The 54,781-nt window shown below is 61.1% G+C and carries 58 protein-coding genes and 1 pseudogene (1 of these 59 cut by a window edge); 42 read left to right on the top strand and 17 right to left on the bottom strand.

Annotation, left to right across the window (positions count from 1 at the left end; all coding sequences use genetic code 11):
- Together gcvA (NUU27_RS03295) and NUU27_RS03290 are read right to left on the bottom strand one after the other, a co-directional pair.
- Positions 1-388 carry the 5' portion of a transcriptional regulator GcvA gene (gene gcvA, locus NUU27_RS03295; protein ID WP_257760626.1) on the bottom strand. Its footprint begins 518 nt before the window's first position, so 388 of the gene's 906 nt are visible here — the first part of the coding sequence; its start codon is at positions 386-388; the stop codon falls past the left edge of the window.
- A gap of 104 nt (positions 389-492) precedes the next feature.
- Positions 493-2,184 carry a glycoside hydrolase family 3 protein gene (locus NUU27_RS03290; protein WP_257760625.1) on the bottom strand — a complete coding sequence of 564 codons (1,692 nt, stop codon included), beginning with the start codon at positions 2,182-2,184 and terminating at the stop codon, positions 493-495.
- A 233-nt stretch (positions 2,185-2,417) separates the two neighbouring features.
- On the opposite strand from NUU27_RS03290, the gene NUU27_RS03285 reads away from it, so the two are divergent.
- The 5 genes from NUU27_RS03285 (at position 2,418) to NUU27_RS03265 (ending at position 8,040) form a co-directional block, all read left to right on the top strand.
- A complete protein-coding gene (locus NUU27_RS03285; RefSeq protein WP_257760624.1) occupies positions 2,418-3,611 on the top strand; it encodes a CaiB/BaiF CoA-transferase family protein in 1,194 nt (397 codons plus the stop codon).
- Positions 3,612-3,826: 215 nt separating this feature from the next.
- Entirely contained in the window at positions 3,827-5,074 is a 1,248-nt protein-coding gene (locus tag NUU27_RS03280; RefSeq protein WP_374565468.1) for an ABC transporter substrate-binding protein, read from the top strand.
- A 74-nt stretch (positions 5,075-5,148) separates the two neighbouring features.
- Positions 5,149-6,042, top strand: a complete 894-nt coding sequence (locus NUU27_RS03275; RefSeq protein WP_257760622.1) for a carbohydrate ABC transporter permease — start codon at positions 5,149-5,151, stop codon at positions 6,040-6,042.
- Positions 6,035-6,952: a carbohydrate ABC transporter permease gene (locus NUU27_RS03270; protein WP_257760621.1), complete on the top strand. Its 918-nt coding sequence runs from the start codon at positions 6,035-6,037 to the stop codon at positions 6,950-6,952. Before NUU27_RS03275 ends, NUU27_RS03270 begins: the two co-directional genes overlap by 8 nt.
- A gap of 2 nt (positions 6,953-6,954) precedes the next feature.
- Positions 6,955-8,040 carry an ABC transporter ATP-binding protein gene (locus NUU27_RS03265; RefSeq protein WP_257760685.1) on the top strand — a complete coding sequence of 362 codons (1,086 nt, stop codon included), beginning with the start codon at positions 6,955-6,957 and terminating at the stop codon, positions 8,038-8,040.
- 81 nt (positions 8,041-8,121) lie between these two features.
- On the opposite strand, the gene NUU27_RS03260 is transcribed toward NUU27_RS03265, so the two are convergent.
- Positions 8,122-8,829 (bottom strand): alpha/beta fold hydrolase, encoded by a 708-nt coding sequence (locus tag NUU27_RS03260; protein WP_257760620.1) that lies wholly within the window; start codon positions 8,827-8,829, stop codon positions 8,122-8,124.
- Positions 8,830-9,088: 259 nt separating this feature from the next.
- Positions 9,089-10,456: a PLP-dependent aminotransferase family protein gene (locus tag NUU27_RS03255; protein WP_257760619.1), complete on the bottom strand. Its 1,368-nt coding sequence runs from the start codon at positions 10,454-10,456 to the stop codon at positions 9,089-9,091.
- 242 nt (positions 10,457-10,698) lie between these two features.
- Here NUU27_RS03255 and NUU27_RS03250 point away from each other — a divergent pair, with 242 nt between their 5' ends.
- The 17 genes from NUU27_RS03250 (at position 10,699) to NUU27_RS03170 (ending at position 25,688) form a co-directional block, all read left to right on the top strand.
- A complete protein-coding gene (locus NUU27_RS03250; RefSeq protein ID WP_257760618.1) occupies positions 10,699-11,181 on the top strand; it encodes an MSMEG_0572/Sll0783 family nitrogen starvation response protein in 483 nt (160 codons plus the stop codon).
- A 72-nt stretch (positions 11,182-11,253) separates the two neighbouring features.
- Complete coding sequence (locus tag NUU27_RS03245; RefSeq protein WP_257760617.1) at positions 11,254-12,255, top strand: Nit6803 family nitrilase; 1,002 nt, start codon at positions 11,254-11,256, stop codon at positions 12,253-12,255.
- Positions 12,248-13,339, top strand: coding sequence for an MSMEG_0568 family radical SAM protein (locus NUU27_RS03240; RefSeq protein WP_374565425.1), 1,092 nt, complete (start codon positions 12,248-12,250; stop codon positions 13,337-13,339). The genes NUU27_RS03245 and NUU27_RS03240 overlap by 8 nt, the downstream gene beginning before the upstream one ends.
- Positions 13,340-13,349: 10 nt before the next feature.
- The gene (locus NUU27_RS03235) at positions 13,350-13,886 is read left to right on the top strand and encodes an MSMEG_0567/Sll0786 family nitrogen starvation N-acetyltransferase (protein WP_257760616.1); all 537 of its coding nucleotides are present in this window, start codon (positions 13,350-13,352) and stop codon (positions 13,884-13,886) included.
- Positions 13,883-14,863 (top strand): sll0787 family AIR synthase-like protein, encoded by a 981-nt coding sequence (locus NUU27_RS03230; RefSeq protein WP_257760615.1) that lies wholly within the window; start codon positions 13,883-13,885, stop codon positions 14,861-14,863. The genes NUU27_RS03235 and NUU27_RS03230 overlap by 4 nt, the downstream gene beginning before the upstream one ends.
- Complete coding sequence (locus tag NUU27_RS03225; protein WP_257760614.1) at positions 14,856-15,143, top strand: MSMEG_0570 family nitrogen starvation response protein; 288 nt, start codon at positions 14,856-14,858, stop codon at positions 15,141-15,143. Before NUU27_RS03230 ends, NUU27_RS03225 begins: the two co-directional genes overlap by 8 nt.
- Positions 15,140-16,435 (top strand): MSMEG_0569 family flavin-dependent oxidoreductase, encoded by a 1,296-nt coding sequence (locus tag NUU27_RS03220; protein ID WP_257760613.1) that lies wholly within the window; start codon positions 15,140-15,142, stop codon positions 16,433-16,435. Before NUU27_RS03225 ends, NUU27_RS03220 begins: the two co-directional genes overlap by 4 nt.
- 2 nt (positions 16,436-16,437) lie before the next feature.
- The gene (locus NUU27_RS03215; RefSeq protein WP_257760611.1) at positions 16,438-17,292 is read left to right on the top strand and encodes a Pnap_2097 family protein; all 855 of its coding nucleotides are present in this window, start codon (positions 16,438-16,440) and stop codon (positions 17,290-17,292) included.
- A gap of 354 nt (positions 17,293-17,646) precedes the next feature.
- The gene (locus tag NUU27_RS03210; protein ID WP_257760609.1) at positions 17,647-18,624 is read left to right on the top strand and encodes a tripartite tricarboxylate transporter substrate binding protein; all 978 of its coding nucleotides are present in this window, start codon (positions 17,647-17,649) and stop codon (positions 18,622-18,624) included.
- 244 nt (positions 18,625-18,868) lie between these two features.
- Positions 18,869-19,807 (top strand): LysR family transcriptional regulator, encoded by a 939-nt coding sequence (locus NUU27_RS03205; RefSeq protein ID WP_257760608.1) that lies wholly within the window; start codon positions 18,869-18,871, stop codon positions 19,805-19,807.
- A gap of 115 nt (positions 19,808-19,922) precedes the next feature.
- Positions 19,923-20,924, top strand: coding sequence for a C4-dicarboxylate TRAP transporter substrate-binding protein (locus tag NUU27_RS03200; protein ID WP_257760606.1), 1,002 nt, complete (start codon positions 19,923-19,925; stop codon positions 20,922-20,924).
- A 50-nt stretch (positions 20,925-20,974) separates the two neighbouring features.
- Positions 20,975-21,499: a TRAP transporter small permease subunit gene (locus NUU27_RS03195; RefSeq protein ID WP_257760605.1), complete on the top strand. Its 525-nt coding sequence runs from the start codon at positions 20,975-20,977 to the stop codon at positions 21,497-21,499.
- The gene (locus tag NUU27_RS03190; RefSeq protein WP_257760604.1) at positions 21,496-22,806 is read left to right on the top strand and encodes a TRAP transporter large permease; all 1,311 of its coding nucleotides are present in this window, start codon (positions 21,496-21,498) and stop codon (positions 22,804-22,806) included. The genes NUU27_RS03195 and NUU27_RS03190 overlap by 4 nt, the downstream gene beginning before the upstream one ends.
- Positions 22,806-23,450, top strand: a complete 645-nt coding sequence (locus NUU27_RS03185; RefSeq protein WP_257760603.1) for a glutathione S-transferase family protein — start codon at positions 22,806-22,808, stop codon at positions 23,448-23,450. Before NUU27_RS03190 ends, NUU27_RS03185 begins: the two co-directional genes overlap by 1 nt.
- Positions 23,447-24,016, top strand: a complete 570-nt coding sequence (locus NUU27_RS03180) for a carboxymuconolactone decarboxylase family protein (protein ID WP_257760602.1) — start codon at positions 23,447-23,449, stop codon at positions 24,014-24,016. Before NUU27_RS03185 ends, NUU27_RS03180 begins: the two co-directional genes overlap by 4 nt.
- A complete protein-coding gene (locus NUU27_RS03175; protein WP_257760601.1) occupies positions 24,009-24,884 on the top strand; it encodes an amidohydrolase in 876 nt (291 codons plus the stop codon). The genes NUU27_RS03180 and NUU27_RS03175 overlap by 8 nt, the downstream gene beginning before the upstream one ends.
- A 15-nt stretch (positions 24,885-24,899) precedes the next feature.
- A complete protein-coding gene (locus NUU27_RS03170; RefSeq protein ID WP_257760600.1) occupies positions 24,900-25,688 on the top strand; it encodes an SDR family NAD(P)-dependent oxidoreductase in 789 nt (262 codons plus the stop codon).
- A gap of 11 nt (positions 25,689-25,699) precedes the next feature.
- On the opposite strand, the gene NUU27_RS03165 is transcribed toward NUU27_RS03170, so the two are convergent.
- Together NUU27_RS03165 and NUU27_RS03160 are read right to left on the bottom strand one after the other, a co-directional pair.
- Positions 25,700-26,758 carry an AbrB family transcriptional regulator gene (locus NUU27_RS03165; RefSeq protein ID WP_257760599.1) on the bottom strand — a complete coding sequence of 353 codons (1,059 nt, stop codon included), beginning with the start codon at positions 26,756-26,758 and terminating at the stop codon, positions 25,700-25,702.
- A gap of 226 nt (positions 26,759-26,984) precedes the next feature.
- A complete protein-coding gene (locus NUU27_RS03160; protein WP_257760598.1) occupies positions 26,985-27,761 on the bottom strand; it encodes an alpha/beta fold hydrolase in 777 nt (258 codons plus the stop codon).
- 211 nt (positions 27,762-27,972) lie between these two features.
- Between NUU27_RS03160 and NUU27_RS03155 the strand changes: the two genes are divergently transcribed.
- The 8 genes from NUU27_RS03155 to NUU27_RS03120 all read left to right on the top strand — a co-directional run bounded on the left by NUU27_RS03155 (position 27,973) and on the right by NUU27_RS03120 (position 37,468).
- Positions 27,973-28,284, top strand: coding sequence for an enoyl-CoA hydratase-related protein (locus tag NUU27_RS03155; protein ID WP_257760597.1), 312 nt, complete (start codon positions 27,973-27,975; stop codon positions 28,282-28,284).
- A gap of 542 nt (positions 28,285-28,826) precedes the next feature.
- Positions 28,827-29,261 (top strand): tripartite tricarboxylate transporter TctB family protein, encoded by a 435-nt coding sequence (locus tag NUU27_RS03150; RefSeq protein WP_257760596.1) that lies wholly within the window; start codon positions 28,827-28,829, stop codon positions 29,259-29,261.
- 9 nt (positions 29,262-29,270) lie between these two features.
- Positions 29,271-30,767 (top strand): tripartite tricarboxylate transporter permease, encoded by a 1,497-nt coding sequence (locus tag NUU27_RS03145; protein WP_257760595.1) that lies wholly within the window; start codon positions 29,271-29,273, stop codon positions 30,765-30,767.
- 114 nt (positions 30,768-30,881) lie between these two features.
- Positions 30,882-31,877, top strand: a complete 996-nt coding sequence (locus NUU27_RS03140) for a tripartite tricarboxylate transporter substrate binding protein (RefSeq protein ID WP_257760594.1) — start codon at positions 30,882-30,884, stop codon at positions 31,875-31,877.
- A 70-nt stretch (positions 31,878-31,947) separates the two neighbouring features.
- Positions 31,948-33,171 carry a CaiB/BaiF CoA-transferase family protein gene (locus tag NUU27_RS03135; protein WP_257760593.1) on the top strand — a complete coding sequence of 408 codons (1,224 nt, stop codon included), beginning with the start codon at positions 31,948-31,950 and terminating at the stop codon, positions 33,169-33,171.
- Positions 33,168-34,523: an MmgE/PrpD family protein gene (locus NUU27_RS03130; protein WP_257760592.1), complete on the top strand. Its 1,356-nt coding sequence runs from the start codon at positions 33,168-33,170 to the stop codon at positions 34,521-34,523. Before NUU27_RS03135 ends, NUU27_RS03130 begins: the two co-directional genes overlap by 4 nt.
- A 70-nt stretch (positions 34,524-34,593) precedes the next feature.
- Entirely contained in the window at positions 34,594-35,394 is an 801-nt protein-coding gene (locus NUU27_RS03125; protein WP_257760591.1) for an enoyl-CoA hydratase/isomerase family protein, read from the top strand.
- A gap of 7 nt (positions 35,395-35,401) precedes the next feature.
- Complete coding sequence (locus NUU27_RS03120; protein ID WP_257760590.1) at positions 35,402-37,468, top strand: acetate--CoA ligase family protein; 2,067 nt, start codon at positions 35,402-35,404, stop codon at positions 37,466-37,468.
- 108 nt (positions 37,469-37,576) lie between these two features.
- Here NUU27_RS03120 and gcvA (NUU27_RS03115) read toward each other — a convergent pair whose 3' ends face one another.
- Positions 37,577-38,464, bottom strand: a complete 888-nt coding sequence (gene gcvA / locus NUU27_RS03115) for a transcriptional regulator GcvA (RefSeq protein WP_257760683.1) — start codon at positions 38,462-38,464, stop codon at positions 37,577-37,579.
- Between gcvA (NUU27_RS03115) and NUU27_RS03110 the strand changes: the two genes are divergently transcribed.
- From NUU27_RS03110 to NUU27_RS03100, 3 genes are all read left to right on the top strand, one after another.
- On the top strand, positions 38,459-38,695 hold the full coding sequence (locus NUU27_RS03110) for a hypothetical protein (RefSeq protein ID WP_257760589.1): 237 nt from the start codon (positions 38,459-38,461) through the stop codon (positions 38,693-38,695). The two genes, gcvA (NUU27_RS03115) and NUU27_RS03110, sit on opposite strands and share 6 nt — an antisense overlap.
- 773 nt (positions 38,696-39,468) lie before the next feature.
- Positions 39,469-39,678 (top strand): cold-shock protein, encoded by a 210-nt coding sequence (locus tag NUU27_RS03105; RefSeq protein WP_257760588.1) that lies wholly within the window; start codon positions 39,469-39,471, stop codon positions 39,676-39,678.
- 119 nt (positions 39,679-39,797) lie between these two features.
- Positions 39,798-40,046: a hypothetical protein gene (locus NUU27_RS03100; RefSeq protein ID WP_257760587.1), complete on the top strand. Its 249-nt coding sequence runs from the start codon at positions 39,798-39,800 to the stop codon at positions 40,044-40,046.
- Positions 40,047-40,719: 673 nt separating this feature from the next.
- Here the strand turns inward: NUU27_RS03100 and NUU27_RS03095 are convergent.
- From NUU27_RS03095 to dctP, 4 genes are all read right to left on the bottom strand, one after another.
- Entirely contained in the window at positions 40,720-41,103 is a 384-nt protein-coding gene (locus NUU27_RS03095; protein ID WP_257760586.1) for a RidA family protein, read from the bottom strand.
- A 23-nt stretch (positions 41,104-41,126) separates the two neighbouring features.
- A complete protein-coding gene (locus tag NUU27_RS03090; protein WP_257760585.1) occupies positions 41,127-42,434 on the bottom strand; it encodes a TRAP transporter large permease in 1,308 nt (435 codons plus the stop codon).
- Positions 42,431-43,009 carry a TRAP transporter small permease gene (locus tag NUU27_RS03085; RefSeq protein ID WP_257760584.1) on the bottom strand — a complete coding sequence of 193 codons (579 nt, stop codon included), beginning with the start codon at positions 43,007-43,009 and terminating at the stop codon, positions 42,431-42,433. Before NUU27_RS03085 ends, NUU27_RS03090 begins: the two co-directional genes overlap by 4 nt.
- 65 nt (positions 43,010-43,074) lie before the next feature.
- Positions 43,075-44,094 (bottom strand): TRAP transporter substrate-binding protein DctP, encoded by a 1,020-nt coding sequence (gene dctP / locus NUU27_RS03080; protein WP_257760583.1) that lies wholly within the window; start codon positions 44,092-44,094, stop codon positions 43,075-43,077.
- Between the two features lie 215 nt (positions 44,095-44,309).
- On the opposite strand from dctP, the gene NUU27_RS03075 reads away from it, so the two are divergent.
- Together NUU27_RS03075 and NUU27_RS03070 are read left to right on the top strand one after the other, a co-directional pair.
- A complete protein-coding gene (locus NUU27_RS03075; RefSeq protein WP_257760582.1) occupies positions 44,310-45,692 on the top strand; it encodes a PLP-dependent aminotransferase family protein in 1,383 nt (460 codons plus the stop codon).
- A 9-nt stretch (positions 45,693-45,701) separates the two neighbouring features.
- The gene (locus NUU27_RS03070) at positions 45,702-46,931 is read left to right on the top strand and encodes an FAD-binding oxidoreductase (RefSeq protein WP_257760581.1); all 1,230 of its coding nucleotides are present in this window, start codon (positions 45,702-45,704) and stop codon (positions 46,929-46,931) included.
- Positions 46,932-47,223: 292 nt separating this feature from the next.
- Here NUU27_RS03070 and NUU27_RS03065 read toward each other — a convergent pair.
- The 5 genes and pseudogenes from NUU27_RS03065 to groES all read right to left on the bottom strand — a co-directional run.
- Positions 47,224-47,349 (bottom strand): annotated as a pseudogene (locus tag NUU27_RS03065) (integrase); the annotation flags it as partial.
- 229 nt (positions 47,350-47,578) lie between these two features.
- On the bottom strand, positions 47,579-47,746 hold the full coding sequence (locus tag NUU27_RS03060) for a hypothetical protein (protein WP_257760580.1): 168 nt from the start codon (positions 47,744-47,746) through the stop codon (positions 47,579-47,581).
- An 82-nt stretch (positions 47,747-47,828) separates the two neighbouring features.
- Positions 47,829-48,221 carry a hypothetical protein gene (locus NUU27_RS03055; RefSeq protein WP_257760579.1) on the bottom strand — a complete coding sequence of 131 codons (393 nt, stop codon included), beginning with the start codon at positions 48,219-48,221 and terminating at the stop codon, positions 47,829-47,831.
- 72 nt (positions 48,222-48,293) lie between these two features.
- Positions 48,294-49,928, bottom strand: coding sequence for a chaperonin GroEL (groL, locus tag NUU27_RS03050; RefSeq protein WP_257760578.1), 1,635 nt, complete (start codon positions 49,926-49,928; stop codon positions 48,294-48,296).
- A 47-nt stretch (positions 49,929-49,975) separates the two neighbouring features.
- On the bottom strand, positions 49,976-50,293 hold the full coding sequence (groES, locus tag NUU27_RS03045; RefSeq protein WP_257760682.1) for a co-chaperone GroES: 318 nt from the start codon (positions 50,291-50,293) through the stop codon (positions 49,976-49,978).
- Between the two features lie 508 nt (positions 50,294-50,801).
- Between groES and NUU27_RS03040 the strand changes: the two genes are divergently transcribed.
- The 7 genes from NUU27_RS03040 (at position 50,802) to NUU27_RS03015 (ending at position 53,193) form a co-directional block, all read left to right on the top strand.
- Complete coding sequence (locus NUU27_RS03040) at positions 50,802-51,065, top strand: hypothetical protein (RefSeq protein ID WP_257760577.1); 264 nt, start codon at positions 50,802-50,804, stop codon at positions 51,063-51,065.
- Entirely contained in the window at positions 51,062-51,394 is a 333-nt protein-coding gene (locus NUU27_RS25475; RefSeq protein ID WP_308219951.1) for a hypothetical protein, read from the top strand. The genes NUU27_RS03040 and NUU27_RS25475 overlap by 4 nt, the downstream gene beginning before the upstream one ends.
- Positions 51,357-51,500, top strand: coding sequence for a hypothetical protein (locus NUU27_RS03035; protein WP_257760576.1), 144 nt, complete (start codon positions 51,357-51,359; stop codon positions 51,498-51,500). The genes NUU27_RS25475 and NUU27_RS03035 overlap by 38 nt, the downstream gene beginning before the upstream one ends.
- 37 nt (positions 51,501-51,537) lie before the next feature.
- A complete protein-coding gene (locus NUU27_RS03030; RefSeq protein ID WP_257760575.1) occupies positions 51,538-51,774 on the top strand; it encodes a hypothetical protein in 237 nt (78 codons plus the stop codon).
- Positions 51,771-51,968 carry a hypothetical protein gene (locus NUU27_RS03025; protein ID WP_257760574.1) on the top strand — a complete coding sequence of 66 codons (198 nt, stop codon included), beginning with the start codon at positions 51,771-51,773 and terminating at the stop codon, positions 51,966-51,968. The genes NUU27_RS03030 and NUU27_RS03025 overlap by 4 nt, the downstream gene beginning before the upstream one ends.
- 133 nt (positions 51,969-52,101) lie before the next feature.
- On the top strand, positions 52,102-52,365 hold the full coding sequence (locus tag NUU27_RS03020) for a DUF1488 domain-containing protein (protein ID WP_257760573.1): 264 nt from the start codon (positions 52,102-52,104) through the stop codon (positions 52,363-52,365).
- A 12-nt stretch (positions 52,366-52,377) separates the two neighbouring features.
- Complete coding sequence (locus NUU27_RS03015; protein ID WP_257760572.1) at positions 52,378-53,193, top strand: transglutaminase family protein; 816 nt, start codon at positions 52,378-52,380, stop codon at positions 53,191-53,193.
- 266 nt (positions 53,194-53,459) lie between these two features.
- Here NUU27_RS03015 and NUU27_RS03010 read toward each other — a convergent pair whose 3' ends face one another.
- Positions 53,460-54,779 carry an MFS transporter gene (locus NUU27_RS03010; protein ID WP_257760571.1) on the bottom strand — a complete coding sequence of 440 codons (1,320 nt, stop codon included), beginning with the start codon at positions 54,777-54,779 and terminating at the stop codon, positions 53,460-53,462.
- Between the last annotated feature and the right edge of the window lie 2 nt (positions 54,780-54,781).

The raw sequence follows: 54,781 nt of genomic DNA, 5'->3' as shown, positions 1-54,781 counted from the left end.
TCACCTCGATACGCGGATAGGCGTCATGAAAGTCGTGCAGCCGCGGCATCAACCAGCGGTGCGAAAACGTGACATAAGATTGGATCGCGAGAATGTTCCTCTGTCCGCGACGTGATACGCGCCGGGTTGCCGCTTCGATGTCCTGGAACCCCTTTGCGATGCCTTCAAACAGAACAACGCCTTCCCGGGTCAGTTCGATTCCGCGGTTTTGGCGGCGGAACAGAGTGACCCCCAGATAGTCCTCCAAGACCCGGACCTGCCGGCTGACGGCGACTTGACTGACGTTCAATTCATCCGCAGCCACGGTCAGGCTCCTGTGCCGGGCCGCGGCTTCGAATGCCTTAAGCGGGTTCATCGGCGGAAGCAGACGCGTTGGCGTGGCGGTCATTCAACAGTCCCGAATGCTGGGCCCTCGGCCAGATGTATAGCGGTCCCGATCTGCGCAGGCTCCCCGACGATATATCTTGCACATAGTCCGGGCAATCACGAGCGCTATCCCGCGATGGTGGACAAGCCGCCGGTCGGGTCGACAGGGCTTCGTCCGCGAAATGGAATGTCCCCACAAAGTGCCTCCACCAAGGCCTCTTGCATTGGCAGAACCGGGCTGTATGCATTGATATAAGTGGGGCAGTCCGGCATGTGAAACAAAAGAAACGGGGAGCCCAGCGAGACATAGAGCGTGGGAAGTTCCTGCCACATGCGCTGCATGGTGAGCGGAAAAGGTCCATGCAGCCGCTCCCAGTTAGGCCCGAGATATTCCTTGCCCGACAAGCCCTCTTCGGCAGACAGGTAAAGACCGATATCCTGGTCGGTCACGTTGATCGGCTCGCCGGGTACCACGCGCGTGATCTTGAAGCCGCGTGCCTCGAGCATCTGGGCCACCTGCAGGTCCGGTAGCGTGGAGGAGGGGCTTCTCCGGTCACGGATTTCGGCCAGGAGGATACGGCGATGGCGATCCGGGGATAGCGGCAGCAGGTTCTGGCAGTCCCTCACCAAGGTCACGGCGCGCCGGCAGGTCTGCTGGGCCCATAGCCGATGCTCCTCGGTTCCCAGCATCTGCTTGCGTTCCGCATCCGAAAGCAGGGTAGAGTTGAGGTGCAGTCCCAGCGAGGCCTTGAGCGCCAGGATGCGTGCCACCGCCTCGTTGAGCCGCTTCTGGCTGAGCGCGCCCGACGCCAGACCTGCGCGCAGATGTCCAAGATCCTCTTCTATGTCACGGGGGAACAGCAGGATATCACAGCCGCTCTCGATGCACAGGGGCACCAGATCAGCTCGTTTCCCCTGCGACGTAAATCCCACCATACCCGTCGCGTCCGAGACGATCACGCCATTGTAGCCCAGTTCGGTGCGCAATAGACCCTGCAGCAAGCCGGCATTGAGCGAGGCCGGGTGCGCAAGGGCATCGGCGGTTCCGTCCCGCCGCTGACGGTCATGGTCGGGAAGGCAGATATGGCCGGCCATGATCAGGCGCACGTCCTTTTCGATCGCGGCCTTGTAGATGCGACCGAAACTGTTCCACCATTCATCCATCAGCATGGAATTGCCGGTCGTGACGTAGTGCTGGTCGCGTTCGTCCAGGCCATCGCCCGGGAAGTGTTTGACGCAGCTGGCCAGACCGTTGTCGTGCATGCCCTCGATATAGGCGGACATGCAGGCGATCGTCTGGTCGACGCTGGCCGAGAAGGTTCTGGTATTGACGGCATTGGAACGGAAGTTGAGCGCCAGGTCCGCTACGGGTGTCCAACTGACGCTGAAGCCCAGATAGCGCGCTTCCCGGGCCGCAATGGCGCCCATGCGGTAAGCAGCTGCCGGATCGCCCGTGGCCGCCACGGCCATCTGGTTGGGATGGCTGGTTCCACATTTGACGCTGGCTTTCTCGGACATCTCGATATCCGCGCTCAGCAAGGGTGGGACAACCGACCTCGCCATGCTTCTTTCGGCCGATCGGCGCAGCTCGGCTTCCGAATAGCTGGGGAACCGATGGATGCCCCCGAGGCCCCGGTCCACCAGGACATCAACTGCGCCATCCGACAGATCGCGGGTCATGGGAAGCAGAATCTGCGCGAGCTTCTGCTCCTGCGACATCGCGCCGAAGGCGATCTTGACCCATTCCAGAGCGGCCCGACCGAGGTGGAATGGTGCGCCACTCAACTGCGCATCGGACAATGGCGGTTTGACGGGCATGGCAAAGCTCCGACCGGGTTTCAATCCGGGCCTCAATGGACATTCTGCCCAAACTATACGCACGCGCGCGGTCGGTCTGCGCATGATCGCTCAGGCCGGCTCTAACTTCTTGGGGCTGGGCATCGCGTTGATCGAAATCGGTCCTGGCTCGAAAATGGCAACGACCGGTTCGCACCCGACTTGAACGTCTCGCGCATGTCCGGCTCATGGCCAATCGATCAGCGGAAAACGAGATGAAGAAGGCTTTTCAGGGCTACAGGATCATTGATACGACACACGTCCTGGCTGGACCGTTCGCAGCGTTCCAGCTAGCCACGCTTGGTGCGGAAGTCATCAAGGTCGAGGATCCCAACGCGCCCGACCAGGCACGTTTTCAAGGCCCGGACCGGACGATGAATGACCAGGGCATGGGTACGGCCTTCCTGGCGCAGGGATCGAACAAGTCCAGCATCGCGCTCGATCTCAAGACCGAGGAAGGCCGCGAGGCGATGCTGCGCTTGCTGACCACCGCTGATGTGTTCATCGAGAACTATCGCCCTGGCGCATTCGAAAGTCTTGGTCTTGGTTACGACGATCTAAAGCAGCGCAATCCGGGACTGATCTTTTGTTCGCTATCGGCCTTTGGAGCGACCGGCCCGCGGCGGGAATTGCGCGGCTATGACAATATCATCCAAGCCTTTTCCGGCTTCATGGCGATGACGGGGGACGACCCGGCAAAGCCCTTCAAATGCGGTGCACCCATCATGGATTACGCCGCTGGAACCACCACGGCCTACGCAATAGCCGCGGCCCTTTTGCAGCGCGAGCGCAATGGCGGAATGGGGGTCGCCATCGACGTTTCCATGCTCGACGTGGCCATGATGTTCGCAACGTCCCACGCGGCGGCCTATTTCTGGTCCGGCAAGGCGCCGGGCATGAAAGGGAATGCCTATCCGTTTGCCACGATCGGTCTTTACCACGCCAGCGATGCCCCGATGATGGTGTCCGCCTCCAATCTGCGCCAGCAAAGGCGGCTTTGGAGCTTTTTGGGCCGCCCGGACATGATCAAGGCCAACAACAACGAGCGGCTGGATGCGCATGAGGAGGAGGCGGCGGTGCTCCGGTCGGCCTTCCTCCATCGGCCCGCGGCCTACTGGGAAGACGCCCTGCAGGCCCAGGGCGTGCCCTGCGCCAGAATCCGCCGCTTCGACGAGGCCGTCAACGATCCGCAGATGGAGAGCCGGCGGGTGTTCCACCGCTTCGCCGGCGAGGCTGGAACAGTGGCCGGCATGACCAGCACGCTGGCAGGCTTCACGATGTCCGAGGCCGGTCCCTCACTGGAGACGCCACCACAGCCATTGGGCGCCCAGACCGACGAGATCCTGGCCAGCCTGGGCTATCCGGCGGCCGAGATCGCCGCGATGCGGGCACGCGGCATCGTCGCTTGAGATCATTGTTCGACGGCCGGCGTCCGCTCCCGGGGACTCTCCTGGAACGGGATCGGCCTGATCGCGGCGTACAAAATGTTAGCCAGGTCCCAATTTCGGCTCCGTTGACGCTGATGCGCCCATTCCAGAGGATCATTGTCATCCGTTCGGTTCTTGCAGTGGGGAGGCCGCAGGACTGTGAGCGGAACCGCGCCAAGGCGTGGCCAAACCAAGAGATGGGAGTGCTCCACTTGAAACTGTCCAAGCTTACATTGCTCGGCGCCACGGTAATCGGCCTGTGTCAGCCTGGCCTGGCGGCGGAACTGGAAGTGACGCATTGGTGGACGTCCGGCGCGGAAGCTGCGGCCATCAAGGTGATTGCCGACGCCTATTCGCAAAGCGGCAATACCTGGATAGACGGCGCCATCGCCGGTGCCGGCGGTGTCGCCCGTCCATTGATCACCAGTCGCATCACCGGGGGCGACCCGATGGGCGCAACCCAGTTCACGCACAGCGCGGCCATGGTCGAGCTTATCGAAGCCGGCTTCATGCGCGATGTGACCGAGCTTGCCGAGACGGCCGGATGGAAGGAGAAGATCTTCCCCCAGTCGCTGCTCGAAAGTTGCACCTTTGAAGGGCGGCTCTATTGCGTGCCGTCCAATATCCACTCCCAGCAATGGCTATGGCTGAACAACGCCGTGTTCGAGGACAATGGGCTTGCCGTTCCGCAGAACTGGGCCGAGTTCGTAGCGGCCGGACCCAAGCTGCGTGAAGCGGGAATTGTCCCGCTGGCGCAGGGGCGCCAGGCTTGGCAGTTGCAGCTGACCTTCAATGTCCTGATGGTCGGCATCGGCGGCCCTGAGCTGTTCCTCAAGGTCTATGACGATCTGGATGCCGAGTATGCCGCTGGCCCGGACGTGGCCAAGGTCTTCGAAGCGGCGGCCCAAGCGCGCACCCTGATGGAAGGTGGCAATGTCCAGGAATGGAACCTGGCAGCACAAATGCTTGTCGGCGGTAGCGCGGCCGGACAGATCATGGGTGACTGGGTGCAGGGCGAGTTCACTCAGGCGGGCATGGTCGCCGGAGAAGACTATAGCTGCCTGCCAGGTCTCGGTGAACACGAATACATCACCGCCGCCGGGGACGCCTTCTACTTCCCTAAGGTGGACAACCCCAAGATCGTGGCCGCGCAGGACGTTCTGGCCAACGTGATCGTCTCTCCCGAAACGCAGGTCGCCTTTACGGCAGCCAAGGGGGCGCTGCCCGTGCGTGGCGATGTGGAACTGGTCGATGCCACGCCCTGTATGGAAAAGGGCATGGACATCCTCAAGCAGGGGCACATCGTGGAGAGCATCAACACGCTGGTCTCGCCCGACACGGTGGCGCGGGTCACCGACCTGATGGTTGAATTCTTCGCCGATCCGTCCTTCGAGGCAGCACGGGCCCAGGCCGAGTTCGCCGAAATCATCGCGACCGCCGACTAATGCCGAATGCCCTGTGCGGCGTGCTCATGCGCCGCACACGGTCGCTCATCACACAAAAATTCGGGGATGCAAGGATGTCGCGGAGCGATAAACCGACTGGGCTACTGAAGAACTTAAGCGCCAAGATCGCCGCTATTCCGATGATTCTGACGGCGCTCGTCGTATTCGTCGGGTTCTCGGCATGGACGATCGCCTACTCGTTCACCAACTCGCGTCTGCTGCCCAAGGCCGACTGGGTTGGGCTCGCTCAGTATGAGCGGCTGTGGGCGACACGGCGCTGGATCATTTCGATCGAGAATCTGGCGATCTATGGCAGCCTGATGCTCGTCCTTTCGCTTGTTCTGGGTTTCCTGCTGGCCGCGCTTATCGACCAGAAGATCCGCTTCGAAGACGGCTTCCGCACCATCTTCCTTTATCCTTATGCCCTCAGCTTCATCGTCACGGGTCTCGTCTGGCAGTGGCTGCTCAATGCCGAATTCGGCATCCAGGCTGCAATCCGCAATCTCGGTTTCGAAGGGTTCACCTTCGACCCGCTCTACGATGCCAATATTGTGCTCTACGGCGTGCTCATCGCCGGCCTTTGGCATGGCAGCGGGCTGGTCATGTGCCTGATGCTGGCTGGCCTGCGCGGTATTGACGAAGACATCTGGAAGGCCACGCGGATCGATGGCATCCCCGCCTGGAAGACCTATCTGCGCGTCGTCATCCCGATGATGCGCCCGGTCTTCGTGACCACGCTGGTGCTGATCACCTCCGGCATCATCAAGCTCTACGACCTGGTGATCGCCCAGACCGGCGGCGGACCGGGCCTGGCGTCGGAAGTGCCCGCCAAGTTCGTGTTCGACGCCATGTTCGTGTCGCAGAACCTGGCTCAGGGCTTTGCCGCATCCACCATGATGCTCGTCGCCGTGATCTTCGTGATCATTCCCTGGGCCTATCTCGAATTCGGAGGCAAGAAGCATGTCTGAAGCCGTCGTCGTCGAGCGGCATGGCGTCTTCGCCGAGGCCCGGGGGGGCAGACCGCGCCCCGTCCTGTCGCGCCGCAATATCATGATCTACGGTACGTTGGCGGTGCTGGCGATCTACTATCTGCTGCCCATTTACGTGATGGTGGTGACCTCGCTAAAAGGCATGCCGGAGGTCAGGCTGGGCAACATTTTCGCCCCGCCGCTCGAGATCACCTTCGAGCCTTGGGTCAAGGCCTGGTCGAGCGTGTGCACGGGCCTTAATTGCGAAGGCCTGTCGCGCGGGTTTCTCAACTCGATCAAGATCACCGTTCCTTCAGTGATCTTTTCCATCGCGGTCGCCTCGGTCAACGGCTACGCTCTGGCCATGTGGCGCTTCAAGGGCGCAAACATCTTCTTCACCATCCTGATCATTGGGGCGTTCATCCCCTATCAGGTCATGATCTATCCCATGGTCATCCTGCTGCGCGAAATCGGGCTTTACGGGGACCTGGCGGGCCTGGTGCTGGTCCATACCATCTTCGGCATGCCGATTCTGACCCTGTTGTTCCGCAACTATTTCTCCTCCGTGCCGGAGGAGCTGTTCAAAGCGGCGCGCGTGGATGGCGCCGGGTTCTGGCGCATCTACTTCAAGATCATGGTGCCCATGGCGCTGCCGATCTTCGTCGTGGCGGTGATCCTGCAGTCAACGGCGATCTGGAACGACTTTCTGTTCGGCGTGATTTTCACCCGGCCGGAAAGCTATCCGATGACCGTGCAGCTCAACAACATCGTCAACTCGGTGACCGGTGTGAAGGAATACAACGTCAACATGGCGGCCACCCTGCTGTCAGGTGTTGTGCCCCTGGCGATCTACTTCTTCTCAGGCAAGCTCTTCGTGCGCGGCATCGCGGCCGGCGCCGTGAAAGGATGACCATGCAACCGAGTGTTTCCATCAAGGATCTGAAGCTCGACTTCGGAAACGTGCCTGTCCTTCGCAATCTAAACCTTGATATCGGCAAGGGCGAGTTTCTGGTGCTGCTCGGCTCGTCCGGCTGCGGCAAGTCGACCTTGCTCAACTGCATCGCCGGGCTGCTCGAGCCGACCGATGGCAGCATCTACATCAACGGACAGAACGTGACCTGGGCCGAACCGTCCCAGCGCGGCATCGGCATGGTGTTCCAGTCCTACGCGCTCTATCCGCAGATGACGGTGGAAGGCAATCTGAGCTTCGGCCTGGCCAATGCCAGGGTGCCCAAGGACGAAATCAAGCGACGCATCAGCCACGCGGCCGAAATCCTGCAGATTGAACCGCTGCTCAAGCGCAAGCCGTCGGCCCTGTCAGGCGGGCAGCGGCAGCGCGTCGCTATCGGGCGCGCCCTGGTGCGCGATGTCGATGTGTTCCTCTTCGATGAGCCGCTGTCAAATCTCGATGCCAAACTGCGGGCGGACCTACGTGTTGAAATCAAGAGGCTGCATCAATCGCTGCAAAACACCATGATCTATGTGACGCATGACCAGGTCGAGGCCATGACGCTGGCCGACCGGATCGCGATCATGAAGGGCGGGGTAGTTATGCAACTCTCCAGCCCGGACGAGATCTACAACCGCCCGGTGAACAAATACGTCGCCGATTTCATCGGTTCGCCATCGATGAACTTTATCAAGGGCAGCCTGCGGCATGATGGTGAAGCCCGTGTGAAGCTGGGGCAGCTGGATTTCTCCCTCAACGACTACTCATTCACGCGAAGCGACTTCGAAGGCGAAGTTTGGTTCGGTATCCGTCCCGAACATGTCTTGTTTGCGGATGCCGCGAGCAACGCGCCGGTGTCTTTTGAGGTCAAGGCGGAACTGGTCGAGCCCATGGGCGGACTCACCCTGATCTGGTCATCGCTTGAGGGCACGCCATTCCGCCTGTTGGTCGACGGTCAGGCCAAGGTCCGGGTCGGCGATACCATTATTGCCGGCTTCGATCCGGCGCGGGCGTCGATCTTTGACATGCAGGAAGAGCTGCGCATCTAACCACTCTTGCTTTCCATGGACATAGAGAAAGGGGCCCCGCCTGGAGCCCCTCATTTTTTGTCTTCGGAAGCCTATGGTTGATCAGGCGAGGAGGTTGCGGCGCTCCAGCCATTCGACGATGGCCTGGGTTGCCTTCTGGGGTTGCTCGAACGGTAGGAGATGGCCGGCTCCCTCGATCACGATGGATTCCGCATCCGGAATGAGCGCGGCGATCTGGCCATGCGCCGCCGGCGTGGACAGGTGATCTTCGCTGCCGGTCATCAGGAGCACCGGAAAGTCGAAATCGCCCAGATAGCGCGATGCGTCCGGGCGCGACAGCAAGGCGCGGTTCTGTCGCTCATGGACCTCGGCGGGGCAGTCCTCGACCATCTGGCGAATGTGCTCCACCAGGCTCTCATTGCGCGCATTGTCCTTGCTGAGCACCTTCGGAACCCAGTTTCGGGCATAGGCAGCCATGTCCGCATTGCCTTCAGCAATCCGCGCCAGCCGCTTGGGTTCCTCGTCTTCGCTCGGGCCTTCGTGGCCGGTGCTGGACAGCACCATGGCCCGCATCCGCTCCGGTGCCAAGCGGCCCATTTCCATCGCCACGCGGCCACCCATGGAGTGCGCCAGCACGATCAGCTCGCCCTCGGTCGCGTCGAGCGCCCGCCGCGCCATTTCCGTCAGCATATTGTCCTGGCTGGTGTCGGCAACGTGCACTGCCTCGACGCGAGCGCGAATGGTATCGGCAGTGGGCGCCCAGGTGCGGGCGTCCGACATAATGCCTGGAATAGTTACAAGTGTGGTCATTTGGCGGTCTCCATTATCCCTGCGACAGGCGGGACAAGCATACCGGCTGTATGGTGGTTCTGAACGGCACGAAAAGTTTCGCCCGCGCTAACCAACCGGCCGACCCGACGGACCAGGCCTGCCGCTACCGCGTGTCAGGCCGCCGACATCAGCTCCTGCTCTTGCCCAGGCTGAAACTCCATGTTCGACCCCTGGCCTTACGTTCGGTCTATTTCACCAAAATGCCAGTCACCGCACGGCGATGGCGGCATTGGAGGAATCAGAAATCGGGGTCTGGCAAGAGCAGATGCGCCAGATAGGCGAGCCCGGCCTGAAGCTCGGCGCGACCGATCGACCCGCCCAGACACAATCGGACATATTCGTCCGGCGTTCCGCCCACGGTAAACGCGTCGGAAGGAATGATACCGATGTGCCGACCGGCCATCTTCGCCATGATATCTGCCCGGCTGCCCCCCGGCGGCAGGCGAAGCCACACATTGAACGCGTTGTCGGCTGACCGGAAATCCAGGCCGCGCAGTGCTTGGGCGGCAATCTCCTGCCGAATGGCTGTCTCCTTGCGGATGAACCGTCGCACGAGATCCGCGGTTCCGTCTTCGATCCAGCGCGTTGCGAGAGCCATCGGTATTGCTGATGGCATCACCGTCAATGCCCGCAATGCCTCTTCCAGCGCCAGCGCGTGCTTGGCCGACGGGGCGACTGTGTAGGCCAGACGCAAGCCCGCCCCGATGCATTTTGCGAGCCCGCCAATGTACCAGGTCAGGTCGGGCGCGGAGACGGCAATCGGCGCCGGGGCCCTGTCAGGCACGAATCCATACGCATCGTCCTCAATGAGCTGGACCCGGTGCTCGCTGATGATCTGCGAGATCTCCAGGCGCCGCTTGGTGGGGATGGTTATCGTGGTCGGATTTTGCAGGGTCGGATTAAGATAGAGCATGCGCGGCCGGTGGCGTCGGATCGCTTCCTCCAACGCGCCGGGGAGGATCCCTTCCCCGTCCATGTCGACCCCGACCAGATTGACATTGAGGCGCTGCGCAATGCTGCGAATGCCGGGATATGTGATCTTCTCGCACAGGACAGTCTCCTGTCGCTCCACCGTCATGGCGAGAATGGCCGTCATGGTCGCATGGGCTCCGGGAGTGACGGCGATGCGTTCGAGCTTGGCCATCAGGCCCCGCAACGAAAGCCAGCTGGAGGCCTCGATCCTGTCCTTTTCGGCGCCAATGGCCGACTGGTAGCGGAGGAGCGGAATCAGGTTGGCTGCAACGTATTGCAGGCCATCGCGCATCTTCTCGATCAGGATAGGGTCGGTTGGCTCGGGTGGCATGTTCATTACGAGCTCTTCACCGGCCGCGCGGTCCGGATCCGTCAGTATGGTCGAGGCCGCGCCAGCAGCGATGAAGGTTCCGCGGCCGACCTGGCTCCTGACGAGGCCTTTCGCCTGCGCCTCGGTATAGCCACGCGACACAGTGGTGAAGTCGATCCTGAGTTTTGCGGCAAGCTGTCGTTGCGGGGGCAGCCGCATGCCAGGCTTCAACAAGCCATTCTTGATGTCCTCGGCAATGGCTTCGGCGATCATCAGATAGCGGGGGGTGCCATCGTTACGCAGTCTGGGGGTCCACTCTTGCATGTGAGGTTTCCGGTGAATCGAACATAATGTTGCATAATGTATGGATTTCTTCAGCTATTGCCAGCATCGATTTCAGCACAAGAAATGCGCATTTCTGGGGTTACAGAATCATCAAAGCGCTCACATATCGACCATTTCCTGCTATCATTTGAAAATTATTGTATGCATATTGAACTGCCTATTGACCCATACAATTCTCCGCACCTATGCCTTTGCATATTCAGGAACTCGGAGAACAAAACATGCCTACGGTTTCCCATCCAGTGCACAAGGACGGCGACTTCTTTGTCGATTATGAGCAGAAGGTCTTTGAGGACGTTAAGGCGGCAGAGGGCGAAAAGGCGCTCGTGACGTTCCACACAGTTGCCTTCGAGGGGTCGATCGGCCTGGTGAACATCCTCAATGCCATCCGTCTCAATCGCAAGGGCTATGAGACATCGATCCTGCTGTACGGGCCCGGTGTCACGCTCGGCATTCAGCGCGGCTTCCCGACCTTGGGTGACGAAGCCTTTCCGGGTCACCAGAACTTTGCCGCAAATCTCAAGAAATTCATGAACGAAGGCGGCAAGGTCTATGCGTGCCGTTTTGCGCTGCAAGCATTGTATGGACACGGGGAGCCTTCGCTGCTTCCCGGGATCACCCCGATCGCACCCCAGGATGTGCTCGACTGCATCCTGCTGCACAAAAAGGCGAACGCCGTCATCATAGATACCTGGACGGTCTGATCCACTCTCACGCAGGGCCCGCACTGCGTGGCCCTGTCATTACTTCGAACAGTCTAGGAGCAGGCAGAGTTCATGCGCAGCGATGTGATACGAGCGGCCGCAGTTCAGATTGCCCCTGACCTGACCGGTCGAGCCGGAACCATGGAGCGCGTCCTCAACGCCATCGCCGAGGCGGCGGGGAAGGGCGCGCAGTTCATTGTCTTTCCCGAGACGTTCGTCCCGTATTATCCCTACTTTTCCTTCGTCCTGCCTCCTGTCCAGCAGGGTGCTGCGCACCTTGACCTCGCCAGGCAAGCCGTCGTCGTGCCTTCAGCGGAGACACGCGCAGTAGCCGAGGCGGCTCAGCGCAGCGGCGCGGTCATTGTCCTCGGCGTCAACGAACGTGATCATGGTTCGCTTTACAACACCCAACTGATCTTCGACGCCGATGGTACCCTGGCGCTTAAGCGCCGGAAGATCACGCCGACCTATCACGAGCGGATGGTCTGGGGGCAGGGCGACGGCGCGGGCCTCAAGGTCGTGGCGACCAAGGTCGGCCGCGTCGGCGCACTGGCCTGCTGGGAGCATTACAACCCCCTGGCCCGCTATGCGTTGATGACCCAGCATGAAGAGATTCACGCCGCGCAGTTTCCCGGCAGCCTGGTCGGGCCGATCTTCGGGGAGCAAATCGAGGTGACCATGCGCCATCATGCGCTGGAATCGGGATGTTTCGTGGTCAATGCAACAGGCTGGCTAACCCCCGAACAGATCGCGTCCATTCATCCAGACCCGGCGCTGCAAAGGGCCGTCAGCGATGGCTGCATGACCTGCATCATTTCGCCCGAGGGGCGCCATCTGGCCGAGCCGCTCACCCAGGGTGAGGGCATCCTGATTGCCGATCTCGACATGAAGCTGATCGCCAAGCGCAAGCGGATGATGGATAGCGTGGGCCATTATGCACGGCCCGAACTGCTGCACTTGGTTCACGATACCCGCCCCGCGGTGCTGCGCCAGGCGATCGGAGACTTCGGCGACAACGGCGCCGATCGCGAACCGGCCACCGAGGCGGTTGCAGAGGAGTTGGAGAATGTCTAGCCCGGACCTCATCAGCGAGTTGCAGACGCGCGGCATGCGCCTGGTCGACCCGCGAGCCGGCCACGAAAGCCGCCGCGGCGGCGCTGGCCCGTCCGATCACAAGGCGGTCACGATCGGCGCTACCACCGTCATGGTGCCTGTTCACACCGCACCGGCCTTCGAAAGTCCATTTCTGGTCGAAGCGCCTGCCCAAGATGGCTCTTCGCGGATCACACGCGACGGTGTCGAGGTTGCGCGGGTCAGCTTCCCCGGCCGGCCACGATTTTACGATCTCAAGACAGCCGACGGTATTCCCTACAGCCACATCGCTACGCTGCATTCGCGCAACGTGCTGGCCACGACGGTTTTGCAGACCTGTATCCGCTATGAGAGCCGCAAGAAGACCTGCCAGTTCTGCGCCATTGGTCAGAGCCTGGCCGCCGGGCGGACCATCGCTCATAAGACGCCCGAGCAGTTGGCAGAAGTAGCCAGGGCCGCAGTGGAACTCGACGGCATCGAGCATATGGTGATGACCACGGGTACGCCGGCCGGTTCGGATCGCGGGGCGGCGGTCCTGGCCGAGAGCGCTCGCGCCATCAAGGCAGCGGTCAATATTCCCATCCAGGGCCAGTGCGAGCCTCCGGACGACGATGCTTGGCATCAGCGCATGGCCGATGCCGGGATCGATGCGCTCGGCATGCATCTGGAAGCTGTGACACCGGAGGTGCGTCAGCGCATCATGCCGGGCAAGGCCAGCGTTCCGCTCGAAAAATACTTCGATTCCTTCGAGGCAGCGGTGCGCGTGTTTGGCCGCGGGCAGGTTTCCACCTATATCCTGGCCGGGCTGGGCGACACCGCCGAAGCCATTCTCGATATCTCCCAAAAGCTCTGCACCATGGGCGTTTATCCCTTCGTGGTGCCCTTCGTGCCGATTTCGGGCACGCCGCTTGAAAGCCATCCCGCCCCCAGCGCGGGCTTCATGGCGTCCATTCTACGGCCCTTGGGCGAGATGATCGTCAAGGCGGGCATCAGGTCCGCCGACATCAAGGCCGGCTGCGGCAGGTGCGGAGCGTGTTCCGCCCTGTCCACCTACGAAAAGCTCTAGGGGTCTCGAGATGTCCGAATTGGTTCACTTCCACTCTCCTGGCTACTTCATTCGCGCCGCATCCACCCGGTGGGAGGCGAGCGGTGCCGCGGAATTGCGCCGCCGCGTTTTTGTCGACGAGCAGGCAATCTTTCGCGGCGACGACCGCGACGATATCGACCTGATCGCGACCCATCTGGTCGCGCTCTCCACGCTCGCCCATGAACCTGATCATGTGGTGGGCACCGTGCGCATTCATCAGGAGGAACCCGGCCTCTGGTGGGGATCGCGGCTGGCCGTGGACAGCGGCTATCGCCGGGTTGGCAGGCTGGGTGCGGAGCTCATTCGCCTTGCCGTCAGCACCGCCAATGCGCGTGGCTGCCACACTTTCCTGGCTCATGTGCAGATGCAGAACATCCCCCTGTTCCGCAGGCTGCACTGGCACGGCGTTCAGGAAGAAGTTCATCATGGTGTCCCGCACCTGCGCATGTCGGCTGACCTGACGAAATATCCGCCCATCGCAAACCCGGATACGGGTTGGTATTTCAGACCCAAGAGGGCGGCATGAGCCCAGCCACCCTCGATCAGCTGGTGCGGAACCTGCGCGAGCACCCCTCCATCCGATCAAAGCTCGCTATCGGTGCCGCTACCAACCTGCTGGGTATCGGAGCGAACAGCGCAGGGCAGCCAGGCGATGACGCTGCGGTGCTGCCCCGGGACGACGGCACGTTCGACCTCTTTGCAGGGGAAGGGTTCATTCCGGCCTTCGTCAACGACGACCCCTGGTTCGCTGGCTGGTGTGGCGTTATGGTCAATCTGTCCGACATCGCCGCAATGGGCGGACGCGCAATTGGCGTCCTTGACCAGGTGTGGGCGCCGAATGCAGTTTCGGCTCAGCCGCTGTTGGAAGGCCTACGCGATGCGGCGGCGGCCTATGATGTGCCGATCTTGGGCGGGCACACGAACTTTGCGGCGGCAGAGCGTAATCTGGCCGTGTCAATCCTGGGGCGCGCCAGGGCGCTCATCTCCAGCTTTGCGGCTCGCCCCGGCGACATTCTTGTCATGGCCGCCGACATGCAGGGTGACTACCGGAACTATGACAATTTCTTCGCTGCAGGTTCACGCAGCCCAACGCAGCTCAAGGCCAACCTCGAGATTTTGCCGACGCTTTCGGAATTGCAGTTGGTGTGCGCCGGAAAGGACATCAGCCAGGGTGGCATCGTTGGCACTGCCTTGATGCTGGCTGAATGCTCGGGCGTCGGCATCGACATTGCTATAGACCGGCTCGCACCACCGTCTGGCGTCGGCGTTGAGCGCTGGCTGCGGACCTTCCCCAGTTTCGGATATTTGCTCGCGGTTCCCCCACACCGGGTCGAGGCCGTGAGTACCCGGTTCCAAGCGCACGACATCTGGGCAGGCCCGATTGGAGAAATCGTCGCTGGGTCCAGTGTCAGGCTTCGTGCGGGCGAAGCGGCGAGCCTGTTCTGGGATCATGCGAGGGCTCCCTACCTCAACCTCCCGCTCAAGAGCGTGCAACATGCCTGAAATGTACTGGACACTGCGTTGGCCGGATGGCGAGGAGGAGCGCTGCTACTCGCCTTCCAGTGTCATAACCGAATGGTTTACCCCGGGTACGACCTATCCCTTGCCCGAGTTTCTGCAGCGCGCCAGATCGGCACTCAACAGTGCGTCCGACCGGGTTGAACGCAAGTACGGCTTTGCGTGTAGCTCTGCCATGGACCAGTTGCTGCGGATCGAGTTGCGAGGGGCTCAGTTTGCGCAACAGGCCGATGCCGAAGTCACCTGCCTGTCGATTTCCAGATGAAGGACCGGGCCATGAATGAGATAGTGATTGCGCACATCCCCGTGGTGATCGTCGGCGGCGGGCAGGCCGGCCTGTCGGTCGCTTACAATCTCGAAAAGAAGAACATCCGATACGTGGTGTTCGAACGCCATGAGAAGTTCCATTCCTGGCGCGTCAATCGCTGGGACAGCTTTTGCCTGGTGACCCCGAATTGGCAATGCCGGCTGCCCGACTTTCATTATGACAAGCAGTTCGGCGGCACCGATCCGCATGGGTTCATGTTGCGCGACGAAATCATCGACTATCTGGATGCCTTCGCGGCGACGTTTGCGCCCAATATCGTCGAACATGTTGCGGTGAACAGGGTCTCGCCCCGCGCTCAGGGCGGGTATCTGGTGGAAACCTCGGCCGGTATATGGACCTGTGACCAGGTGGTGGTGGCCACGGGTGGCTATGACGATCCGATCGAGCCGGGATATGCAAAAAAGCTCGATCCCTCGATCATGCAGTTGCATTCGGTGTCCTATCGGAATCCCGAGCAGCTGCCGTCAGGCGCGACCCTGATCGTGGGCACAGGCCAGTCCGGCGTGCAGATCATGGAGGATTTCGTGCGCGCCGGGCGCAAGGTGCATCTGGCCGTGGGGCCGGCCCCGCGCAGCCCGCGCAAATATCGCGGCCGCGATGCAACGGACTGGCTCAACGATGCCGGCCACTACGACATCACGATTGCCGAGCACCCCGATCCGATCAAGGCGCTGACGCAGACCAATCACTATATGTCCGGCCGGGACGGGGGCAAGGAAATCGATCTTCGCCGCTGGCACGTGGAAAGCGGCGTCTCGCTATACGGTTCGCTCGCCAACATGGATGGCCGCAGGGTGGAATTCCTGCCCGACCTGAAGAAGAATTTGGATGATGCCGACGCCAGCTATGTTCGTATCTGCGAGCAGATCGACGCCTATATCGAGCGCATGGGGATCGATGTACCCCCCGCGCCGCCTTTCGAGAAGCTATGGGAGCCTGAGTGCGAGATCACCGAAATCGATGCAGCCGAACTGGGGATCACATCGGTCATCTGGGCCATCGGCTTCCGGCCGGACTACAGTTGGCTCCAGGCTGACGTCTTCGATGAAAGGGGCAAGCCGGTCTTTGATCGAGGCATCACCTCGGAGCCCGGCCTCTATTTCATCGGACTTGGTTGGCTGAACACATGGGGTTCAGGCCGTTTCCTGGGGATCGAGGAGGATAGCAGCTATCTGGCCGAGGCCATCGCGCAGAGCCTGAGCAACGGATCTGCGGTCGCGGCCGAATGAGTATGTTGGAGGCCATCGAGAAAGGTGCGCTCCGCCGGACCGGCCAGATTCGCAACTATCGTCTCGGCATGGCGCAACTGGCGCCCGAGGGGCTTTCCGAACAGTGGCTTCTGCGCGAGTGCGGTGACATCCATTGGTTGCTGCTTGCGCAGGCGATCGGCCTCAACAGGGCCGTGTTTGTGGATGACGAGGGGCGTCCGGCCTATGCCGCGTTCTGTGCCACCTCGCTGGACCTTTTACACCCTGCCGCTTCGTTGCCCGGGGCCGATGTCATTGTGACGTCTGATATTTTCAGGGTAGGCCTTGGCAGCACCGGGTCGGTTCACGTTGTTTGCCGCGAAGGTGTTGAATTGGCTCGGCTGCGGATGATCTCGACCTTTGTCAGCCATGACTCCACCGGTCTCAACCGACGAATTGTCCGCAATCGAGCCGTCAGCGAAGCCGAGCTGCCGGGTGCCCCGGAGGGACTGGTCGAATTGAACGAGAGTGCACGCCGCATCTCGAAATCGTACGCGGGGCCACCTGCACGTGCAGGCCGCCGATATCGCGAGACGCCTTGCCCCAGCCTGGATTTCAATGCGGTGGGACTTTTATATTTTCCAGTCTTTTCCCGTCTGGCGGAGCGTGCTCAGTGGGTCGGCCAGCAGCGGCTCGCCCCGCTGGCACGTCGGGTAGTCGTCTATCTCGGCAATCTCGATTGGGGCGACAGCGTCGAGGTGGTGGAGATCCCATCAGGTCTGGGCATCTATCGGGACGACGCACAATTGATCGCTCATGTCGCAACGTTGCGGCATGAGCGCGCTTTCACTTCGGCGGTCATAGGCGCGCATCCCGCAAATGCGTTGAGCCTTTCCTGATTTTCAGCGACGGCGTGAGGCAGATGGAACAGACCACCGCCGAACCGCCTTCTTCGCCAAGGCCGCTCTATAAAGGGCGCCCGCATCGCTCAAGCGCTTCAAGCGTATCCCGCCGAGCTGCGAAAAGAAAATGCGAAACTTCGCATACTTGGTCGCCCTCGCTGCCAGCGTCACCTTGCTCAGATCCATCCACACGGCCGAGGTACCACCGTGCTCACGGGTGCCGCTATCATTACCATCAGGGGACCATTGGCAAACCTTTCTTTGGTTCAGCTTGCAGCCGAACGCGCAGATACTGATGACGCAGGCCCGCTATTGCTTTGCGGCGGCCGATTCTTGAGGAGGAGAGACCCAATGACATTCAGATTCACCCGGGCCATTGCGCTGGCCGCTACCGCGGCCGTCAGCGTTACCACGACCGCGCTGGCGCAAGACAACTGGCCCGACGGGCCCCTCGAGGTCGTGATGCATACCAAACCAGGCGGCACCTCGGATATCTTCATCCGGACGCTGGCGCAATCGCTCGAGCCGCAAATCGGCCAACCCATCGTGGTGACTAACGCGCCCGGTGGCGGTGGTGCCACTCAGATGGCCAAAGTGCGGAGCGCCAAAGCGGACGGGTTGACCCTGGGCATCAACACGCTAACCCATTTCACGAGCATGCAGACAAACCTCAAAGGCACTTTCTCGCCTGACGACTTTTCCTGGATCGCCTCTGTGCAAGAAGATCCCATCCTCTTCTTCGTGCGCGAGGACAGCCCATACCAGACCTTTGCAGATGTCATCGCAGCGGCCAGGGAGAACCCCGCCACGATTTCGATCGGAGGCTTCGGACCTGTCGGGTCGATGCAACACATCGGCACGTCAATACTGGAAAACGCCACCGACACCAAATTCAACTGGATCGGCTATGAATCGACACCCGATATCCTCACCGCCTTGCTGGGCGGACATGTCGATATTGGCGTATCCAACCTCGGCCCGACGGCACCTTATTTCGAGGCCGGCCGGATCCGCGGCCTTGGCGTTTTGAACAATGAGCGCCTCGAGGGCCTGCCCGAGCTTGCGACGTTCGGCGAGCAAGGAATCGATGTGGATACCAGTTGGATTCAAGTTCGTGGCGTGTTCGGCCCCAAGGGGATGCCGATGGAATTGCAGCAGCAGATCGCCGACGCATTTCATGATGCAATGAAAGCCGATTCCTATCAGAATTATGCGCGTAGCACCGGTGTGTCCGACTCGTGGATGGAGCCTGCGGACTATTCTGATTTTGTCAGTAATATCTCGGAAGTGGCGCGCACCCAGCTGACGGCCGCGGGCGTCCTGAACTGATATCCCCGCGCAACGGCGTCGAAAGAAATGCAGCACACGAAATGGCGCGCAATCTGCGTGCCATTTTTCGTCGGTCCCATTTCGGGCACAGGCAATTCCGGATCGAGCATGCCAATGGCAGGCAGGGACCGCAAGGGCTTGGGCAAGCTGTCGTCCGGGTGTTTCACGAATGGTAAGGCCAAACTGGATGGTCAGTTCGATGTAGTATCGTGTGGAGATAGACCATCGAGCAATAGATACGAGCATGGCACCTGATCGAAAGCCGCCCGACTGGGAACCGGACACTCGCACGCTACGATGCTTTGTCACCGTTGCAGAAGAAAGAAACATTACGCGGGCAGCGAGCAGATTGCATATCGCGCAACCCGCGCTCAGCCGTAAAATCGCCAGCCTGGAGAACGACCTTGATCTGGTACTGTTTGATCGGTCGGTTCGCGGCGTCGAACTCACGCCAGCAGGAAAAATCCTGCTGGATCGGGCCTATGGAATTTTCGGCCAGCTCGCACAGACTTTTCACGATGTGACCGCGAAGGCGGATAGTCCCAAGGGCACGGTCGTCGTGGGAATGCCACCCACACCAGGCGAGTTTATTGCACCACCGCTGCTTCGCCACATCAAAAGCGCCTTTCCCGACATTGAACTCAGGTTCAAAGAGGGTTTCAGCCGAGAGTTGGAGAACTGGCTGCTTGCAGGTCAGATCGGCTTGGCCGTCATGCACAATCCACCGGTACGCGCCGATATCTCCAGTCAGGAGCTGCTTGTGGAGAAGCTCCACCTGATCGGTCGGGCGGGGGCACTAGACAAGGAATTCTATACGCTTGCCGAGGCGGCAGCGCTGCCGCTCATCATGCCGTCGCGGGCGAACTACCTACGCATCCTTGCTGATCAGCATGCCGAAAAGATCGGATGCTCCCTTAATGTGGTTCAGCGAGTGGACGGAATTTGGCACCTCAAGGCGCTTGTGCGTGACGGGCACGGTTTCACATTGCTGACTTTCGGCGGGGTGCTGACGGAGTTTCATCTGGGCACCTTGACCGCTGCACCGATTACCGAGCCGGAGGTGATATGGCGGCTGTGCACCGCGACCAAGCGCGATCAGCGCAGCAAGATGGCGAACAGGGTCGTGGAAGATGCCATAGCCGATATCGTGCAGGATCTGGTGGCGAGAGGCATCTGGCACTGATCATGCTGTATAGGCATGAAAGCATACTTTATTGGTATTTGCGGCATGACTTCTCATCGCCAATAACCCTTGAGTCATATTGGCGACAGCCAATGGCTTTAAGGGAGGAGAACCTATGAAGGCTATTCTTGCGTTGGCATTGGCGGCGGGCGCATTCTGTTCGACGGCGTCTGCTGATACCTACAAATGGATTACCTACAAGCCACAAGGGGCGGGTGACGCTCAAGCCATCTCCACCCAGTGGCTCGTCGATCAATTCTCCGAGCGGACGGGTGGCGAACATCAAATCGAGGTGTTCTGGGGTGGTGCGGTTGCCAAGACGCGTGAGATTCCAGAGGCGTTGGCAGCCGGTGTCGGCGACTTCGGCGATATCGTCACACCCTATTTCCCCGACCAAATGCCACTCAACAACGCGGTCGGCTTCTTCATCCCGCAACCACTCGACACTCAGGGTGTCGGAGATGCGATGGCGAAATGGCATGCAACCTACCCCCAGTTTGCAGAGGAGCTTCATGCTCAGGGCCTGCATGCAATCGGATTCAGGCCGCTGGAGAACTACGGCCTTTTGTGCGTCAAGCCTGTAAGGTCTATGGAAGATATGAAGGGCCTGCGCGTCCGATCATATGGCTTCGCCTATCCGGCACTCATAGAAGCAATGGGGGCAACGCCTGTCTCGATCACGACTACCGACGCCTATGAGGCACTGCAACGGTCGGTAATCGACTGCACGCCAATCGGTCCTGCACTAGCGAGGGCGTGGAAATATGACGAGGTGGCAAAGTACTATATCGAGGTCCCCTTCGGTGCTTCCTTCGGCCATCTCCTGGCGATGAATCTCGACAGCTACAATGGGTTGGATGAAAAGACACGCACCGTCGTGGCTCAACTCGGCGAGGACTACCTTGCCGAATACAGCCGGATGATCGATGAGGATACCACACGTGTTCAGGAGATTTGGAAGGCCGAATTGGGTGTCGAGGTCGTGAAGTTCCCAAAGGGGGAGCTTGAGGCCCTGGTGGACGATCCCAAGGTTCAGGCAGTCCGCGCCGAATGGATCGAAAAGGCTAAAGCGGCGGGTTTGCCCGTCGACGCCATCCTTGAGAAACTGACGTTTTAGCGAGCCAGATGCAGCAGGGCCGCACGACCCGCTGCATCCGAGGGGAACCCATGGACAACCTAATGCGTCTGCGAGCGGCCTATGGCCGCATGCTCAAAGCTTGTGGCCTGATCGCCGGTATCATCATGTTTGCGGTGATGGGCCTCATCGTGGCCAACACGCTCCTTCGTTATCTCTTCAACACGCCGATCGCCGGGACGCTCGAACTGACTGAAGGCGCGCTACCGCTGATGGTCTTTCTATCGCTGGCGCTGACCCAGTACGAAGGTGGCCACATCAAGGTCATCTTGCTGACGCGCTCTCTACCTGGCGAGATCCGGCGCGCGGTCGCGGTGTTGGCGATGCTGGCTGGCGCGCTTTTCTTCGCCTGGGCGACCTGGGCTGGATGGCTTGCGGCGGCAAGTTCGTGGGCCATCGGTGAAGTGGAGCGCGGCTCGATCCGCTACCCGGTCTGGCCGATCAAGTTCACGGTGGCAGCCGGGATGGCGCTCCTCAGTCTGCAGTTCCTTTTCGACGCAGCAATGGCGGCACTTGGCGGATCCCTTCCTGATGCTGATCCGGAGGCGATCGAATGAGCAATCTTGCTATCGGCCTGGTTGGCACCGCAGGGCTTTTTGCCGGTATTCTGCTTGGCATCAACGTCATGGTCGCACTGGGACTCGTGGGTTCGCTCGGCCTGGCCTGGCTCGTCGGCTTCAAGGCGGCCACGGCGCTGCTGTCGACCGTATTCTTCGACACGACGCATTCCTTCCATTTCTCGGTGATCCCGTTCTGCCTGCTCATGGGTTTCTTTGCCATGCGTGCCGGACTCGGCGAGGATCTATTCGAAGCCGCGAGCAAATGGCTCGGCGGCATGCGTGGGGGGCTGGCAATCTCGACGACGCTCGGCGCGGCCGCTTTTGGCGCGGCTTCGGGATCGTCCGTGGGCACGGCGACTGTTTTTACGAAGCTTGCCCTGCCGCAAATGCTGGAACGTGGCTACGACAAAAGCCTCGCTTCGGCAGCCATTGCAATCGCAGGTACGCTCGCCGTGATGATCCCGCCATCGGCGCTCGTGGTGGTCTACGGCATTCTGACCGATAGTTCCATCGGCGCGCTGCTGGTGGCTGGGTTCATTCCCGGTATCGTCTTCGCGCTCCTTCTGTGCGTCGCGATCTGGCTGAAAGTGTATTTCAATCCCGCACTCGCACCGACCGAGACGCGTCGCTTCGCCTTGCGCGAGAAGCTCTGGTCGCTCCGCATGGCGGGACCATTGGTTCTGATAATCTTCTGTATTGTCTCTGGCCTCTATCTGGGGATTTTCACCCCGACGGAAGCTGGCGCCGTTGGCGCGGCCCTCACATTCATTCTCGCACTGGTCCGTCATCGGAGCCTGCGCAGGATAGAACTGCGTGAGACACTTCTGGAAACGATCCGGACTACGGCGATGATCTTCGCCATCCTGATGTGCGCTCTGGTCTTTTCCAAGTTTCTTGCGCTCTCCGGCATGACCAACTCGGTTGGTGGGTTCCTGACGGGCCTGGAGGTCAACCGCTGGGTGATCGTAGCACTGGTGGCCTTGATCTACCTGGCGCTCGGAATGCTGATGGACGCGCCGGCGCTGCTGGCGATCACGCTGCCGATCACCCATCCCGTGATGATGGACCTCGGTTTTGACCCAGTTTGGTTCGGCATATTCGTGGTCTTGTTGGTCGAGATCGGTGCGGTGACGCCACCGGTCGGGATCAACTGCTTCGTCGTCCAGTCTGCATCAGCCGGACGCGTTCGGCTTGAGGATGTGTTCCGTGGACTTGTACCCTTTGTTGCAGCGGGGTTGGTTATGCTGGTGCTTCTGTGCCTGGTGCCCCAGATCGCGCTGTACTTGCCGGAAAGGATGCGATGATGACAGGCGACCTGTCCGCACCTTGGGCTAACTCCGCCGTGCCCATCATCTTGCGAACGACAGCCACATCGCCCTTCGGACGCAAGGTGCGTATGGCGCTGCGCGTCCTGGATATGGTTGAACGGGTGCGGGAAGAGCCGGCCGACACGCTAGACGGGGCCGACAGTCTGCGCCACCAGAACCCGCTGGGAAAGATGCCCTGCCTGCTGATTGGCGGCGAAGCGTTCTACGACAGCCACACAATCCTCGAAATGCTCGATACTCTCGCCGGTGGCGGGGTGTTGGTGCCCCCGCATGGACTGGCGCGGTTCAGAGCATTGACACGGGCAAAGCTGGCTGACGGGGTCACGGAAGCCGCCCTTCTCATAACCTATGAAGACCGGTTCCGCGCGGGGCAGAGATCGGAGCGCTGGCTCGACCACCAGCGAGGCAAAATCCGGCGCGGGCTTGCCGCGTTGATCCACGATCTCCCCGACCCGAAACGCGCCGATCTGGTGTCGATCACCCTGACCGCCTGCCTCGGCTATCTGGATTGGCGCGGTCAGATCGACTGGCGGGCCGAATTTCCTGATCTTGTGCCATGGCTCGACGCTTTCGCCGCGTGCCAACCGGCCTGGAAAGCAACCGAAAGGGAAACTGTATGAGCAACTGGCCCGAACAGCGTCTCGGCGCCCCGGATTCGGCCGGCTATTCGGCGCGCCAGAAGGAGATCCACGAGGCCATCGCCTCCGGTCCCCGCGGCGGCGTGCGCGGACCGCTGGCGGTCTGGCTGCATCGCCCGGAACTCGCCGCCAAGGCGCAGGAGCTGGGCCGCTACTGCCGCTACGACACCACGCTGGACCCAAGGCTGTCGGAACTGGCGATCCTCGTGACCGGGCGCATTTTCGGTTCGGAGTATGAATGGCAGGCGCACAAGGAACCGGCACTGAAGGCGGGTCTTGCGCCCGAAATCATTGATGCCATCTGCAGGCGGCAGGAGCCTGTCTTCACCGATCCCGAGGAGGCATTGGTCTACGATCTGACCTGTGCTGCCCACGAGAGGCGGCAAGTCGACGATGCGCTTTATGCGCGCGCCGTCGAGGTCTTGGGCGAGCAGCGCCTTGTCGATCTCGTGGGACTGCTCGGCTACTACACGCTGATTTCCCTGACCATAAACATCTTCCGCATCCCGCCGCTGGGCGATGCCGAGCCCGAGTTCGTCGATGAATGAAAGGCCGCTGACTTGGAAGCCCGAGCCGCGCCCGGCAACGGTACATTTGCCTGCGGGGGCTACGGATTGTCATTGCCATGTATTCGGGCCGATAGCGCGCTTTCCCTATGAGGAAACCAGCCGCTTCAAGCCCGCCGACGCCCCCAAGGAGGCGCTGTTTGCGCTGCATGACGCAATGGGGATTCAGCGCTGCGTCATCGTGCAGTCGGGGTGCCATGGCTATGACAACAGTGTCGTTGCCGATGCGATCGCTGCCCGGCCGGGGCGCTATCTCGGCATAGCGCTGCTGCCGCCTGATGTGGAAGACGCCGAACTCGACAGGCTGACGGAACAGGGCTTCCGGGGCGTGCGATTCAACTATATGAGCCACCTCGCACCCGGTGCGACAGCGGAGGAATTGCGGGCACTCGCGCCACGCCTCGCCGCGCGTGGATGGCATCTGCAGATCCATATGGACGCCACCCTGATTGAGGATCTGGCGCCAGTGCTTGCTGCACTGCCGGTATCGGTGGTGATCGATCATATGGGGCGGGTGGACGCCTCCCAGGGCTTGGACCAGGCACCGTTTCAGGCGCTCTTGCGGCTGCTCGACCGGCCAAGCATCTGGTGCAAAGTGTCGGGTAGCGAGCGCATCTCACGGCAGAATCCGCCCTATGATGACGCGGTGCCATTTGCCCGCGCCATCGTCGAACGCTTCGGCGAACGGGTTTTGTGGGGCACCGATTGGCCGCACCCGAATTTCCGTGATGCTCCGCCCGACGACGGCGACTTGTTCGACCTGATCCCGCGCATTGCACCGTCATCGGCGCAGATGCAGGCCCTGATGGTGGACAACCCGGCAAGATTTTACCGATTTGGAAAGGATTGATGGATGGCTGGACGATTGGCGGGCAAGGTGGCTATCGTCACGGGGGCCGGCTGCGTCGGCTCTGGCTGGGGCAACGGCCGCGCGACATGCGTGCGCTTCGCCGAGGAGGGCGCCAGGATCTTCGCGGTGGATATCAAATCCGAGACGATGGGCGAAACGCTCGAACGTGTGCGTGCCGTCGGAGGTGAAGTCGAGCCACATCTCTGCGACGTGACCGATAGCCATGCAGTCCAGAATATGGTTTCCGCTTGCACCGAACGGTTCGGCGCAGTCGATGTTCTCGTCAACAATGTCGGCGGATCAGCCAAGGGCGGGCCGACTGAGCTCGATGAGGAGAGCTGGAACAGGCAGCTCAATCTCAATCTGAAGAGCGTCTATCTGACCTGCCGGAGCGTGCTGCCGCATATGGCGGCCAGGGGGGCAGGTGCGATCGTGAATACCGCCTCTACCTCCGGCATTCGCTATACGGGTTCCCCGCAAGTGGCCTATGCCTCCGCCAAGGCGGCGATCATTCAGTTCTCCCGTGTGGTGGCCGTCGAATTCGCGTCCAAGGGCGTGCGCGTCAATACGGTCGTGCCTGGCCAGCTTCATACGCCGATGGTCGAAACGCGGCTCGCAGGCCAGCGGATGGGCGGCGATGTGGATGCACTGCTTGCATCACGGCTGAAACGCATACCCCTTGGCTGGATGGGCGATGGACGCGACACGGCCAATGCCGCTCTTTTCCTTGCCTCGGACGAGGCTCGGTTTATCACCGGCACGGAGATCGTCGTAGATGGCGGCATGAGCGTTCGCTGCGACTGACGCGAGCGCTTTCAGCGGCCCCGCCGCGTCTCGTAGCGGTCGATCAGCGCGATGATCCAGGGGATATTCGGCATGAACAAAAAGATCCGCGTCAACTGAAACGCGGTGACAAGGGCGAGATCCACCCCCAGATACTTGGCGGTAAGCGCCATCTCCGTCACCCCACCGGGAGCGGCCCCCAGCACCAGTACTTCCCAATTCTGTCCCGACGCCGCAGCTAATCCCACCGCGCAGGCCGACACGATGGCAAGCAGCAGGAGGGCACTTGCGATCGATGCAACAACGAGACGGCCGCCCTCGGCGAAAAGCTCCCGGCGAAAAGTCGAGCCCAGCCACGTTCCCAGCACTATTTGCGCTGCGGCCAGAAACGGCGGAGGGAAACCGGTTGGCTGAAATCCGGCGGCAGCAACCGCAGCGGACAGCACGAGTGGCCCGAGAAAGTAGGGATTGGACAGCCGCAGCTTGCGAAAAAGGACAGCGCCCGTGATGGCCAGAAGGGCGAGTAAGCCAATTCCGATTGGGTCGAATTCACCGCCTTGCGCGATGCCGTCTCGGTTGGGCCAGCCATCGATGGCGTAAATGCAGATCGGCACGAGGACCACCACCGATGCGATGCGTACCGTCTGGGACAACACGATCGGCGCGGGATCACACCCGAATTTCTCCGCGATGACAGTTGCTTCGACAGGGCTTGTCGGGAAAGTGGCGAGCAGCGCTTGCGGTAGCCGGAGCCCTGCGACGCGAGACAGTCCGATACCGACAACACAGGCGCAAAGCGCGCTGATAAGAGCAGTTCCCACAAGCAGCGGACCAAGGTCCAAGAGTGCTGCAAGCGCGGCTGGAGAGAAAGCAAGGCCTACTTGGGCGGCAACCGTCATCTGTCCCAAGGGACGGGTCTGAACCGGGACCGGCGCGGTAGCGATGCCGCTGAGATAGACCGTTGCAGACAGCACCAACGGGCCAATCATCCAGGGGAGCGGGACGCCCAGTTGTTTGAAGAGCGAACCCGCGCCAACGGCAAACAGGTAGAGAAGCGAGAGTCCCAGATATCTGCGCGCTGGCGATGACATATCTTGCTGTTTTCCCTTCCCTATAGGCGGCAGGCACACGATGCAAAACCTTGCGGCCCCGCACGCCAATTGCTGCCATCGCACGCTGAAGTCGCACCAATCTCGGTGACTCGATGTTTTGATGTGCGGTCCTGGAAATGGCTCTGACTCCCCAATACAAAGCCCTTTCGAATGCCGGATATCGAAAGAATTCTTCTTTGGGCCATCTGACCGATGGTTAGGTTCATCATCTCCGATATCTCTTGAAAAAGCGCCGCAAGGCTGCGTTGAAGGCTTCCGGACATTCGATATTGATCGAATGTCCTCCCTGCAGATCAACAATTTCGACGCCAGGATGGGCGGCGGCCAGCCATGCTCGGGCCGGCTGGAAACGTCGTTCCAGAAGACCGTTGACCAGCAATGTCGGCACCTGAAGCTCGCTTAGACGCTCCCGTGCCGAAAGCCGGGGTATCGCTTCTTTGATCAAGAGCGCAAAGCCTTCGGGATCAACGGTATCCGCATCGGCCGAAAGCATGGCATGGATTTCGGACGGAAAGCGGCGCGCGTGCGCCGGATGGTAGGGCAGGTCTCGGATTGCGGTATGACCCTGGGTAGCAATTCTCGAGCACAGTTCCTCATTTTCGCTGCGTGCCTTGTCCGGCCACGCAGCGCGCAGGGCGGCATTGCCGTTGGTGAACGCATGCGCGATGCAACGATCGGGAAAATCGAGCGCATAGCGCAGCGAAAGACCCGCGCCGAAGCTCTGGCCGCAAAGGTACCACCGCGCGATACCCAGCGTTTCGCGCACTGCATCGAGCGCGCGCGCTAGCGCCTCGGGCCTGGCGTCTTCGGAACGCGACGGTGGGCGAGAGGCGCCATGAGCTGGTAGATCGACCCGGATCAGCCGGAACGTCTCGGACAGAGCCCGATTCGGCAGCCAGTGCCGTCGGCTGGACAGGAGGCCATGCACCAGAAGAAGCGGGGGACGGTGGCTTTCCGGGTCGGCTTCAAAGGTCAGCCCCATGCGCGCGCGCCCGACATGTTGTGGGGAACGCTTACGAGCGTCGTCATTTTCTGCCTCCTCTCATTCCTCTGTCGCACGGCTGTCCACAGGTCCTAGAGGGTTTGTGTTGTCGTTCGGCAGCATACCCAAGGCAGGGGTAGGCTAAACCCAACCATTTGTTTGGTTACCCCCAACCCGACAGCTCCTATGTCGGCCGGAAGGAGGAACGACGATGACTGCCATTGGCCTTGAGACCCGTGGGAAACTCGCGCGAGTCGCGATCGACAACCCGCCAGTCAATGCGCTCGCACGCGCGGTACGGGCTGCGTTGCTCGATGCCACGCGTGCGGTCGAGCGCGACCCGAAGGTGCAGGCCGTCATTCTGTGCTGCGCGGGCCGAAGCTTCGTGGCCGGGGCGGACATCCACGAGTTGGGGCAGACACCTGTCGAACCCCATTTGCCTGATGTCCTCGCCGCGATCGAAGGGTCCGCGCGTGCCTTGGGTGGCGGCGATCCATGGCATGGCGCTCGGCGGTGGACTTGAATCGGCGATGGCCTGTCATGGACGAGTGGCAGAGCCGGGTGCCACAATGGGGCTGCCCGAGGTACGCTTGGTATCATTCCCGGCTCCGGTGGGACGGTGCGGCTACCCGTCTCGTGCCAATGACCGACGCGGTTAAGCTGGTGACCAGTGGCAAGCCGGTGGACGCCGAATCTGCATTCCGAATGGGGCTGGTGGATCGGCTGGCGGATGGTGAAGCCAAGAGTGCCCTTTGTAGACTGACTTCGCGAAGAAGCCGGGCAGACATCGGAGTCTTTTTAAGCGCCGCTGGTGCCAGACCCTCTCGTGCAGGTTCTTCAAGTATCTGATAATCAAGAATTTTCTGCTGCCCCCAAGCGTTGGGCCCGGTTGGGCTAACAATTTGTCAGTTCACCGGAAAGGCCGGATTCCCGATGAAGAAACGATGACAGGAGATGCGCCCACCGGCCTCAGCCGGGCGCGTTAGGGAGGAAAACATGAGTGAGGAAACAAGCTCTCGCCGGAGGTGGGAGTTCGGCCTGCACATATTGCGCGCGCCGCTTCCCGTGATCGAGCTTGCCGGCTGCGTCGGTTTGTTTGCCATCTTCGTCCGCTATTTTCAGGCGGCCCGCATGCTTCCGCAGCCGTTGAACCAGATAGATATCGGCGCCGGTGGCTTCCCTCTGCTGTTGGCCGCCAGCACCCTGATTGCGATCGCCGCGGTCGCTGTGGCCGCACTCATCCGGGCCTTCGGCACCATGCCGGAGAGCTGGGTATCGGTGCGCCGGCCCGTATGGGTCGCCATCGCCGCAGTTCTTCTCGTCGCGCAGTCGATCTATTTCGAGAAGATCGGTGCGCTTCCCAGCGTCGTCATATTCTCCTTGGCCACGATGCTTGCTTGTGGTGAGCGGCGGATTTCCCAGCTGATCGGCGTGCCGCTAGCGCTTGTGGCCTTCATCTGGGCCGCCTTCATCCTGGCCCTGTCCGTGAACCTTCCCTGAGGAGCGACGATGTTCGAGAATCTGGCAATCGGCTTTGCCGCTTTCGGCGATCCCATGGTGTGGGTCGCTCTCGTGTTCGGCGCATTCGCCGGCTATCTGATCGGGGCCATTCCGGGCCTTGGGCCGAGCCTGGGCGTGGCGCTGCTTATACCGTTTACATATGGGATGGACCCCGTCGTATCGATTGTCGGGCTTGTGGCACTTTACGCGGCGGCGGAATATGGTGGAGCGATCACGGCGGTTCTTATCAACTCTCCCGGTACTGCGGCGGCCGTGGCCACCGCCTGGGACGGTTACCCGCTCACTCAGCAGGGGCGGGCAGGCGAAGCCTTGAGCGTGTCGATAATATCCTCCGGGATCGGCATCTTCGTTTCTACGGCCTTGTTGATCCTGACTGCCGTGCCGCTTTCTGAATTCGCGCTCCGTTTCGGTCCGGGAGAATATTTCGCTCTGGCGCTCGTCGGCCTCAGTCTCGTTGCGGGATTATCGGACGGTTCGCCTCTCAAGGGGGCGGTGTCGATGGGAATCGGGCTCTCTCTTGCCACTATCGGACTGGACGCACAGACAGGCGTACCCCGCTTCACCGGTGGCAACCCCGAGTTCTTCGAGGGCCTTCCGCTCGTGCCGGTCCTGCTGGGTCTTTATGCACTGTCCGAGGTGCTCTTCATGATAGAGGACGGCCCGACCGAGAAGAAGAAGAGCACGCCTGTGGCAGGCATCATCGCGCTGCCGGTCAAGACGCTGCTGGGCCTTAAGACGGTGATCTTGCGGAGTTCTGTGCTGGGCTACGTGATCGGCATCATTCCAGGGGCGGGAGCGTCCATCGCCTCCTTTGTGTCCTATGCATTTTCGCGCCGCCTGTCCAAAACTCCCGAGCGGTTCGGCAAGGGCTCGCTCGAAGGCGTGGCATCCTCCGAAGCAGCCAACAATTCAGCAGTGGCAGGCGCACTTGCTCCGTTGCTGGCGCTCGGCATCCCCGGCTCGCCCACCACGGCGGTGATGATCGGCGCCTTGATGGTGCAGGGCATTCAACCCGGGCCGCTCCTTTTCACCCGGTCGCCGGAAATTCCCTACACGGTGTTCGCTTCGCTTTGGGTCGGTGTGCCGATCATGGTTCTCATCGGCCTGGCGGGGGCACGCATTTGGGCGCGCGTTGCGAACATCCCGCGAGCGGCGATCGCAGCGATCGTTGCAGGGATCTGTTTCGTCGGTGCCTACTCGTCCGAAACAACAATGTTCCCCGTCCATGTCATGGTTGCATGCGGATTGATGGGCTATGTTCTTCGCAAGCTGCAGTTTCCCCTTGCGCCGATCATCCTTGCGATGGTGCTGGGCGAGATGATGGAGACCAACTTCCGCCGCGCTCTGATCTCGGCAAAGGGCGATTGGGCAATCTTCTACACATCGCCGCTGACAATGCTGCTCTTCACCGTTGCGGTTCTGGCCTTCGTCTTGCCGGGCTTGGCGGCCCTGCGCGCGCGCAAAGCCCGCGCACGGGAGGTTTGACCAAACGAAGCGTCGTCATTGACTGACTAACACTCAGTTCAATTCGCCGATCCGAAACACCAGACTGTCGCAGGCGGTTGGATGCAGTCCGACCGGATGGAAAGGGAGGAACAAATGAAACTCAACAACCTTAAGAAGACGCTGGTCGGCCTTGCCAGTGCTGCGATGCTGGTGCTCGGCGGTTCAGGGTCAGTCGCCGCCCAGGACGACTGGAAGCCGTCGGGAGCGGTCAATTTCGTGCTTCACACCAAGCCGGGCGGCGGCGTGGACGTTTTTACCCGAACGTTGGCCAAGTCCCTCGAGCCGCTGATCGGTCAATCGATTGTCGTGGTCAACGCACCTGGTGGTGGCGGGGCAACGCAGATGGCCAAGGTGCGCGCGGCGGCTCCGGACGGGCTGACGCTGGGGGTCAACACCGTCACCCACTTCACAGGCATGCTCACCAACCTGCGCGGCACCTTCTCGCCGGACGATTTCGAATGGATCGCGCTGGCACAGGAAGACCCAATCCTGTTTTTCGTCGCAAAGAATTCCGAGCTCGACTCGATCACGGATCTCGTGGAGTTGGCCCGGGCCAATGGTGGAGAGGTCAATATCGGCGGTTTTGGCCCCGTCGGGTCGATGCAGAATATCGGCATGACCATGCTCGAGCAGCAAGCCGGTGTGAAATTCAATTGGGTCGCATTCGAGTCCACCCCCGATATCATCGCCGCAGTGCTCGGCGGCCACGTTGACGTGGGCGTCTCCAATCTCGGTCCCGCGCTGTCTTTTTTCGAAGCCGATCGGCTAAAGGGTCTTGGCGTGCTGGGTGAAAAACGTCTTTCAACCCTGCCTGACATGCAGACGTTCGGGGAACAGGGGTACGACGTAGACACGAGCTGGATCCAAGTGCGTGGCGTGTTCGGGCCCAAGGGCATGCCGTTGGATCTGCAAAAGCAGATTGCTCACGCCATCCATACCGCGATGCAGGCCGACGGCTACCAGAAATATGCCCGCAGCGCAGGCGTCGAGGACAGCGACTATGGTCCGGTGGAATACGCCGACTTCGTTCAGAGATTGACCCGGCTCGCCGAAGAGCAACTCGTTGCTGCCGGATTGGTCAACAACTGACATTCGCCGCCTCCGCCGCCATCGGGGCGGGGGCGATCTCCTCATGGTTGGGTGCAAGGATCGAGGCCAAATGACCGGAGCATTTTCAGGTCTGCTTGTCGTAGACACTACCCATGTGCTCGCGGGACCCTTCGCCAGCTATCAGATGGCGCTGCTCGGCGCAGAGGTCATAAAGGTCGAGGCACCGGACGATCCCGATCAGGCGCGTTTTCAAGGGTCCGACCGAGATCTCGTCCGCGCTGCCATGGGCACATCGTTCCTGGCGCAAGGAGCCGGGAAGAAAACTCTGGCGCTTGATCTCAAGTCCGACAGGGCGCGCGCCGCACTTCGCAAGCTCGTCGCCAAGGCTGATGTCTTCGTCGAGAACTACCGTCCCGGTGCATTTGAGGGGCTCGGCCTCGGCTATCGCGACCTTGCCCGGCTCAATCCACGGCTCATCTACTGCTCGGTTTCCGCCTTCGGCGCGACGGGGCCGCGTCGGCAGCAGACCGGCTATGACAATGTCATCCAGGCCTTCTCCGGCATTATGGATCTGACTGGCCATGGGGATGATCGTCCTTTGAAATGCGGCGCGCCGGCAGTGGACTATGCCACAGGCCTGACCGCGGCCTTCGCCATCAGCGCAGCGCTCTTCCAGCGCGAGCGCAACGGCGGCAAGGGGCAGTATATCGACGTTTCCATGCTCGACGTGGCGACGACGCTGCTGACGTCACACGCCACCGATTTTCTTTGGTCGGGCAAACACCCAAGGGCAAAGGGCAACCGATTCGCTTTTGCCACGCTGGGCATGTATCGCGCCGCAGATGCCAATATAATGATCGCTGCCTCCAACCTGCGCCAGCAGCGGCGTCTGTGGATCGCGCTGGGACGAGAGGACCTTGTAAAGACCAGTAACCTCGACCGCATCGATGCTTTCGATGAAGAGCACGCCGCTCTCGCCGAGATCATTTCGACAATGCCCGCGGCTTTCTGGGAAGACTTCCTCACCGAGCGGCGCATCCCCGCCGCACGGATCCGCCGCATGGAAGAGGCGCTCTCCGATCCGCAAGCCGAGGCGAGGGGCCAATTTCTGCGGTTGGAAGACCCGTCGGGCCGGGTGGATGGATTGCGCGTCCCTTCGGTCGCGTTCCGTATGTCCGCGACGGAGGCTGGGGTAACCTTGCCGCCGCAGCCGGTCGGTGCGCAGACGGCCGAGATCTTGCGCATGCTCGGCCTCGGCGACCATGAGATCGAGGCCTTGTGTATCGCCGGTATCGCCAGGCAAGCAAAAGAGGCTGAGGAGGCGACGCCATGACCAACCCGCTCCTGGGATTGGCCGACCTTGCGGCCGACTGGCAAGCGCGTCCGTTAAGCGATGGAGTGCGGCGAGCGGTACGGCACGCGACGCTCGACTGGTTCGCCACGACCTTGCCTGGTACCGTACGCCCTCCTGCCACCTTGCTTGCTGCGGTGGACATCGGTTTGGATGGTGGCGCGGACGCGGGTGGTGCCCTTTGCTATGTGGACGGCCGCTATACGAGCCCTCGCCGCGCCGCCTTCATTAACGCGACCGCAAGTCATACGGTCGAATTCGATGACATATTTCGCGACGGCGGTTATCATCCCGGCTCTCCGACCATCGCCGCCGCGCTGGCTGTTGCGCAGAGCCGTGGCGCTTCGCGTGAAGCTTTCGACCGGGCGGTGATCGGCGGCTACGAGGCCGGCTGTCGCCTCGCCCTCGCGCTCCAGCCGAGCCATTACGATTTCTGGCATATCACCGGGACGGTCGGCACGATCGGCGCGGCTGTTGCCGGAGCTATGCTGCTTGGCTGCGATCGCGACGGCGTTGCCAATGCCATTGCCATTTCCACCAGTTTCGCGGGCGGACATCAGCAGAATTTCCAAGGCGAAAGCATGGTCAAGGCCCTGCATGCCGGACATGCCGCCGATGCGGGGCTGCTCGCTGCCTATGCTGCACGCGCTGGTATTACGGGTGCACTCGATAGCCTGCACGGCGCAAAGGGATATGCTTCTGCCACGAGCGACGGCACGGGCAACTGGGACGCCGCTTTCGAAGGGGCGGGCGCATGGACGCCGATCACCCGGATGACCGTCAAGATCCACGGTTGTTGCGGCCATATCTTCGCTGCGCTCGATGGCCTCGAGACTTTGCGTGTGGAAAACGGCTTTGGTTCAGGCGAGATCGCGGCGATTCATGTGGAGGGTTACGGCCCGACGAAGTCCATCTGCGACAGACCCAATCCCATGTCAGCGCAAGAAGCGCGATTCAGTCTCCAATACTGCCTTGCCGCACAGCTTGTGCTCGGTGGTGTGCGCCTGGCGGCGTTCGAGCCCGAGGCGCTGGCCAATGCAGAAATTCGCAAGATCATGCCCGGCATTTCGGTGGAATGCGCGCAGGATTTGGCCGAACACTATCCGCGTCGCCGTATGGCACGGCTGAAGGTCAGGCTAACCGACGGGCGCGAACTGCACCATTTCCAATCTTCGCGTCGGGGCGATCCCGACAATCCGATCGCAGAGGCTGAGTTGATCGCCAAGTTCGACGAACTGGCGGGCACCGTCCTATTGCAGGGGGAGGCTGACCGGCTGCGGCGCCTCATTCTCGAAAGCGATGAACTTCCTGGCACGCTACGGACAATCACCTGATTTCGCGGCGGGATGCAAGGTAAACGGGATGGCAGCGGCCAGCCGCAGGCAAACACAAAAGGACAGTTAAATGAATGTCGCCGCAACGACGCACGAATTTGTTCTCAGCTCGCTAGAAGACGGGATTTCGACGATCACCTTGAACCGCCCGGAGGTCCATAACGCCATCAACGACAAGATGCGCGCTGAACTGATCGAAGCCTTCTCCACGGCTGATGCCGATAAGTCCGTGCGTGCCATCATCCTCACGGGTGCGGGCAAGAGTTTCTGCTCCGGCGGAGACATTGCGGGAATGCGTGCTCGTCTGGAGGCGCCGGCAGGCGAGGTCGCTTTTAACGGCTGGAAGCGCCAGAAAAATACCCACCGAGGCGTAGCGGCAATCCATAGTGTGACCAAGCCCGTGATTGCAGCAGTCAACGGGGCGGCGTTCGGCCTTGGGCTGGACATGGCGCTGGCTTGTGACTTCATCATTGCCGCCGATGGCACCAAGATGTGCATGAGTTTCATAAAACGCGGGCTCGTCTCCGATGGCGGCGGCATGTACTTCCTGCCGCGCAGGGTCGGCCTGCCGAAGGCCAAGGAGCTGATCTTCAGTGCCCGTGTGGTCGAGGCGGACGAGGCACTTGCCATCGGCATGATCGACCGTGTTGCCAAGCCTGAAGTGCTGCTTGATGCCGCGCACGCCTGGGCCAGGGAATTGAGCTTCGGATCGCCTACCGCCATCGCTCTCAGCAAGGAAATACTCGACAAGACATTCGAGCGCAGTGATGAGGAAATTTTTGCGCTTGGCCGCGAGGCGCAGGCGGTCTGCTACACGACCGCCGAACACCGCCGATCCGTCGAGGATTTTCTCAACAAGAAGTCGAAGTGAGGCACCAATGACCGCGATAGACGCGATCCTGAATCCCAAGAGCGTTGCCGTCGTCGGGGCGTCGAACGATCCTCGGAAGCTGACGGGGCGTCCGATTGCCCATCTGCAGAGGCAGGGTTACGCCGGAACGATCTATCCGATCAATCCACGCTACGAGACCATTGCCGGTCTGAAGAGCTATGCCTGCGCCGCCGACTTGCCCGAGGCGCCCGACCTTGGCCTTGTTCTCGTCGGTGCGGGCCGCGTGGTCGAGGCCGTGCGTGATCTTTCGGTGCGGGGCACGAAGGCGGCTGTCGTGCTTGCCTCCGGCTTTGGCGAGGCGGGCGAAGAGGGTCGCCGTCGGCAGGCCGAACTGCGAGAAGCTGCGGGTGGGATGCGCATCCTCGGGCCGAATACCATTGGCCTTGTCAACCTGACCGACCGCATTCCGCTGACTGCGAGCGGCGCGATGGAGACCGACGATTTCCCTACCGGAAAAATTGCACTTCTGTCGCAAAGCGGCGGCATCCTGGGCTCGCTGCTGTCGCGCGCCGTGGCCCGCGGCATCGGTTTTTCGAAACTCGTGGCCACCGGCAATGAGGCAGATCTGGAGGTTTCCGACTTCCTCGACGCGCTGGCCGATGACGACAATACGTCGGTTGTCGCGATCTATCTCGAGACCATCCGCGATGTGACGAAGTTCCGGGCCGCCGCCACCCGGGTAATCACGGCCGGCAAGACGATCGTCGCTTATAAGGTAGGCCGTTCGGAATCCGGCGCTCGCTCCGCCGTATCGCATACCGGTGCGCTGGCGGGCGCAGACGAGGTCTATGATGCGCTCTTTGCGCAACTTGGGGTGATCCGTGCGCAGACCTTCGCAGATCTTCTCGACATTCCCGCAGCCCTCTCTCAGGGCCGGCGGATGGCTGGTAATCGTGTGGCAATCGTTACCTCGACCGGGGGGGCGGCGACTGTGGTAGCCGACAATGTAGGGCTATCGGGCCTCGATATCCCTGTGCCGGACAGGGAGACAGCTGAGAAGCTCCTGGCGCTGGACCTGGCGGAGGCGTCACTGGATCGTAACCCCATCGACGTGACACTGGCGGGGTTGCGGCCGGACCTTTTCCGCTCGATCCTCAGCATCATCACCGAAAGTTCGTCCTACGATGCGATCGTGATCGTCGTGGGCTCGTCCTCTATCGCGAAGCCCGATCTCGTGGCTGAGCCTGTGCTCGGCTCGCTTGACCTTACCGACAAGCCGATCCTTGCCTATGTCAGCCCGGACGCCCCGAACATCGTGCGTCATCTGAACCAGCGTGGCATCCCCGCCTTCGCCGCACCCGAAAGCTGTGCGTCCGCCTTGCGGGCATTGCTTCCTCGCCGCATGTCTGATGTCCCTCAGGCACGGTCACATCGGAATGTGGACTGCTCTGACATTCCCTCCGGAGCGCTGAATGAGGCACAGGCCAAAACGCTGTGCGCCCGCTTCGGCGTGCCGGTGACGCGCGAGATCGCCGCCGAAACGGCCGAGGCGGCGGCCGAAGCCGCGCGAGGTTTCAACGGTCCCGTGGTCGTCAAGATTCTGTCCAGCGAGATTCTGCACAAATCAGAATTCGGTGGCGTCGCGCTGAATGTCGATCCGTCCGATGTGCACAGGGTGTGCATGGACATGCTCGCCCGCGTCACCTCGGCCACGTCGGCCAAGGTCGACGGCTTCCTCGTGCAAGAGCAGGTCGTCGGCGGAGTGGAGATGATCCTCGGCTTCAACAGCGACCCGCAGCTCGGAGCCTATGTGCTCCTCGGCGCCGGCGGCGTGACGACCGAACTCTACCAGGATGTCGCGATCCGACTACTTCCGCTCACTCCCGACAGTGCCCGCAGCATGATCGAAGAGATCAGGTTCGGCGCGCTCCTCAAGGGCTACCGCGGGCGGCCCAAGGCCGATATCGACGCGCTTGTCGACACGATTCTGTCCTTCGGGGAAATGGCCGAAACGCTTAACGGCCGTCTGAAGGAAGCCGAGATCAATCCGGTCTTCGTTCTTCCCGAAGGGCAAGGCACGCGGGCAGGCGATAGCCTCATCGTCCTTGACTGACCCAGCAACTGCGGCCCGCCGAATGGTGATCCCGATCCGATCTCGCTACCAAAGCAGCCGCATCTCCTGGAGCAAACTCAATGTGTGGGGAATGCTTGACGAGCTTCCTCATTCTTCAAGCTGCATCTGGTCGCGTATCCATCCCAGGAACTTCATGAGCGGAGGAGAGGGCATGGTATTCTGCGGCCAGGTCAGGAAATAGCCCTCGCCGCTGTAACAGGTCTGCTCAAAAGGTGCGACAAGGCTGCCATTGTGCAATTGTCGCTTGACGAAGACCTTGACGGCAATCGCTACACCGCCGTCGAGCGACGCAGCCTCATAGGCCAAGGCTGAACTTTCGAAGCGCATCCCGGGATTGGCGTCCACGTTTGCTCCAACACGCTTGATCCAGGCCGCCCAGTCCGTTGGTCGCGCCATGGAATGGAGGAGACGCACACGTGAAAGATCGTTGGGATGTTCAAGTTTGTGCTGAAGGTGAAAGGCTGGCGAACAGATTGGAATGAGCTCGATGTCCGCGAGCTTTTCGCTGTGCAGACCAGGCCAATCGCCCTTACCCGCACGGATCGCCGCATCGAGATTCTGGGTTTCGAAGTCCACGGGTGCGATGGACGAGCTGAGCCGGACCTCGATCCGCGGATGGGCATCGTGGAAATGCGTCAGTCGAGGGATGAGCCAGCGCTGCGAAAAGGTGGTGTAGGACTGGATGGCAAGGATATCGCGCCGCCCTCGCCGTGAAACCAAACGGGATGCATTTCCGATATCCTGAAAGGCGCGGGCGACGCCGTCGTACAGTTGCTTTCCCTCGTCGGTGAGCTCAATCCCGCGATGCAATCGCTTGAACAGCGTCACTCCAAGATATTCTTCAAGCACCTTTACCTGCCGGCTGACCGCCACCTGGGACACATTCAGCTCTTCGGCAGCCAATGTGAGACTGCATAGCCGAGCAGCGACTTCAAAGGTTCGCAGGGGATTGAGAGGAGGATAGCTCGTGTGCATGTATTGCATTGGGTACTCTCGGAACCGGAAGCTTATCACGCAGACCCTCCAGCATTCAAAGAAAATGGTGGTAAAGTCGAGCCGTCAGGCTCGTTCGAGCGCAGTCGGATGAAGCGGAACAAATTGATTGAAGCGCAGGCGATGACCATCGCCAATGATGCAATCGATCAAGGGGCTTCGGTCAACGACAAATTGCGATCCGAACTAGAGGATTGCCGCGCATGCATGTGACCAACCGGCCCTGCCTCGGCCGCGCCGGGCGATCGAGGATCGTGCGCGCGACGAAGGGCGTCGCTCTCGCTGCGGCCGGCCGCCATGGCGCGCTGCGCGATGCTTTGGAACTCCGCCTCGAGGGGCTGGCTGGCAGTCGCTGCTGCGGTCTGGATAATCTTTCGGGGCGCTGCGGCGGGACGATCATTCGGGGATGTCCGGCTTCTCAACAATCGTGGGCTGATCGTCGGGCAGGGAACGGAGCGCCGAGCCTTGCCATGGGCCGCCCCTTCGAGGCGCATTCCCTATACTAGCTGGGAGACGGCGCGACCGTCGTTACCAAGTGATGCTCGTGAGCACGATGTAAAGCAACCACGCACCGATCGTGATTAAGGTGGCCGCCGTTAGAGCCCAAGTGATTTCGGAGGTGATGCGCTGGATTATTTTCATGGACTAAGATGCGCCATTTTCTGCGTAAAGTCGAACACAAAGATTTTTCTTTGAAAACTGAGCGCGCAACAACGGGCGCCGATTTAAAAAGCCGTCAGCCGAAGATTGGATCATCGGATAAATCATAGCCGAGTGATCGTTGCCGGTGAGGGTCTCTGCATCCGGTCTTGTTTCGGACATCTTTGACACCTATATGCCGGCTATCGATCGTGCTTGCGGTTGAACTTTGTTTCTCGCGCCAACCGCGCTTGTCGACGATCTTCCTCTCTCAAAATCGATCTCATCCGTTTGCCGCGCCTCATGCATGGCAAGCAATCATCAGTGAACGATGGAAGGAAATCGTCATGAACACTGGAACCGTGAAATTCTTCAACTCCACGAAAGGCTTCGGCTTTATCGAACTGGGCAATGGACAGCCGGACGTTTTCGTCCATATCTCGGCCGTCGAGCGCTCGGGAATGCAAACCCTCGTGGAAGGGCAGAAGGTCAGCTTCGACATCGTGAAGGACGACCGCAACGGCAAGAGCGCGGCCGAGAATTTGCAGGCGGCGTAAGGTCTTCTCTCCTGTCTGTGACCACGGATGTACTGGCACGGACTATCGGGGTAGAGCAGAAAGGCTGGGCTTGCGTCCGGCCTTTTGCTTTTTCAAAGAACCGGAAGGATGCAGACATCATGACCGGGACCGTTGCAAAAGACGATCTGATCCGGTCCAGGCGATCGAAAGCCGAAACCAAGGCGGAGACGACCGACCAGGCTGCGCGGGCAATCATCGAGGCTGAGACCGAGCGCCGTCAGGCCAAGTCCAAAAGACTTCGGCAAGCGCGGCTGGAAAGAGAAGCGCGACAGGCCACGGAGCCCAACCCGATTAAACCGAAAGCAAGAAGAAAGGGTCGGGAGGAAAGCGCTCCACCCGGCAGCTGACAGGTGCGACGTATTCTCCTGTGCGGCGACGTGTTCGGGCAGCGCTCGCTTCGATCCGAAACGACATCGGGGAACGGGAAGCGAAAGCGATTGTGGGATCAATCATGAGGGCGTGACGGCCACCCCACGGAAGGACGCTATTGCCCGCTTGGATTGCGGGAGGCAATTTAACGCGCGCTGGCGGGCGCTCCCCCAAATATGCCTCAAGCAAGTTGGATGTGCACCTGTCAGCGCAACCCATCATCTCCTATTCCGTGACCGCGGCGTCCTCGATCTCATCGAAGACGTTTATGGATCCACGCCAGACATCAGTTTGTTGAGCAACCCTGATGGCCTCCGACCTAGTTGTCAGAGGTACAGGAGAGGTACAAACGCGAAACCAGGGCAAAGGAAGGTTACGTCGGAAACTGCGACCAGTCCTAAAAAGACAAGTATTTCAAGGGTTTAATGTGGTTTCGGAGGACCGCTACCGCTACAGGCTCCGATTGTTCTCTCGGCTGCTTGCGGCATAGGTATGCTGTCCGCCAGGCCGGTTTGGGAGCCGGGAGCGGGCGGACAGCTTGGGGCAACAGATTTTGACGAGCCGGCAGCCGGGTTGGCACGGGAATTGTGGTGACTTGACGTTGATTGGACGCTGGTCATGAGGCCGTTCGATGGTAATCCGACGCTGGCGTCAAGCTTCGGCGGCCAGTACCTCGATTTCCACGCGGTAGGGACCCATAAGCTCGGAGCGTACGCAGACGCGGGCAGGTAGTGCCTCGCCGAAATGCTCCCGATAGACCTCGTTGAAGGCGTCATAATCGGACGGATCGGCGAGCCAAACCATGACCTTGACGACATGTTCCAGACCGAGTCCGAAGGCGGTCAATACACTCTTCACGTTGCCGATGGTTTGGTGCGTCTCAGGAACGATGCCTCCCGCCACCAGCGCCCCCTCGCTGGTCATCCCAACTTGGCCGGAAACAAAAAAAATGAATCCGTTGCAACGCACGGCCATAGAATAGGGCGGACCATTGCCCGACGAGACTGATTGGGCGGGAAAGCGCTCGATTTTCATTGTCTTGCCTTGGTTTGCGAGGATCACGGAACGCCCAGCACGAGCCGTGGCAGGGCTAGCGAGAGGCTGGGTACGAAGGTCGTCAAGAGAACCACGGGCAAATAGGCAAGGAATACGAAGACTAGCGTCGGCGTCAGCATCTTGGCCAACGGCACCTTGCCGATCAAGGCGGCGAAGTAGAGGATCGGCGCGGTCGGTGGCGTGATCAGTCCCATACCAAGATTGGTGGCGACGATCGCGGCAAACTGGATCGGATCGACTCCAGCATGGACCATGACCGGCATGAGCAGCGGCGATGCGAGCAGGATGCCGCTGACGTCCTCCATGAACATGCCGACGATCATCAGGAAGAGGTTGGCGAGCAGCAGCAGGATCACCGGATTCTCGCTCACTAGGAGAAAGCCCTCCATGATCTGCTGCGGTACATTCTCCAGCGTCCAGACGCGCCCGAGCATGGCGGCGAAGAAAATCAGCACCATCAGCACGCCTGTCGTCTGCCCGGCACGCCAGATTACCTCGCTCGTGTCGCGCCAGTTCATGTCGCGATAGATGTAGATTGAGACCGGTATAGCGTAGACGACGGCGACGGCCGCCGCTTCGGTCGGGGTGGTGATGCCGCCGTAGATAAAGCCGAGAATGATCAGAGGCATGGCGAGGCCAAAGCCGGCCCGTTTCGTGCGCCGCGCAAACTCTTGCATGACCTGCCGAGTGGTTGCCCTTTCAGGTGCGACAAGCGGCATGCGCCGCGTCAGCACGTAGTTCCAGCTTCCCAGCAACAGGCAAAGCAGGAGACCCGGCACAACAGGCGCCAGGAAGCAGGCGAGGATTGAGGTGCCTGTGACCCAGCCGAACAGGATCATCGAGGCGCTGGGCGGGATGAGCAAAGCCAGAACGGCCGAGGCCGAAACGAGTGCAGTTGCATAGGCACGGTCGTAACCTCGCTCTTCCATACGAGGGATCATGATTGTGCCGATCGCGGCGACAGCCGAGGAGGCCATGCCCGATATGGCGCCGAAGATGGCGGTCGCGATGATGACGACGATGCCGAGGCCGCCGCGCATGCGCCCGAACACGGTGTCGGCAAGGTCGACGAGGCGGCCGGCAATGCCGCCGCGGCTCATGATCCCTCCGGCGAGGATGTAGAGCGGAATCGCCACCAACACGATCGAGGAGAGCTTTGCATAGCCGGCTCCGACCAGGAAGCTGGCGTTGCCGAAGTCGCCCGTCAACACTAGGAACAGGACCGCGCCTGCAAAGCAGAGTGGGACTGGCACACCGATGATCAGCAAAACCGTCAGCAGCAGCGCGTCGATGAGGATCAGCGGGCTCATCGGCTTGTCTTACCGCGAAGCAGGTTCCAGCGGTCGAGAAGCTCAACCACGAAATAGAGCGTCATCAAGGTAAGGCCGAGCGGCATCACGCCATGCACCCAGGCGAGCGGAATGCCGGTCTCAAGCGACATGGTTCCGCGTCTGATCGTGAAGGCGAGGTACTGAAATGCCCACACCGTCATCCAGCCCGAGAGGACGACAGTCACCAAGCTGGAAAAGATGGCCATCGCGGTGCGCGCCTTGCCTTCGGGGAGGAAGAGCTCGACCAGGCTCGCTGAAATATGCCCACGCTCCCAAGCGCCGTGTGATGCACCGATAAAATAGAGATAGACGGCTACGAAGCTCGCCAGTTCCTCGATGCCGAACAGCGAGATGCCCACGACGTAGCGGGTGAAGACCTGCACCGTCACGAGGGCGGTGAGTGCCGCGCCGCAGACGAGCAGCACAAGGCGCTGCAGAATGAGCTTGGCGTTCCAGATCGCCAGACCGCGGCCCGAGAGAAAGTCCGGCGTATTGACACCTGCATGTATGCTGCCCGGTACTGCAACTGCGACGGTGGTTTCGTCTTCCTGCATCGCGTCTTGCCTCTCAGAAGAAGAATGGACCCGGCCGGGAGACTGCCGCCGGGTCCCAAGGGGCATCAATTGATGCCGAGGGAGGACTTCAACTGGCTGAGGGTTTCCTCGCCGAGCTCGCCGGCGATCTGCGGCCAAACGTCGGTACGCGCGACGCCTGCCAGCTTATCCAGCGTTGCGTCGTCGAAGGTCACTACCTCGATACCCGCCTGACGCATCGTGTCCAGATGTTTAGCGTCGGCCGCTTCGACCTGCTCGAAACGTTCCGAACTGACTTCCTGCGCCGCGTCGAGTAGGATCTTCTGGTCAGCCTCCGAGAGCGAGGCATACCTCTCCGAGTTGACGATGAACCAGTCGCCTTCAAAGTGGTCGTTATACTGGACCCAGGTCTTGGTGATGTCCTTGAACGATTCGAGCGCCATGCCGGCGGTGCCGCCGATCTGTCCGTCGACCACTCCGGTCTGCATGCCAGTATAGAGTTCGGCCCATGGCAGCGTGGCGGTGTTGAAGCCGAAGCGCTCCAGCAGGACCCTGTGTGTGACGCCGCCCGGCCAGACGCGGATCTTGAGGTTTCGCTTGAGTTCCGTGTCGGAGGGATTTGCGACCGCCCCGGCGAAGCCGGCGCCGCCCATGCCCTCGCCATAAACGCCGAGGGGCGTCAAGCCTTTGTCGGCGATTGCTTCGCTGACGATGTCGAATACCGCGCCGCCGGGCGACAGCGACTGTTTCGCCGTCTCGTAATTGGTGAAGGCGTAGGGAAACCAGGTGATGGCGAGTCGCTTGTCGTCAGCGGTTGCCAGCGGCTGCATGGCCATGTCGATCGCGCCCTGCATGACCTGCTCGTAGACCTCGGTCCAGTCGCCGAGTTGGCTGGCAGGATAGACCTTGACCTCGACGCGTCCTTCGGTTCGCTCCCCGACAAGCGTTGCGAATTTCTCTGCGGCCTGCGCGCCGTCCGAGCCTGGCTGTTTCAAGGTGGACAGGCGCAGCGTCTCGGCGTGCGCTGCCCCGGTAAGTAGAAGGGCTGTGACGGCCAGCAGCGTTGCGACTTTGCGATTGTTTTGTGTCATTGCGGTCTCCTCCACCGAGCTCTCAGCAGCGATTGCTTCTAATGTATGACCATACAAGTCATCGATTTGAAACTTGCACGATATCGATCCATCGTCAACCGGCCAATAATGTCATCTTTTTTCGCTTAACCCTTCTTTGCATGTCATGTTTTTATGAAATATGATTAATTGCATGATCTATTTGCGTGTGGCACAAAGCGTGCATGAGATTCGAGGATCAGCCAGTTCGCATGTTTGAGAAGACGAAGTTCGTAGCGGGTGACGTGCCAATCTACCGGCAGATCGCTGACCTGATTGCCGACGGCATTGTGCAGGGCAAGCTTACCGTCGGTGAACGGCTTCCGCCGCAGCGCGACATCGCGCGTATGGTCGGCGTCAATTTGACCACGATCACCCGTGCCTTCGCGGACTTGCAGGAGCGCGGGCTGGTGGAGAGTCGCGCCGGCAGAGGTTCGATCATCGCCGACCCCTCGGTGAACGCCAGCTTCAAGTCAGCGCCAGTTGAGGAGCAGGGCTTTATAGACTTGTCAGTCAACCGACCGGCCACAACTGGCTACCTTGAGGCTCTTGCGGCCCTGATGCCGCAGCTACCGCGCGACAAACGCTACACTTCGCTGCAGGACTTTCACGCGCCCGAAGGTCCGGGCTGGGCTCGAGAGGCGGTTGCCGACTGGTTGTCTCCCGCAGCCGGTATCAACGATCCGTCAAGAATCATCGTGACCAACGGAGCGCAGAACGGCCTCGCCTGCGTCCTCGGTGCCGTAGCACGGCAGGGCGATGCGATTTTGGCGGACGCGGTCACCTATCAGGGCATTGGCGCACTGTGCCGCTCGCTAGACCTCAACCTCAGGCCGGTTGCAATTGACCGCGATGGTATGCTGCCGGATGCGCTGGACAGGACCTGCAACGAGTTCAAGCCACGCGCGCTGTTCCTCGTGCCGACCCTGCACAATCCGACGACGATTACGCTGTCCTCCGAGCGCAAGTGCGAGCTTGCCGCAATCGCGCGCAAGCACGGCGTGCTGATCGTCGAGGACGACGTCTATCGTCCATTGAAAGCGGATGCGCCGCGCACTCTGGTGTCGTCCGACCCTGACATCACAGTCCATATCGGCGGCTTGTCGAAATGCGTCGCGCCGGGCTTGCGGTTCGGTGCCGTCCTAGCCCCCAGGGCGCTCGTGGCCGACATTGCGGCGATGCTTCGCATCAACTGCTGGAGCACCAGCCCGCTCAATGCGTTGATCGCGACACGGATGATCGAGGACGGCCACGTGGAGCGGATTGTTGCCGGTCAACGCGACGAGTTCGGCAGGCGTCAGGCGGTGGTTCGGGAAGTTCTGCATGACGTGAACATTTGGACAGATGACGTCGCGACACATTTCTGGCTGCACTTGCCAGAGCCTTGGCATGCGAACGCGTTCGCCCGCGCGGCCGCGCAGGCTGGCGTCGGCGTTCTTTCCGGCGAGGTCTTTGCGGTCGGCCGCGATTCGGTGCCGCACGCTGTACGAGTGAACGTTGGAGCGGCGCGCTCGCCGGAAGATCTCCGGCGCGCTTTGGAGAGCCTCCGGGACGTGCTGAAAGCGGACCGGCGCCTCTATGAAACGATGATCTGAGCAGCGGCGATGCAGGAAGCAACCGAAGTCGCGATTATCGGAGGTGGCGTCATCGGACTTGCCATAGCCCTGCAGCTTGCTACCGGCGGACGCGAGGTCATGGTCATCGAGCCGAACGAGCCCGGATCCGGCGCTTCCTACGGCAACGCCGGCACCATTGCCGACTACGCCGTCATTCCCGTCGGCACGCCGGCCGTTCTGCGCAACCTGCCGTCGCTGTTGTTCGACCGCGACAGCCCCCTCGCGATCCGCAGGTCCGCACTGCCAGCGCTGATGCCCTGGCTGTTGCGTTTCGCGTGGCAATCCCAGCCGGCCCAGGCGGCACGGAACGCGGCCAAACTGGCACGATTGCTTTCGGGGGCAAGTGAAGCGTGGCGTGAACTCGCCGGCGAGGCTGGCGCGACGGACCTCATGCGTCAGAACGGCTGCCTCTACCTCTATGCTTCTGCCGACGCCTTCCATGCTGCCGCGTCCGAGATCGCCCTGCGCAAACGGCACGGCATCGAGCAGGCGTTCCTGACTGCGGCCGAAGTTGCCGCGCTCGAACCTGGCCTGCCGGCATTCGAGGGTGGTGGCGTGTTCTTTCCGGATGCACTGCATCTCTCCGATCCCGGCGAGATGATGCGCCGGCTGGCGAACGCCGCAGCCTCCGCCGGCGTCCGCTTTCTCCGAACGAAAGCGGAAGCACTCGTGCGCACAGGCGCGGCCGTGCATCTGCGGATCGGTACCGGCGAGGTCTGGGCGCGTACGGTGGTCATTGCCGCAGGCGCACATTCCAAACAGCTTGCCGCGCAGGCGGGTGATCGTGTGCCGCTCGACACCGAGCGCGGCTACCATGTCGAGTTCGACATGGAACAGCCACCAGTGTCGCGCCCTGTCTGCCCGACGGCGCGGGGCTTCTATCTCGTCCCCATGCAGCACAGGCTGCGTGTCGCGGGTACGGTTGAACTCGGCGGGCTGACCGCTCCGCCTGATCCACGTCGCATTGCGCTTCTGGAGCGCGGTGCGCGGGAACTACTTCCGTCGCTGGGCTCACCGGCACGAACATGGCTGGGCTTTCGGCCGTCGATGCCGGATTCGGTCCCGGTTATCAGGCCGTCCCGGGGTGGCGATAACGTCATCCTCGCATTTGGCCATGGACATCTCGGCCTAACCCTCGCGCCCGCGACTGCTCGAATCGTCGCTGACCTTGTAACTGGAAGGACCGATCCGGCGAATCTTGTTGCATTCTCGAATTGACAGCGCCAAACCACCGGTGCCTGGCAACAAGTGAACATTGGCAGCAGAACCTGCACCATCGAAGCACTAAAAAATGTTCGCGAAGAGTATCCGCTCTAGGTTGCTGCAGAGTAAGTCCTCCACGGCTGTCATAAGGGCTCTTCGCCGTCGTCAGGACGGGGGCCGTCATCGAACTGTCAGGTTTTGAGCGCGACTTGCGACCAGCTGCCCAGCCCAACTGGAAAGATCAGCAACCTGTTCTGAGAGCCAAAGCGGCCATCCACGATGCGCCGCGAATGACCGCTCGGTTTGAGATCTCTGTACGCTCGGCCAAGAGTAGCGCATCCTCTACGTCGATGCCAAGATAGCGAACGGTGTTCTCGCTCTTGGAGTGACCGAGCAAGATCTGGATGGCGCGAAGATTTCCTGTCGCCTTATGACCCATATTAAATCTCCTCGGCCTTGATTGGCCGATGGAGCAACGCGGGACTGGTTGTCGATCGTCGAATTGCAATTTTATTCAATAGGTGATGCTGGTGAGAACCATGTAAAGAATCATGGCGGCCACGCCCCCGACCATCAGTATCAGCAGCCAGAGCGACGGTTCCGTCCTTATTCGATCAAGATGTCTCATTGGATGTTGCCTGTTCGGGTCGGACGCTAGCGCCTCAGATCAGCCGGTTGTCCTCGGCGGTTTGACGGGCGCGGCGGCGGGTACCGTCGGTGTCTGATTTCCGATGCCTCTCCTTTGCAGCCTTGCGGATCTGCTCAAAACGGTTCTCTTCGCTTTGGTCAGACGCAGGCTGAGGCTCGGTTTTCTTTACGAAGGTGATCATCAATCGCACTCCTTGTTCCGTTGATCGGACATGTGCGCCGGGGCAGATGTCCCGGCGGTGGCCGTTTCAATTCTGGCGGGATTCAGGCAGCGAGAGCCACCGCGCAGGCTTCGGCGCCGCGCCTGTCAGGGCTGGTCTGTCCGGGCATCGTCGCCCAGCCACCTGCCTCGATGAACTGCCGCTTGGCCGAGGTGCTGGTTATCGCCTTCAATTCGACCAGGCGTGCAGCCGAGTTGGGCGCAGCATTGAAGCGCTCGACGCAGATCTCACTTGCCAGTTCGCCACGCGCCGCAATTCCCGCCGTCGAGACAAGGTCGCGCGATGTGCCGCCGGTGACCCAGCCGCCCCACGTAAATCCGACAATCATGGTGGCAACAGCCGCCCCGGCACACGCCCAGACGAGCGTCGACTTTGTCGGCTGGTAGTCGTCCCAGCGTTGGGTGATCGATTTCTTGCTATTGCTTTGCATGGCCATGGAAATATTCCTTCCTGATTGCTGTTGAGGATCGACCTTTCGGCCACGGTGACCGAATGGCTCCGGCATTGCTCAGTATCCCATTCCGCCCATGCTCCCGCCGTTACCGGCTGGGGTCGCATCCTTCGGCGGTATATCGGCTATCATCGCCTCGGCGGTGATCAGCAGGGCCGCGATCGACCCGGCGTCCTGCAAGGCGGTGCGTACAACCTTGGCGGGGTCGACGATGCCGGCCTTGATCATGTCCACATAGGATTCGGTCTGCGCATCGAAGCCCTGGTTGCGGTCTTTGCCGTCTGTCAGCTTGCCGATGACGATCGAGCCCTCGACGCCGACATTTTCGGCAATCTGCCGGATCGGGGCCTCGAGCGCCCTGAGCACGATCGAGATGCCTGCGGTGACGTCGGCATTGCCGCCGGTCAGCGTGGCCAGGGCAGTCCTGGCGCGCAGCAGCGCCACGCCTCCACCGGGAACGATGCCTTCCTCGACCGCCGCGCGTGTCGCGTTGAGTGCATCGTCGATGCGGTCCTTCTTTTCCTTGACCTCGGTTTCGGTCGCACCACCAACGCGGATCACCGCGACGCCGCCAGCGAGTTTGGCGAGCCGCTCCTGGAGCTTCTCCTTGTCATAGTCCGAGGTCGTTTCCTCGATCTGCGCCTTGACCTGGGCAATGCGGGCGGTGATGCCGGCCTTGTCGCCGGCGCCGTCGATCACCGTGGTCGTGTCCTTGTCGATGACGACGCGCTTGGCCCGGCCGAGCATGTCGAGTACGACGTTCTCGAGCTTGATGCCGAGGTCCTCCGAGATCATCTGGCCGGCGGTCAGCACGGCGATGTCCTCTAGCATGGCCTTGCGGCGGTCGCCGAAGCCCGGAGCTTTGACAGCGGCGACCTTCAGGCCGCCGCGCAACTTGTTGACGACCAGCGTGGCGAGTGCCTCGCCCTCGACATCCTCGGAGATGATCAGCAGCGGCTTGCCGCTCTGCACCACCGCTTCGAGGATCGGCAGCATGGCCTGAAGATTGCCGAGCTTCTTCTCGTGGATGAGGATGTAGCAATCCTCAAGCTCCACGCGCATCTTCTCGGGATTGGTGACGAAGTAGGGCGAGAGATAGCCGCGATCGAACTGCATGCCCTCGACGACATCGAGTTCGGTTTCCGCCGACTTCGCTTCCTCAACTGTGATGACGCCCTCATTGCCAACCTTGTCCATGGCTCTGGCGATCATCTCGCCGACGGTTGCGTCGCCATTGGCCGCAATCGTGCCGACCTGCGCGATCTCGCCGGAAGACTTGACCTTGCTGGCGCGCGCCTGGATTTCCTTGACGACGGCGGCGACGCCCAGGTCGATGCCGCGCTTCAGATCCATCGGGTTCATACCGGCTGCGACCAGTTTAGCGCCTTCGCGCAGGATGGAAGCGGCGAGCACGGTCGCCGTGGTGGTGCCGTCGCCTGCAAGGTCGTCGGTCTTCGAGGCCACTTCGCGCACCATTTGCGCGCCCATGTTCTCGAACTTGTCGGAAAGCTCGATCTCCTTGGCGACGGTCACACCGTCCTTGGTGATGCGCGGCGCGCCATAGGCCTTGTCGATGACGACGTTGCGCCCTTTCGGACCGAGCGTCACCTTGACGGCGTTGTTGAGCAATTCGACGCCGCGCAGCATGCGGTCGCGCGCGTCGGTGGAGAATTTGATTTCCTTGGCAGACATGATGCTCGTCCAGTTCGATGTTGAGATGCGGGATCGGAGATCGACGGTCAGGCCACTTTTCTTTTGGCCGTCTCGGTTTTCTCGACGATGCCCATGATGTCGGCCTCCTTCACAATCAGAAGCTCTTCGCCATCGATCCTGACCTCGGTGCCGGACCATTTGCCGAACAGGATGAAGTCGCCGGCCTTGACGTCGAGCGGGATTAGCTTTCCGTTGTCGTCACGCAAACCGGGGCCGACGGCTATCACTTTGCCTTCCTGGGGCTTTTCCTTCGCCGTATCGGGAATGATGATCCCGCCCTTGGACGTCAAATCGCCGTCCGCGCGTCGAATGACGACACGATCGTGGAGTGGTCGGAATTTCATTGGATTCTTTCTGAGATCGGCGCTTAGGGCGACCACTTCTTCAATGTAGCGCCTTTGGCACTCGAATGATAGGAGTGCCAGAATTTATTATTGAGAGCGCGATAATATCGAACTCAGTAATTTCTGGTCGCACTCTCGTATTTTTCTGGTGCATAGGATTCTTTTTCTCAACGAAAACTTTATTCGAATGCAGGGATTCGGGGCGTTCAGGGCCGGACTGTAAATAAAATGGGACAGCGCCTTGTTTGGAGCAAGATTGAAGCGTATCTATAAGGCACGTTGATTTGGCCGATTTGGCTTCGCGGTGTCAGAGACTTCGACCCGCCATTCACCACCCAGATTCTCGACAGCATGTGCATAGCGCCAATCGGGCGCGCATGCCGCCCGTTCGAACCTTGGAATGAACCCGGCGCTGACCACGGATGTACTGGCAGCATCGGGATTGTTCCGGTTCGGATGGGAATAATGCAGGCGGCGCATCCGCGTGCTCCTGCGGAGGCATCTGACCATGACCATCCGTACCACGCAGACCGTCGTCCGGTTCTCCTCGCCCTTCCAGTTGCCTGGCTTCGACGCCCTGCAGCCTGCAGGCGATTATCGCGTCGACCAGGACGAGGAGCTGATCGAGGTCTTGTCCCGTCTTGCCTGGCGACGTGTCGGCGCCTTTGTCCACCTGCCGGCCATCGGCATGAGTGGTCAGACGCATCAGATGGTGCCGATCGGCCCCGCCGATCTCGAAGCAGCACTTGAAAAGGACCAACAGCAGCCATGACCTCTACGAGCCCTATCCGGCATACCGCCCGCCCGATCCGGCGCGAGGCCCCGACGCATCTCTTTGCGATCGGGCAGAGCGTCCGCCTGAAGGGCGGTTTTGGAAGATCGGTCTTGCCCGCCGACATCTACCACGTGACCGCCACGCTGCCGCCTACGGGCGATTCACCCCAATACCGCATCCGCAATGACGACGAACGTTTTGAGCGGGTGACGACGCAGGACAGTCTCGAGCCGGTAGGCATGTCGCGGTCCGGTGGCGGCGCAACTCTCATCGAAAGGACGTTTGGCCATGGCCAAGGGACAGAAACGAAGCAATCGCGAGATTAGAAAGCCGAAGCAGGAAAAGGCTCCGCCCAAGCCTGAAAGCACCTTTGGCAACCAGATCAAGCTCGCCACGGACGTCAACGCCCCACGTGGCAAAGGCAAGAGCTGACGGCAATGACGCTTCTGCGGAACGAAGAAGGATGGCGATGCGGATCGTAATCGAATTCTACCGCACGCGGGGCACCGACGACGCGCATGCCGTCGTCGGTCGCGAGACCATGGAGGCCGCGGATCTCGATGACGCAATGGAAGTCGCGCGGCAGCTTTCGCAGACCCTCGACATGCCGCAGCGACCGGACGCCATGACGATCACCGACGCGACCGGCACGACGCTCTATTCCGGCGTCATCGTCGCCAAAGCGATGAACGAAAAAAGGCTATGACCATGAAAGCTCGCGGCGACAAAACCGAACATATGCGCAATCTTCTCGCAATCAGTGTTTGGGAGAATGAAGGCGGCGCTGTCGGTCGCCACGCCCTGGACGAGCAATACGGCCGTCGCATCGAAACGGATCGCTCCTGGACCGTCTACCATGTCTCCAGTGGTGTTCCTGCGAGGGCAGGGGGCAGAACATGACCAACCTCAATCGGGGCGACCCAACCGAAGGCATGCTGTCCCTGAACCGTCGCAACCAGAGACGTCACATGGCTCAGGGCGGCCTCCTGCCACGCACACCGATCGAACGATCTCCAATCGAGGATTGCGAGTCGTGACGTTGGAGTTCCCCAATAGAAGCCGCAGCTTCGATGAAGCGCGCGATGCCGTTCGGTTCATCGGCCATGACGGCATGTTCGAGGTGCCGTTCTTTGTTGAGACTGCCGCCCTGCATCGAGCTGTCACGACGTCACGGTCCGAAGCGGATTTCCTCTCCGCTTTCGACGCAGCGCGCAGTTCGATCCACGATATCGCACGCAAAGCCTATTCGCGCGGGCGCCGGCCGTCCTACACTCTGACCGTCGCGGATTTCCGCTAGGGGCGGCTCGCGATGCTGATCCGCTACGGCTACGAGATCACTTTGACCTGCCAGCAGCGGACGGCGTTGGTATGTCTGCTTTCGGTCCACGAGGATCGGGCCGCGGACATAAGGGTTCCCGAGACGACATTCACCACTCCCGACGTTGCGGTATCGACCTACCGGGACCTTTTCGGCAACCGGTGCCGGCGGCTCGTTGCGCCGGTGGGTGACCTGACGATGTGGGGCGACGCCACGATCGAGGACGACGGCGCGCTCGACCGGATTGTGCCGGGCGCCAGGGAAATGCCGGTGCCGGAATTACCCGACCATTGCCTCGTCTACCTGATGGGCAGCCGTTACTGCGAGACCGACCGTCTGAGCCAGATGGCATGGGACACCTTCGGCGCGCTCACACCTGGCTGGAACCGGGTGCAAGCGATCTGCGACTTCGTCCACAACCATATCCGCTTCGACTACATGCAGGCGCGGTCGACGCGGACGGCTTTCGAGACCTTCCACGAACGCGTCGGTGTCTGTCGCGATTTTGCGCATCTCGCCGTAACGTTGTGCCGCTGCCTCAACATCCCCGCGCGCTACGTCAACGGCCATCTCGGCGACATCGGGGTTCCGGTTGCCGATCCGATGGATTTCAGCGCATGGATGGAGGTCTTCCTCGATGGCGCCTGGCATACGTTCGATCCTCGCAACAATGCGCCGCGGATCGGCAGGATTGTTGTCGCACGCGGCCGCGACGCGGCCGACATCCCGCTCATCAATTCCTTCGGACCACATGTCCTGAAGTCGTTTCGCGTCTGGACGTACGAGGTGCAAGCTCCGAGTTCGTAACAGTTTTGTCGCAGCCGAATTTTTGTTCGCGACGCGGACGCGTAAATCGGTGCGAGATACGGACTTAGGCCGATGTTGGACGACAATTGACCACGTAACCCTGACCGGTACTTTCATTTGGAAGGTCCGGAAGATCAGAGTCCCCCTCGATAAGATGAAGGTCGGTCATCCACACCAGCTTGATCATCCATGCGCTTCCTTTATTTGATGGATCGATCCAATGCGTGGAAGGTCGATAGCCGGGCCCGGTTCATGGCTCCACGCGCTCAGCTCCGCGCCGCCGCGAACCAGAACCCCGCGCATAGCGTCAGCGAGCCGATGAAGATCGCAGCCAGAACCGCGCCGTAGCCACCACTTGCCTGCCAGAGCAGCGCCGCGCCGAGGGGCGCGAGCGCGGTCATGATGTTCATCGGCGCGACGAGCGAGCCATTGACCGCGCCATAGCCGTCCCGTGTCACCATTTCCGGCACGGCCATGCCGCGCACGATGGTGATCATGCCGTTCGCCGCGCCATAAAAGGCGGCGACTCCCGCGACGACGAGGACTTCGGGTCGGGCGAAGGCAAACCCGATCACGGCCAGTGGAAAGACCACGACGACGACCGAGCCAACCGACCGCACCGGGGCTTCGGCTGCGAAGGCGCGGATCAGGATGCGGCCCACGACCTGTGCCGGACCGATGACCGTCAGGACGAGCACCGCGCCGGCCGAATCCAGGCCGCGTTCGAGCAACAGCGGAAAGAAGTGATAGGTCAGCGACGAAAAGGCGAAAGCATAGGACACCCAGGCGAGCATCAGGCCCCAGTAGGACGGTTTGCGCATAGCGGCTGCGACTGCTGCGCGTCCCACCGCCGGCGGGGTCTCGTCGGGCTCGGCAGCCCTGATTGGGGCGTCGCGCGAAGGGTCGATGACCAGCAGATAGAGCCCGCCGCAGACAAGGATGTTCACCCCCGCCATGACGAGCAGCGCGCCGCGCCAGCCCTGCGTCTCGATCAGGAACTGAATGACGGGGATAAAGACGGTGCTGGCGAACCCGCCCCACAGTGTCAGCGCCGTGATGCCCTTGCGGGCATCGAGCGGACCGACGCGGCGCGCGATGACGGCAAATGCGGGCTCGTAGAGCGTGGCGGCCTGCATGCAGCCGAGTGCAGCAAGTACGATGTAGAATGCGACAAGGCTCTCCACGTGCGACCAGGCAGCCAAAAGGATTCCCGCCAGGATCGACGCTCCGGACATCAGCCGCCGCCCATGGCCGCGGTCGATCGCGGCGCCGACCGGATAGGCCGCAAGTCCCGCGAGCAGCATGCCGAAGGTGGCTGCGCCATAGAGCGTCGGCTTCGACCAGCCAAGATCGGCTCGCATCGCTTCGGCAATCAGGGGGAAGCCATAAAACAGCGTCCCCCACGAACAGATCTGGGCGGCACCGAGCGCGCTGATGAACCAGCCTGACGCAGCAGGTATGGATGAAGCCTTCACGCCGCGCTCTGGCAGCAGGTGGCCTTGGCTGGAACAGGTTCGATAGTCGTTGAAGCACAGCCACATCCGGCCTCGCCGTTGGCCTTTGCTATCGCGCCGTCGACGCAGCATGC

Source organism: Nitratireductor sp. ZSWI3, from assembly GCF_024655565.1.
GTDB lineage: Bacteria > Pseudomonadota > Alphaproteobacteria > Rhizobiales > Rhizobiaceae > Nitratireductor.
The sequence above is the reverse complement of the archived record's forward strand: the minus strand, read 5'-3'. Positions and strand labels throughout refer to the sequence as shown.

What these genes read in the sequence shown, in the direction of transcription:
- NUU27_RS03290 (WP_257760625.1), bottom strand. Translation starts at nt 2,184, where the DNA reads ATGCCCGTCAAACCGCCATTGTCCGATGCGCAGTTGAGTGGCGCACCA.
- NUU27_RS03285 (WP_257760624.1), top strand. Translation starts at nt 2,418, where the DNA reads ATGAAGAAGGCTTTTCAGGGCTACAGGATCATTGATACGACACACGTC.
- NUU27_RS03280 (WP_374565468.1), top strand. Translation starts at nt 3,827, where the DNA reads ATGGGAGTGCTCCACTTGAAACTGTCCAAGCTTACATTGCTCGGCGCC.
- NUU27_RS03275 (WP_257760622.1), top strand. Translation starts at nt 5,149, where the DNA reads ATGTCGCGGAGCGATAAACCGACTGGGCTACTGAAGAACTTAAGCGCC.
- NUU27_RS03270 (WP_257760621.1), top strand. Translation starts at nt 6,035, where the DNA reads ATGTCTGAAGCCGTCGTCGTCGAGCGGCATGGCGTCTTCGCCGAGGCC.
- NUU27_RS03265 (WP_257760685.1), top strand. Translation starts at nt 6,955, where the DNA reads ATGCAACCGAGTGTTTCCATCAAGGATCTGAAGCTCGACTTCGGAAAC.
- NUU27_RS03260 (WP_257760620.1), bottom strand. Translation starts at nt 8,829, where the DNA reads ATGACCACACTTGTAACTATTCCAGGCATTATGTCGGACGCCCGCACC.
- NUU27_RS03255 (WP_257760619.1), bottom strand. Translation starts at nt 10,456, where the DNA reads ATGCAAGAGTGGACCCCCAGACTGCGTAACGATGGCACCCCCCGCTAT.
- NUU27_RS03250 (WP_257760618.1), top strand. Translation starts at nt 10,699, where the DNA reads ATGCCTACGGTTTCCCATCCAGTGCACAAGGACGGCGACTTCTTTGTC.
- NUU27_RS03245 (WP_257760617.1), top strand. Translation starts at nt 11,254, where the DNA reads ATGCGCAGCGATGTGATACGAGCGGCCGCAGTTCAGATTGCCCCTGAC.
- NUU27_RS03240 (WP_374565425.1), top strand. Translation starts at nt 12,248, where the DNA reads ATGTCTAGCCCGGACCTCATCAGCGAGTTGCAGACGCGCGGCATGCGC.
- NUU27_RS03235 (WP_257760616.1), top strand. Translation starts at nt 13,350, where the DNA reads ATGTCCGAATTGGTTCACTTCCACTCTCCTGGCTACTTCATTCGCGCC.
- NUU27_RS03230 (WP_257760615.1), top strand. Translation starts at nt 13,883, where the DNA reads ATGAGCCCAGCCACCCTCGATCAGCTGGTGCGGAACCTGCGCGAGCAC.
- NUU27_RS03225 (WP_257760614.1), top strand. Translation starts at nt 14,856, where the DNA reads ATGCCTGAAATGTACTGGACACTGCGTTGGCCGGATGGCGAGGAGGAG.
- NUU27_RS03220 (WP_257760613.1), top strand. Translation starts at nt 15,140, where the DNA reads ATGAAGGACCGGGCCATGAATGAGATAGTGATTGCGCACATCCCCGTG.
- NUU27_RS03215 (WP_257760611.1), top strand. Translation starts at nt 16,438, where the DNA reads ATGTTGGAGGCCATCGAGAAAGGTGCGCTCCGCCGGACCGGCCAGATT.
- NUU27_RS03210 (WP_257760609.1), top strand. Translation starts at nt 17,647, where the DNA reads ATGACATTCAGATTCACCCGGGCCATTGCGCTGGCCGCTACCGCGGCC.
- NUU27_RS03205 (WP_257760608.1), top strand. Translation starts at nt 18,869, where the DNA reads ATGGCACCTGATCGAAAGCCGCCCGACTGGGAACCGGACACTCGCACG.
- NUU27_RS03200 (WP_257760606.1), top strand. Translation starts at nt 19,923, where the DNA reads ATGAAGGCTATTCTTGCGTTGGCATTGGCGGCGGGCGCATTCTGTTCG.
- NUU27_RS03195 (WP_257760605.1), top strand. Translation starts at nt 20,975, where the DNA reads ATGGACAACCTAATGCGTCTGCGAGCGGCCTATGGCCGCATGCTCAAA.
- NUU27_RS03190 (WP_257760604.1), top strand. Translation starts at nt 21,496, where the DNA reads ATGAGCAATCTTGCTATCGGCCTGGTTGGCACCGCAGGGCTTTTTGCC.
- NUU27_RS03185 (WP_257760603.1), top strand. Translation starts at nt 22,806, where the DNA reads ATGACAGGCGACCTGTCCGCACCTTGGGCTAACTCCGCCGTGCCCATC.
- NUU27_RS03180 (WP_257760602.1), top strand. Translation starts at nt 23,447, where the DNA reads ATGAGCAACTGGCCCGAACAGCGTCTCGGCGCCCCGGATTCGGCCGGC.
- NUU27_RS03175 (WP_257760601.1), top strand. Translation starts at nt 24,009, where the DNA reads ATGAATGAAAGGCCGCTGACTTGGAAGCCCGAGCCGCGCCCGGCAACG.
- NUU27_RS03165 (WP_257760599.1), bottom strand. Translation starts at nt 26,758, where the DNA reads ATGTCATCGCCAGCGCGCAGATATCTGGGACTCTCGCTTCTCTACCTG.
- NUU27_RS03160 (WP_257760598.1), bottom strand. Translation starts at nt 27,761, where the DNA reads ATGGGGCTGACCTTTGAAGCCGACCCGGAAAGCCACCGTCCCCCGCTT.
- NUU27_RS03155 (WP_257760597.1), top strand. Translation starts at nt 27,973, where the DNA reads ATGACTGCCATTGGCCTTGAGACCCGTGGGAAACTCGCGCGAGTCGCG.
- NUU27_RS03145 (WP_257760595.1), top strand. Translation starts at nt 29,271, where the DNA reads ATGTTCGAGAATCTGGCAATCGGCTTTGCCGCTTTCGGCGATCCCATG.
- NUU27_RS03140 (WP_257760594.1), top strand. Translation starts at nt 30,882, where the DNA reads ATGAAACTCAACAACCTTAAGAAGACGCTGGTCGGCCTTGCCAGTGCT.
- NUU27_RS03135 (WP_257760593.1), top strand. Translation starts at nt 31,948, where the DNA reads ATGACCGGAGCATTTTCAGGTCTGCTTGTCGTAGACACTACCCATGTG.
- NUU27_RS03130 (WP_257760592.1), top strand. Translation starts at nt 33,168, where the DNA reads ATGACCAACCCGCTCCTGGGATTGGCCGACCTTGCGGCCGACTGGCAA.
- NUU27_RS03125 (WP_257760591.1), top strand. Translation starts at nt 34,594, where the DNA reads ATGAATGTCGCCGCAACGACGCACGAATTTGTTCTCAGCTCGCTAGAA.
- NUU27_RS03120 (WP_257760590.1), top strand. Translation starts at nt 35,402, where the DNA reads ATGACCGCGATAGACGCGATCCTGAATCCCAAGAGCGTTGCCGTCGTC.
- gcvA (WP_257760683.1), bottom strand. Translation starts at nt 38,464, where the DNA reads ATGCACACGAGCTATCCTCCTCTCAATCCCCTGCGAACCTTTGAAGTC.
- NUU27_RS03105 (WP_257760588.1), top strand. Translation starts at nt 39,469, where the DNA reads ATGAACACTGGAACCGTGAAATTCTTCAACTCCACGAAAGGCTTCGGC.
- NUU27_RS03100 (WP_257760587.1), top strand. Translation starts at nt 39,798, where the DNA reads ATGACCGGGACCGTTGCAAAAGACGATCTGATCCGGTCCAGGCGATCG.
- NUU27_RS03095 (WP_257760586.1), bottom strand. Translation starts at nt 41,103, where the DNA reads ATGAAAATCGAGCGCTTTCCCGCCCAATCAGTCTCGTCGGGCAATGGT.
- NUU27_RS03090 (WP_257760585.1), bottom strand. Translation starts at nt 42,434, where the DNA reads ATGAGCCCGCTGATCCTCATCGACGCGCTGCTGCTGACGGTTTTGCTG.
- NUU27_RS03085 (WP_257760584.1), bottom strand. Translation starts at nt 43,009, where the DNA reads ATGCAGGAAGACGAAACCACCGTCGCAGTTGCAGTACCGGGCAGCATA.
- NUU27_RS03075 (WP_257760582.1), top strand. Translation starts at nt 44,310, where the DNA reads ATGTTTGAGAAGACGAAGTTCGTAGCGGGTGACGTGCCAATCTACCGG.
- NUU27_RS03070 (WP_257760581.1), top strand. Translation starts at nt 45,702, where the DNA reads ATGCAGGAAGCAACCGAAGTCGCGATTATCGGAGGTGGCGTCATCGGA.
- NUU27_RS03060 (WP_257760580.1), bottom strand. Translation starts at nt 47,746, where the DNA reads ATGATCACCTTCGTAAAGAAAACCGAGCCTCAGCCTGCGTCTGACCAA.
- NUU27_RS03055 (WP_257760579.1), bottom strand. Translation starts at nt 48,221, where the DNA reads ATGGCCATGCAAAGCAATAGCAAGAAATCGATCACCCAACGCTGGGAC.
- groL (WP_257760578.1), bottom strand. Translation starts at nt 49,928, where the DNA reads ATGTCTGCCAAGGAAATCAAATTCTCCACCGACGCGCGCGACCGCATG.
- groES (WP_257760682.1), bottom strand. Translation starts at nt 50,293, where the DNA reads ATGAAATTCCGACCACTCCACGATCGTGTCGTCATTCGACGCGCGGAC.
- NUU27_RS03040 (WP_257760577.1), top strand. Translation starts at nt 50,802, where the DNA reads ATGACCATCCGTACCACGCAGACCGTCGTCCGGTTCTCCTCGCCCTTC.
- NUU27_RS25475 (WP_308219951.1), top strand. Translation starts at nt 51,062, where the DNA reads ATGACCTCTACGAGCCCTATCCGGCATACCGCCCGCCCGATCCGGCGC.
- NUU27_RS03035 (WP_257760576.1), top strand. Translation starts at nt 51,357, where the DNA reads ATGGCCAAGGGACAGAAACGAAGCAATCGCGAGATTAGAAAGCCGAAG.
- NUU27_RS03030 (WP_257760575.1), top strand. Translation starts at nt 51,538, where the DNA reads ATGCGGATCGTAATCGAATTCTACCGCACGCGGGGCACCGACGACGCG.
- NUU27_RS03025 (WP_257760574.1), top strand. Translation starts at nt 51,771, where the DNA reads ATGACCATGAAAGCTCGCGGCGACAAAACCGAACATATGCGCAATCTT.
- NUU27_RS03015 (WP_257760572.1), top strand. Translation starts at nt 52,378, where the DNA reads ATGCTGATCCGCTACGGCTACGAGATCACTTTGACCTGCCAGCAGCGG.
- NUU27_RS03010 (WP_257760571.1), bottom strand. Translation starts at nt 54,779, where the DNA reads ATGCTGCGTCGACGGCGCGATAGCAAAGGCCAACGGCGAGGCCGGATG.